The organism is Janthinobacterium sp. 64 (assembly GCF_002813325.1).
Classification (GTDB): domain Bacteria; phylum Pseudomonadota; class Gammaproteobacteria; order Burkholderiales; family Burkholderiaceae_D; genus Janthinobacterium.
Window position 1 is genome coordinate 973691 of sequence record NZ_PHUG01000001.1, and the last position, 54111, is coordinate 1027801.

58 protein-coding genes and 1 pseudogene (1 of these 59 running past the window's edge) are annotated in these 54111 nt (G+C 61.0%); 35 read left to right on the plus strand and 24 right to left on the minus strand.

Going from position 1 to position 54111, the window contains the following annotated elements; all coding sequences use genetic code 11:
* The first annotated feature begins 150 nt into the window (after positions 1 to 150).
* The 9 genes from ygfZ (at position 151) to CLU91_RS04255 (ending at position 9623) form a co-directional block, all read left to right on the plus strand.
* Positions 151 to 1227: a CAF17-like 4Fe-4S cluster assembly/insertion protein YgfZ gene (ygfZ, locus tag CLU91_RS04215; protein WP_442906405.1), complete on the plus strand. Its 1077-nt coding sequence runs from the start codon at positions 151 to 153 to the stop codon at positions 1225 to 1227.
* Between the two features lie 7 nt (positions 1228 to 1234).
* Positions 1235 to 1525, plus strand: a complete 291-nt coding sequence (locus CLU91_RS04220) for a DUF4936 family protein (protein WP_100873128.1) — start codon at positions 1235 to 1237, stop codon at positions 1523 to 1525.
* Positions 1516 to 2253 carry an NRDE family protein gene (locus CLU91_RS04225; RefSeq protein ID WP_100873129.1) on the plus strand — a complete coding sequence of 246 codons (738 nt, stop codon included), beginning with the start codon at positions 1516 to 1518 and terminating at the stop codon, positions 2251 to 2253. The genes CLU91_RS04220 and CLU91_RS04225 overlap by 10 nt, the downstream gene beginning before the upstream one ends.
* A gap of 295 nt (positions 2254 to 2548) precedes the next feature.
* The gene (locus tag CLU91_RS04230; protein WP_100873130.1) at positions 2549 to 3556 is read left to right on the plus strand and encodes a LacI family DNA-binding transcriptional regulator; all 1008 of its coding nucleotides are present in this window, start codon (positions 2549 to 2551) and stop codon (positions 3554 to 3556) included.
* A gap of 30 nt (positions 3557 to 3586) precedes the next feature.
* Positions 3587 to 5074: a xylulokinase gene (gene xylB / locus CLU91_RS04235; RefSeq protein WP_198521434.1), complete on the plus strand. Its 1488-nt coding sequence runs from the start codon at positions 3587 to 3589 to the stop codon at positions 5072 to 5074.
* Positions 5074 to 6021, plus strand: a complete 948-nt coding sequence (gene tal / locus CLU91_RS04240; protein ID WP_100873132.1) for a transaldolase — start codon at positions 5074 to 5076, stop codon at positions 6019 to 6021. The genes xylB and tal overlap by 1 nt, the downstream gene beginning before the upstream one ends.
* A 59-nt stretch (positions 6022 to 6080) precedes the next feature.
* Entirely contained in the window at positions 6081 to 7016 is a 936-nt protein-coding gene (locus tag CLU91_RS04245; RefSeq protein ID WP_099763695.1) for an ABC transporter substrate-binding protein, read from the plus strand.
* 77 nt (positions 7017 to 7093) lie between these two features.
* A complete protein-coding gene (locus CLU91_RS04250) occupies positions 7094 to 8614 on the plus strand; it encodes a sugar ABC transporter ATP-binding protein (RefSeq protein ID WP_100873133.1) in 1521 nt (506 codons plus the stop codon).
* Between the two features lies 1 nt (position 8615).
* A complete protein-coding gene (locus tag CLU91_RS04255; RefSeq protein ID WP_100873134.1) occupies positions 8616 to 9623 on the plus strand; it encodes an ABC transporter permease subunit in 1008 nt (335 codons plus the stop codon).
* Between the two features lie 70 nt (positions 9624 to 9693).
* On the opposite strand, the gene CLU91_RS04260 is transcribed toward CLU91_RS04255, so the two are convergent.
* The 4 genes from CLU91_RS04260 to CLU91_RS04275 all read right to left on the minus strand — a co-directional run bounded on the left by CLU91_RS04260 (position 9694) and on the right by CLU91_RS04275 (position 12849).
* On the minus strand, positions 9694 to 10119 hold the full coding sequence (locus CLU91_RS04260) for a GNAT family N-acetyltransferase (RefSeq protein WP_100873135.1): 426 nt from the start codon (positions 10117 to 10119) through the stop codon (positions 9694 to 9696).
* A gap of 60 nt (positions 10120 to 10179) precedes the next feature.
* A complete protein-coding gene (locus CLU91_RS04265) occupies positions 10180 to 11175 on the minus strand; it encodes an NADP-dependent oxidoreductase (RefSeq protein WP_100873136.1) in 996 nt (331 codons plus the stop codon).
* Between the two features lie 101 nt (positions 11176 to 11276).
* Positions 11277 to 11579, minus strand: a complete 303-nt coding sequence (locus CLU91_RS04270) for a Dabb family protein (RefSeq protein ID WP_100873137.1) — start codon at positions 11577 to 11579, stop codon at positions 11277 to 11279.
* Positions 11580 to 11670: 91 nt separating this feature from the next.
* Positions 11671 to 12849 carry an acetyl-CoA C-acyltransferase gene (locus tag CLU91_RS04275; RefSeq protein WP_100873138.1) on the minus strand — a complete coding sequence of 393 codons (1179 nt, stop codon included), beginning with the start codon at positions 12847 to 12849 and terminating at the stop codon, positions 11671 to 11673.
* A 230-nt stretch (positions 12850 to 13079) separates the two neighbouring features.
* Between CLU91_RS04275 and CLU91_RS04280 the strand changes: the two genes are divergently transcribed.
* Positions 13080 to 14780, plus strand: coding sequence for an MFS transporter (locus CLU91_RS04280; protein WP_100873139.1), 1701 nt, complete (start codon positions 13080 to 13082; stop codon positions 14778 to 14780).
* 88 nt (positions 14781 to 14868) lie between these two features.
* Here the strand turns inward: CLU91_RS04280 and CLU91_RS04285 are convergent, their stop codons facing one another.
* Positions 14869 to 15072 carry a hypothetical protein gene (locus tag CLU91_RS04285; protein WP_100873140.1) on the minus strand — a complete coding sequence of 68 codons (204 nt, stop codon included), beginning with the start codon at positions 15070 to 15072 and terminating at the stop codon, positions 14869 to 14871.
* Positions 15073 to 15186: 114 nt separating this feature from the next.
* Complete coding sequence (locus CLU91_RS04290) at positions 15187 to 16128, minus strand: LysR family transcriptional regulator (RefSeq protein WP_100873141.1); 942 nt, start codon at positions 16126 to 16128, stop codon at positions 15187 to 15189.
* 96 nt (positions 16129 to 16224) lie between these two features.
* Between CLU91_RS04290 and CLU91_RS04295 the strand changes: the two genes are divergently transcribed.
* The 5 genes and pseudogenes from CLU91_RS04295 to CLU91_RS04315 all read left to right on the plus strand — a co-directional run bounded on the left by CLU91_RS04295 (position 16225) and on the right by CLU91_RS04315 (position 19574).
* Positions 16225 to 16464 (plus strand): DUF2798 domain-containing protein, encoded by a 240-nt coding sequence (locus tag CLU91_RS04295; RefSeq protein WP_100873142.1) that lies wholly within the window; start codon positions 16225 to 16227, stop codon positions 16462 to 16464.
* Between the two features lie 95 nt (positions 16465 to 16559).
* Positions 16560 to 16964: a VOC family protein gene (locus tag CLU91_RS04300; RefSeq protein WP_198521241.1), complete on the plus strand. Its 405-nt coding sequence runs from the start codon at positions 16560 to 16562 to the stop codon at positions 16962 to 16964.
* A gap of 107 nt (positions 16965 to 17071) precedes the next feature.
* Positions 17072 to 17920 (plus strand): alpha/beta fold hydrolase, encoded by an 849-nt coding sequence (locus tag CLU91_RS04305; RefSeq protein WP_157814585.1) that lies wholly within the window; start codon positions 17072 to 17074, stop codon positions 17918 to 17920.
* Between the two features lie 416 nt (positions 17921 to 18336).
* Positions 18337 to 18684, plus strand: a complete 348-nt coding sequence (locus tag CLU91_RS04310) for a FlxA-like family protein (protein ID WP_100873145.1) — start codon at positions 18337 to 18339, stop codon at positions 18682 to 18684.
* An 86-nt stretch (positions 18685 to 18770) separates the two neighbouring features.
* A pseudogene (locus tag CLU91_RS04315) lies at positions 18771 to 19574 on the plus strand (IS5 family transposase).
* Positions 19575 to 19655: 81 nt separating this feature from the next.
* Here CLU91_RS04315 and CLU91_RS04320 read toward each other — a convergent pair.
* A complete protein-coding gene (locus tag CLU91_RS04320) occupies positions 19656 to 21743 on the minus strand; it encodes a 3-hydroxyacyl-CoA dehydrogenase NAD-binding domain-containing protein (protein ID WP_100873146.1) in 2088 nt (695 codons plus the stop codon).
* 175 nt (positions 21744 to 21918) lie between these two features.
* On the minus strand, positions 21919 to 23571 hold the full coding sequence (locus CLU91_RS04325) for a 3-(methylthio)propionyl-CoA ligase (RefSeq protein ID WP_100873147.1): 1653 nt from the start codon (positions 23569 to 23571) through the stop codon (positions 21919 to 21921).
* Positions 23572 to 23678: 107 nt separating this feature from the next.
* On the opposite strand from CLU91_RS04325, the gene CLU91_RS04330 reads away from it, so the two are divergent.
* The 7 genes from CLU91_RS04330 to CLU91_RS04360 all read left to right on the plus strand — a co-directional run bounded on the left by CLU91_RS04330 (position 23679) and on the right by CLU91_RS04360 (position 29177).
* Positions 23679 to 25262: a protein adenylyltransferase SelO gene (locus tag CLU91_RS04330; protein ID WP_442906406.1), complete on the plus strand. Its 1584-nt coding sequence runs from the start codon at positions 23679 to 23681 to the stop codon at positions 25260 to 25262.
* 9 nt (positions 25263 to 25271) lie between these two features.
* Positions 25272 to 25673: a peptide-methionine (R)-S-oxide reductase MsrB gene (gene msrB, locus CLU91_RS04335; RefSeq protein ID WP_100873148.1), complete on the plus strand. Its 402-nt coding sequence runs from the start codon at positions 25272 to 25274 to the stop codon at positions 25671 to 25673.
* Positions 25674 to 25758: 85 nt separating this feature from the next.
* The gene (locus CLU91_RS04340; RefSeq protein WP_100873149.1) at positions 25759 to 26388 is read left to right on the plus strand and encodes a septation protein A; all 630 of its coding nucleotides are present in this window, start codon (positions 25759 to 25761) and stop codon (positions 26386 to 26388) included.
* Positions 26388 to 26672, plus strand: coding sequence for a BolA family protein (locus tag CLU91_RS04345; RefSeq protein ID WP_100873150.1), 285 nt, complete (start codon positions 26388 to 26390; stop codon positions 26670 to 26672). Before CLU91_RS04340 ends, CLU91_RS04345 begins: the two co-directional genes overlap by 1 nt.
* 83 nt (positions 26673 to 26755) lie before the next feature.
* Positions 26756 to 27535 carry a peptidylprolyl isomerase gene (locus CLU91_RS04350; protein WP_100873151.1) on the plus strand — a complete coding sequence of 260 codons (780 nt, stop codon included), beginning with the start codon at positions 26756 to 26758 and terminating at the stop codon, positions 27533 to 27535.
* 117 nt (positions 27536 to 27652) lie between these two features.
* Positions 27653 to 28429 carry a peptidylprolyl isomerase gene (locus tag CLU91_RS04355; protein ID WP_100873152.1) on the plus strand — a complete coding sequence of 259 codons (777 nt, stop codon included), beginning with the start codon at positions 27653 to 27655 and terminating at the stop codon, positions 28427 to 28429.
* 67 nt (positions 28430 to 28496) lie between these two features.
* A complete protein-coding gene (locus tag CLU91_RS04360) occupies positions 28497 to 29177 on the plus strand; it encodes a DNA alkylation repair protein (RefSeq protein WP_100873153.1) in 681 nt (226 codons plus the stop codon).
* On the opposite strand, the gene CLU91_RS04365 is transcribed toward CLU91_RS04360, so the two are convergent.
* The gene (locus CLU91_RS04365; RefSeq protein WP_100873154.1) at positions 29140 to 29814 is read right to left on the minus strand and encodes a TetR/AcrR family transcriptional regulator; all 675 of its coding nucleotides are present in this window, start codon (positions 29812 to 29814) and stop codon (positions 29140 to 29142) included. The genes CLU91_RS04360 and CLU91_RS04365 overlap by 38 nt on opposite strands.
* A gap of 107 nt (positions 29815 to 29921) precedes the next feature.
* Between CLU91_RS04365 and CLU91_RS04370 the strand changes: the two genes are divergently transcribed.
* The gene (locus tag CLU91_RS04370; protein ID WP_198521242.1) at positions 29922 to 30620 is read left to right on the plus strand and encodes a DAPG hydrolase family protein; all 699 of its coding nucleotides are present in this window, start codon (positions 29922 to 29924) and stop codon (positions 30618 to 30620) included.
* 7 nt (positions 30621 to 30627) lie between these two features.
* On the opposite strand, the gene CLU91_RS28385 is transcribed toward CLU91_RS04370, so the two are convergent.
* Entirely contained in the window at positions 30628 to 31521 is an 894-nt protein-coding gene (locus tag CLU91_RS28385) for a GNAT family N-acetyltransferase (RefSeq protein WP_232730620.1), read from the minus strand.
* A gap of 166 nt (positions 31522 to 31687) precedes the next feature.
* Here CLU91_RS28385 and ypfJ point away from each other — a divergent pair, with 166 nt between their 5' ends.
* A complete protein-coding gene (gene ypfJ / locus CLU91_RS04380) occupies positions 31688 to 32584 on the plus strand; it encodes a KPN_02809 family neutral zinc metallopeptidase (RefSeq protein WP_100873156.1) in 897 nt (298 codons plus the stop codon).
* 42 nt (positions 32585 to 32626) lie between these two features.
* Here the strand turns inward: ypfJ and CLU91_RS04385 are convergent, their stop codons facing one another.
* The 4 genes from CLU91_RS04385 to CLU91_RS04400 form a co-directional block, all read right to left on the minus strand.
* Positions 32627 to 33388 (minus strand): substrate-binding periplasmic protein, encoded by a 762-nt coding sequence (locus CLU91_RS04385; RefSeq protein ID WP_232730621.1) that lies wholly within the window; start codon positions 33386 to 33388, stop codon positions 32627 to 32629.
* Positions 33388 to 34254, minus strand: coding sequence for a carboxylating nicotinate-nucleotide diphosphorylase (gene nadC, locus CLU91_RS04390; RefSeq protein WP_100873158.1), 867 nt, complete (start codon positions 34252 to 34254; stop codon positions 33388 to 33390). The genes CLU91_RS04385 and nadC overlap by 1 nt, the downstream gene beginning before the upstream one ends.
* Positions 34251 to 35384 (minus strand): quinolinate synthase NadA, encoded by a 1134-nt coding sequence (nadA, locus tag CLU91_RS04395; RefSeq protein ID WP_100873159.1) that lies wholly within the window; start codon positions 35382 to 35384, stop codon positions 34251 to 34253. The genes nadC and nadA overlap by 4 nt, the downstream gene beginning before the upstream one ends.
* 241 nt (positions 35385 to 35625) lie before the next feature.
* On the minus strand, positions 35626 to 37224 hold the full coding sequence (locus CLU91_RS04400; protein WP_099763667.1) for an ABC-F family ATPase: 1599 nt from the start codon (positions 37222 to 37224) through the stop codon (positions 35626 to 35628).
* 226 nt (positions 37225 to 37450) lie between these two features.
* Here CLU91_RS04400 and CLU91_RS04405 point away from each other — a divergent pair, with 226 nt between their 5' ends.
* Complete coding sequence (locus CLU91_RS04405) at positions 37451 to 38002, plus strand: DUF2939 domain-containing protein (RefSeq protein WP_157814586.1); 552 nt, start codon at positions 37451 to 37453, stop codon at positions 38000 to 38002.
* Positions 38003 to 38120: 118 nt separating this feature from the next.
* On the opposite strand, the gene CLU91_RS04410 is transcribed toward CLU91_RS04405, so the two are convergent.
* The 8 genes from CLU91_RS04410 to CLU91_RS04455 form a co-directional block, all read right to left on the minus strand.
* Complete coding sequence (locus tag CLU91_RS04410) at positions 38121 to 38357, minus strand: hypothetical protein (RefSeq protein ID WP_157814587.1); 237 nt, start codon at positions 38355 to 38357, stop codon at positions 38121 to 38123.
* Between the two features lie 14 nt (positions 38358 to 38371).
* Complete coding sequence (locus CLU91_RS04415) at positions 38372 to 39739, minus strand: acetate kinase (RefSeq protein ID WP_232730622.1); 1368 nt, start codon at positions 39737 to 39739, stop codon at positions 38372 to 38374.
* Between the two features lie 114 nt (positions 39740 to 39853).
* On the minus strand, positions 39854 to 40357 hold the full coding sequence (locus CLU91_RS04420; protein ID WP_100876575.1) for a hypothetical protein: 504 nt from the start codon (positions 40355 to 40357) through the stop codon (positions 39854 to 39856).
* A 29-nt stretch (positions 40358 to 40386) separates the two neighbouring features.
* Positions 40387 to 41124: a C39 family peptidase gene (locus CLU91_RS04425; protein ID WP_100873163.1), complete on the minus strand. Its 738-nt coding sequence runs from the start codon at positions 41122 to 41124 to the stop codon at positions 40387 to 40389.
* 2 nt (positions 41125 to 41126) lie between these two features.
* The gene (locus CLU91_RS04430; RefSeq protein ID WP_100873164.1) at positions 41127 to 41480 is read right to left on the minus strand and encodes a hypothetical protein; all 354 of its coding nucleotides are present in this window, start codon (positions 41478 to 41480) and stop codon (positions 41127 to 41129) included.
* A gap of 157 nt (positions 41481 to 41637) precedes the next feature.
* Positions 41638 to 43200: a hypothetical protein gene (locus CLU91_RS27755; RefSeq protein ID WP_157814588.1), complete on the minus strand. Its 1563-nt coding sequence runs from the start codon at positions 43198 to 43200 to the stop codon at positions 41638 to 41640.
* A gap of 368 nt (positions 43201 to 43568) precedes the next feature.
* Positions 43569 to 44897, minus strand: a complete 1329-nt coding sequence (locus CLU91_RS04450; RefSeq protein ID WP_232730623.1) for a sigma-54 dependent transcriptional regulator — start codon at positions 44895 to 44897, stop codon at positions 43569 to 43571.
* A 209-nt stretch (positions 44898 to 45106) separates the two neighbouring features.
* The gene (locus tag CLU91_RS04455; protein ID WP_157814589.1) at positions 45107 to 45379 is read right to left on the minus strand and encodes a hypothetical protein; all 273 of its coding nucleotides are present in this window, start codon (positions 45377 to 45379) and stop codon (positions 45107 to 45109) included.
* A 463-nt stretch (positions 45380 to 45842) separates the two neighbouring features.
* Here CLU91_RS04455 and CLU91_RS04460 point away from each other — a divergent pair, with 463 nt between their 5' ends.
* The 3 genes from CLU91_RS04460 to CLU91_RS04465 all read left to right on the plus strand — a co-directional run bounded on the left by CLU91_RS04460 (position 45843) and on the right by CLU91_RS04465 (position 47171).
* Positions 45843 to 46415, plus strand: a complete 573-nt coding sequence (locus tag CLU91_RS04460) for a sigma-70 family RNA polymerase sigma factor (protein WP_157814590.1) — start codon at positions 45843 to 45845, stop codon at positions 46413 to 46415.
* An 86-nt stretch (positions 46416 to 46501) separates the two neighbouring features.
* Positions 46502 to 46744 (plus strand): hypothetical protein, encoded by a 243-nt coding sequence (locus tag CLU91_RS27760; RefSeq protein WP_157814591.1) that lies wholly within the window; start codon positions 46502 to 46504, stop codon positions 46742 to 46744.
* A gap of 124 nt (positions 46745 to 46868) precedes the next feature.
* Entirely contained in the window at positions 46869 to 47171 is a 303-nt protein-coding gene (locus tag CLU91_RS04465; RefSeq protein ID WP_198521243.1) for a GNAT family N-acetyltransferase, read from the plus strand.
* A gap of 65 nt (positions 47172 to 47236) precedes the next feature.
* On the opposite strand, the gene CLU91_RS04470 is transcribed toward CLU91_RS04465, so the two are convergent.
* Both CLU91_RS04470 and CLU91_RS04480 read right to left on the minus strand, forming a co-directional pair.
* The gene (locus CLU91_RS04470) at positions 47237 to 47929 is read right to left on the minus strand and encodes a DUF3334 family protein (protein WP_099763664.1); all 693 of its coding nucleotides are present in this window, start codon (positions 47927 to 47929) and stop codon (positions 47237 to 47239) included.
* 299 nt (positions 47930 to 48228) lie between these two features.
* Positions 48229 to 48486, minus strand: coding sequence for a DUF1488 family protein (locus tag CLU91_RS04480; protein WP_100873172.1), 258 nt, complete (start codon positions 48484 to 48486; stop codon positions 48229 to 48231).
* A 260-nt stretch (positions 48487 to 48746) separates the two neighbouring features.
* On the opposite strand from CLU91_RS04480, the gene CLU91_RS04485 reads away from it, so the two are divergent.
* The 7 genes from CLU91_RS04485 to CLU91_RS04515 form a co-directional block, all read left to right on the plus strand.
* Positions 48747 to 48938 carry a hypothetical protein gene (locus CLU91_RS04485; RefSeq protein WP_100873173.1) on the plus strand — a complete coding sequence of 64 codons (192 nt, stop codon included), beginning with the start codon at positions 48747 to 48749 and terminating at the stop codon, positions 48936 to 48938.
* 82 nt (positions 48939 to 49020) lie between these two features.
* Positions 49021 to 50691 carry a DUF6138 family protein gene (locus CLU91_RS04490; RefSeq protein ID WP_100873174.1) on the plus strand — a complete coding sequence of 557 codons (1671 nt, stop codon included), beginning with the start codon at positions 49021 to 49023 and terminating at the stop codon, positions 50689 to 50691.
* 97 nt (positions 50692 to 50788) lie between these two features.
* On the plus strand, positions 50789 to 51466 hold the full coding sequence (locus CLU91_RS04495; RefSeq protein WP_157814592.1) for a hypothetical protein: 678 nt from the start codon (positions 50789 to 50791) through the stop codon (positions 51464 to 51466).
* A gap of 25 nt (positions 51467 to 51491) precedes the next feature.
* The gene (locus CLU91_RS04500; RefSeq protein ID WP_100873176.1) at positions 51492 to 51818 is read left to right on the plus strand and encodes a hypothetical protein; all 327 of its coding nucleotides are present in this window, start codon (positions 51492 to 51494) and stop codon (positions 51816 to 51818) included.
* Positions 51819 to 51902: 84 nt separating this feature from the next.
* Positions 51903 to 52544: a hypothetical protein gene (locus CLU91_RS04505; RefSeq protein WP_100873177.1), complete on the plus strand. Its 642-nt coding sequence runs from the start codon at positions 51903 to 51905 to the stop codon at positions 52542 to 52544.
* Between the two features lie 85 nt (positions 52545 to 52629).
* Positions 52630 to 53490 (plus strand): alpha/beta hydrolase, encoded by an 861-nt coding sequence (locus CLU91_RS04510; RefSeq protein ID WP_100873178.1) that lies wholly within the window; start codon positions 52630 to 52632, stop codon positions 53488 to 53490.
* A gap of 94 nt (positions 53491 to 53584) precedes the next feature.
* Positions 53585 to 54111, plus strand: the 5' portion of a protein-coding gene (locus CLU91_RS04515) for an undecaprenyl-diphosphate phosphatase (RefSeq protein WP_100873179.1). It continues 328 nt past the right edge of the window; the window shows 527 of its 855 coding nt (coding positions 1-527); the start codon lies at positions 53585 to 53587; its stop codon lies beyond the right edge, outside the window.

Sequence of the window (54111 nt, forward strand, 5' to 3'; positions counted from 1 at the left end):
ACGTCCGCTTGTTATGATCGTTCATTTGTGAAGCAAGTGCGTGCAAAGCGGCGCCAACACTGGCAATTTTGCCGCTGCCGACGCAATTTGCGCGACATCACTATAATGAACCCGTAATGATAATGCTTAATCGCTGATCTAATGGAAATTATGAATAACTGGAATCAATTTTTAACTGCACAAGGCGCGCGTCCCGCTGCCACCGATGGCGCGCCTATCCATGACTTCGGCCAGTCCCTGACAGTGTCCCAGCTGCAAGAAGGTTTTGTCGCGGCCATCACGGACCAGGGCTTGATCGGTTTGAACGGCGACGAGGCAGCCAGTTTCCTGCACGGCCAGCTGACCAACGACGTGGAACACCTGGACCAGGAGCAAGTGCGCCTGGCCGGCTATTGCACGCCGAAAGGCCGCTTGCTGGCCAGTTTCCTGATGTGGCGCAACGCCACCACCATTTATCTGCAATTGCCGCGCGCCATACAGCCGGCCATCCAGAAGCGACTGCAAATGTTCGTGCTGCGCGCCAAGGCCAAGCTGCACGATGCATCGTTCGATGAAGCGAACCAGGTCGTCCTGGGCCTCGGCGGCAAGCAAGCCAGCGCGGCCCTGGCCGCCTGGTTCCCCGCCCTGCCTGCCACGCCGTTCAGCAAGGTCGAGCATGCGCTGGGCACGCTGCTGCGCGTGGCCGATGCGTTTGGCAGCGCCCGCTATGAATGGCTGACGTCCGCCGCCACGGCGCGCGACGTGTGGCCGCCATTGACGGCACAGTTGGCCAAGGGCGGCAATGACGCCTGGCGCCTGTCCGAGATCCACGCGGGCATCCCGCAGATCACGGCCGCCACGCAAGAGCAATTCGTGCCGCAAATGGTCAACTTCGAGCTGCTGGGCGGCGTCAATTTCAAGAAAGGCTGCTACCCGGGCCAGGAAATCGTCGCGCGCAGCCAGTATCTGGGCAAGCTCAAGCGCCGCACCACCCTCGTCAGCATCGCTGATGCAGCGGCAGTGGCCGGCGGCGAACTGTACACCGTCAGCGACCCCGAGCAGCCTTGCGGCATGCTCGTCAACGCCGCGCCCAACGGCAGCGGCGGCATCGACGCCCTCGTTGAAATGAAGTTGGGGGCGATAGCGGAAGGTGCAAGCGCCGCTGGCGCCGTGCGCTACGGCTCGGCCCAGGGCGCCGCCGTGCATTTCCTGCCCATGCCTTACGTGCTCGACGCACTCGACTTGTGAGAATGCCATGAAAGATTTATACATTTACTATCAGGTAAAGGAAGAGCACGCCCAGGCGCTGGAAGCGCGGGTGCGTGCCTTGCAAGCGAAACTGGCGGCCGCCTCCGGCGTGGCGCCGCAACTGAAGCGCCGTCCGGAAGTCAAGGATGGCTTGCAGACGTGGATGGAAATCTATCCCGTCGTCGGCGAAGGTTTTGCCGAACTGCTGGCAGCTGCCGCCGGCGAGGCGGGCCTGCTGTCATTGACGGCCGGCGCGCGGCATACGGAAGTGTTCATGGATTTGCCTCCATGTGCCTGATCGTTTTTGCCTGGAAAGTCAATCCGCACATCCCGCTGATTGCCGCCGCCAACCGCGACGAATTCTATGAACGCGCCAGCGCCCCCGCCGGCGCCTGGCCCGAACACCCGCAAGTGTATGCGGGCCGCGACCTGCAGGCGGGCGGCAGCTGGATGGGCATCACGCAAGCCGGCAGCGGCAGTTCGCGCTTTGCCGCCATCACCAACATCCGCAGCCCGCAAGACCGCAACCCTGACGCCCCCTCGCGTGGCGCCCTGGTGGCAGACTATCTGGCCGGCAATATGTCGCCGCAAGACTACATCGCGCAAATCCGCCCCGGCTGCAAAGCCTACAACGGTTTTAATCTGGTGCTGGGCGACGCCACTACCCTGATCTGGTTTTCCAACCGCGGCGATGGCGATGCGCGCAATGGCCAGCCACTGGAACCGGGCATCTACGGCTTGTCGAACGCCCTGCTCGACGCACCGTGGCCGAAAGTCCTGAAAACCAAGGCCCAGTTCGCCAGCCTGCTGTGCCAGGGCGCGCCCGACGACGCGTATTTCGACATGCTGGCCGACACCACGCGCGCGCCCGACTTCCGCTTGCCCGACACGGGCGTGCCGCTTGATCTGGAGCGTGTGCTGTCCGCCGTCTGCATCGAAACGCCGGGCTACGGCACGCGCACGTCCACCGTCGTCAAATTGTTCCCGGACTCGCCCGGCGAACTGCATGAGCTGGTGATACAGTAGGTCCGGGTAGGTCGGGGTAGGTCGGGTTAGCGCGCAAGCGCGTAACCCGACAACACCACCACACTCAACCGGCATCACCACCGTCCCCGATGTCGGATTACGCGCCCCTGCGGCGCGCTAATCCGACCTACGCACGCTTCCCCTCTCTTCATCAAAAACTCACTCGACATCCGCTCGCGCAAAAAAAGAAAGCGCTTGCGCAAGCGCTTTCTTTTGTTTACGATAGATTCAAACGCGGCGACACAGCCGCACACTATCGCAGCACACAATAAGAATAAAACCATCAGGAGACACCATGGCCACCATGGAAGATGTAGCGCGGGCGGCGGACGTATCGCTGTCGACCGTTTCGCACGTACTCAACGGCACCCGCAAGGTCAGCCCGAAAACCGTCGCCGCCGTCAACGCGGCCATGCAGCAGATCGGCTATGTGCCCAACATGCTGGCGCGCGCGCTGGCCGGCTCGTCCTCGGGCACCATCGGCGTGGCCATTTCCGCCTTCACCAATCATTACTTCAGCGAAACGGTGCGCGCCATCGAGGCGGCCTGCACGCGCCACGGCTTGATGATGCTGTTTTCCGATACGCACGACGATCCCGCGCAGGAACTCAAAGTGGTGCAAAACTTGCACCAGCGCCGCGTCGACGGCATCGTGCTGGCGCCGTCCGGCGATCCGCACAACCGCACGCTCGACTATTTGACCAGCAACAAGATCGCCTCCGTGCTGGTCGACCGCATGTTGCCGCAAGCGTTCGACCAGGTGGGCGTGGAAAACACCGAGGCGACGGCCGAACTGGTCAGCCATCTGATCGCAGCCCACGGCCACCGCCGCATCGGCTTCATCGCCGGTGCGCCCGGCCTGTCCACGACCCACGAGCGTATCGACGGCTACCGCCTGGCCTTGCAGCGCGCCGGCATCGTCTTTGATCCTGAACTGTTGCGCTCGGGCGATTCGAACCTCGAGCGCAGCGGCACGGCGACGCGCGAACTGCTGGCCCTGCCCCCCGGGCAGCGTCCGACCGCCATCGTGGCCGGCAATAACCTGATGACCATCGGCACCATGCATGCCTTGCGCGACGCGCACATTGCTGTACCGCAAGACGTGGCGCTGGCCGGCTTCGATGATTTCGACTGGGCCGATTACTTCAGCCCCCGCCTGACCGTGATGGCCCAGCCGCTCGAAGAGCTGGGCGCCATGGCCGTCGACCTCTTGATCGAACGCATCGCCAATCCGGGCCGTGTCCAGCACGTACAACGCTTGTCGCCGACCTTGCGCGTGCGCAACTCCTGCGGCTGCCCCTGACCTTCTATAGTAAAACATATGCATCCAGCGATCTCCCTCGGTATCGACCTCGGTACCTCCGAACTGAAAACCGTGCTGATGGACAGCACTGGCGCCGTGCGCGGCCAGGCTTCCGTGCGCCTGGACGTGAGCCGCCCGCAAGCGGGCTGGTCCGAACAAGCGCCGCAGGACTGGTGGGCCGCCTGCGTCAACGCCCTGGCGCAGCTGCGCGCCAGCTGGCCGCAGGAATACGCCGGCATCGCCTGCATCGGCCTGTCGGGCCAGATGCACGGCGCCGTACTGCTCGACAGCAACGACAATGTAATTCGTCCCGCCATCCTGTGGAACGATGCGCGCGCCGAAGCGGAAGCGGCCAGCCTGGCGCGCGACTATCGCGCGTATGCGGACGTGACGGGCAGCCTGCCCATGGCGGGCCTGACGGCGCCAAAACTGCTGTGGCTGCAAACCCACGAGCCTGACGCCTTTGCCGCCATCGCCTGCCTGCTGTCGCCGAAAGATTATCTGCGCCTGCAATTGACGGGCAACAAGGTCACCGACATGTCCGACGCGGCCGGCACACTGTGGCTGCACGAGGCCCAGCGCGCCTGGTTCGCTCCCATGCTGGCCGCCTGCGGCCTGGTGCCGGAACAGATGCCGGCGCTGGCCGAAGGCGACGCCGCCACGGGCACCGTGCTGGCCGCCATCGCCGACAAGCTGGGCTTGCCAGCAAACGTGGTGGTGGCCGGTGGCGGTGGCGACAACCCCGTCTCGGCCGTGGGCATCGGCGCCGTCAATGGCGGCGACAGTTTTATTTCGCTGGGCACCAGCGCCGCCATCGTTTCCGTCACGGAAGCGCCTTTGGGCAACCCGGCCGGCGGCGTGCACAGCTTTTGCCACGCCCTGCCCGGCCGCTGGTATGCGATGGGCGCGATCCTGTCCGGCGCCAGCTGCTTGCGCTGGGCCACTGGCGTGCTGGGCCAGCCGGACGAGGCAGCCCTGCTGGCGCTGGTGGAAGCGCTCTTGCCGCTCGACACGCCTGTCGCGCCATCGGCACCGCTGTTCCTGCCCTACCTGTCGGGCGAGCGCACGCCGCATAACGACCCGCAAGTGCGCGGCGCCTTCCTGCAGCTGGGCCACGATAGCACGCCGGCGCAGCTCGGTTACGCCGTGCTCGAAGGCGTGGCCTTTGCCTTGCGCGACGCCATGGCGGCCGTCACCTCGACGGGAGCGGTGATTCCCCACTGCATGCTGGTGGGCGGCGGCGCGCGCAGCCAGTACTGGGCGCAGCTGCTGGCCAATGTGCTGGGGCGCGAAATGCGTACCCTGCACAACAGCGAACTGTCGGCCAGCCTCGGTGCGGCCAAGCTGGGCTTTGCCGCCATCGGCCAGCGCCAACTGCTGGCCACCAGCTTGCCCATCAAAAACACTTTCCTGCCCGATGCCGCGCACAGCGCAGCCTTGAGCATCCGCTACGGCCGCTACCGTAGCCTGTTTCCCGCCGTGCAAGCCTTGCACCAATTCAGTGATAAGGAAGAGTAATGAATCAGCTGCAACAATTGAAGCAACACAGCACCGTTGTCGCCGACACGGGCGACTTTTTGCAACTGGCCCGTTTCGCGCCGCAAGACGCCACCACCAATCCGTCGCTGATTTTAAAAGCCGTGCTGCAGCCCGATTACGCGCCCTTGCTGGAAAGCACCGTCGCCGCGCACAAGAACGCTGCGCTGGACGATATCGTCGATGCAGTGCTGGTGCGCTTCGGCCTGGAAATTTTGAAGGTGGTGCCCGGTCGCGTCTCGACGGAAGTCGATGCCCGTCTGAGCTTTGACCGCGACGCCACCGTGGCCAGGGCGCGCCGCCTGATCGCCCTGTACGAGCAGGCTGGAGTAAAACGCGAGCGCGTGTTGATCAAGATCGCCGCCACCTGGGAAGGCATCCAGGCGGCGCGCGAACTGGAGCAAGACGGCATTTTTTGCAACCTGACCCTGCTGTTCGCGTTTTGCCAGGCCGTCGCCTGCGCCGATGCGAAAGTACGGCTGATTTCGCCGTTCGTGGGCCGCATCTACGACTGGCATAAAAAGTCCTTGGGTGCGGCATGGGACGAAGCGGCGCGCAGCCTGTCCAACGATCCAGGCGTGCAATCGGTCACGCGCATCTTTAATTACTACAAGCAACATGGCATCGCCACGCAAGTGATGGGAGCCAGCTTCCGCAACGTGGGGCAGATCACGGCCTTGTCCGGCTGCGACTTGCTGACCATTAGCCCGGACTTGCTGGCAAAACTCGAAGCGTCAAGCGAACCGTTCGAGCGCGCGCTCGGTGGCGACCTGGGTGCGGCGCAGCCGGCCATCACGTATGACGAAGCGGCCTTCCGCTACGCCCTGAACGACGATGCGATGGCGACCGAGAAACTGGCCGAAGGCATCCGCGGCTTTGCCGTCGATGCGGGCAAGCTCGATGCCATGATTGAAAAGTTAAGAACTTAATAGTTAGTTTTTCACCCGTAGCACCTTTGTTTTTACAATAAAAACCCTTGGAGATCCTCATGAAAAAAGTCATTACCGCCACCCTGCTGCTGTCCGCCGCCTGCGGCGCCTTTGCTGCCGACAAGCCATTGAAATCGATCGGCGTGAGCGTGGGCGACCTGGCCAACCCGTTCTTCGTGGCCATTGGCCGCGGCGCGGAAGAAAGCGCGAAAAAACTGGGCGGCCCGGGCGTGAAAGTCACGACGGTGTCGAGCAAGTATGACCTGAACACCCAGGTGGACCAGATCGAGAACTTCATCGCCAATAAAACCGACATCATCATCCTGAACGCAGTCGATTCCAAGGGCATCGCCCCAGCCATCAAGAAGGCGCGCAATGCGGGCGTGGTCGTGATCGCCGTCGACGTGGGCGCCGTGGGCGCTTCGGCCACCGTGATGTCCGACAACACCATGGCCGGCGACGTGTCGTGCGCCTACCTGGCCAAGCAGATCGGCGGCAAGGGCAATGTGGTGATCCTGAACGGCCCGCCGGTCACGTCCGTGATCGACCGCGTGAATGGCTGCAAGAAAACCCTGGCCGCGTTCAAGGATATCAAGATCCTGTCGGACAACCAGAATGCAGGCGGCAGCCGTGACGGCGGCATGACCGTGATGTCGAATTTGCTGACGGCCTATCCGAAGATCGACGGCGTGTTCGCCATCAATGACCCGACGGGCATCGGCGCCGAACTGGCGATCAAGCAATCGAAACGCACGGACGTGAAACTGATCACGGCCGTCGATGGCGCGCCCGATGGCCAGAACGCCCTGAAAAACAAGGCCGGCCTGTTTGCCGCCACCTCGGCGCAAAACCCGTACCGCATGGCCACCGACGCCGTGCAAATGGGCTACGACATCATGAACGGCCGCACGCCGAAACAGACCATGGTGCTGTTGCCGACCCCGGCCATCACCAAGGAAAACGTCGCCACCTACACGGGCTGGGTAAAGAACTGATCTGCCTGACCTGAACCACGTGGCGCCGCCGGCCAGTTCGCGGGCGGCGCCAGTTTCACCAGCAAGGAAGGACAGTCATGAGCGACAACATTATTTTTGAAATGCGCGGCATCGAGAAGCGCTTTGGCGCCACGCGCGCGCTGCGCGGCGTGCACCTGACCGTGCGCAGCGGCGAAATCCATGCCGTGATGGGCGAGAACGGCGCCGGCAAGAGTACCCTGATGAAAATCCTCTCGGGCGTGTACACCCCCGATGCGGGCGAAATCATCCTCGACGGCAAGCCGATCCGCATCCGCAACCCGGGCGAGGCACGCGCGCTGGGCATCAACCTGATCTACCAGGAACTGAGCGTGGCCAAGAACATGACGGTGGCGCAGAATGTCTTCATGGGCAGCGAACCCAAAGGCCCCTTCTGGACCGTCAAGGGCGGCGAAATGCGCGCGCGCACGAACGCCATCCTGGCCGACCTCGGTTCCCGCTTCGACGCCGACACCATGGTGTCGACCCTGTCGATTGCCGAGCAGCAGCAGGTGGAAATCGCCCGCGCCCTCGTGCATGAAAGCCGCATCCTGATCATGGACGAGCCCACTGCCGCCCTGTCCGACCGCGAAACCGAACAATTGTTCCGCATCATCGAAGAGCAGCGCGACAAGGGCCTGGCCGTGCTCTACATCAGCCACCGCATGGCCGAGGTGGAACGCCTGGCGCGCCGCATCACGGTGCTGCGCGACGGCGCCTATGTGGGCGAACTGGGCAAGGATGAACTGGATCAAAAGAAAGTCGTGCAAATGATGGTGGGCCGCCCTGCCGACGACTTCTATTCGCACCAGCGGCGCACGACGCGCGGGGCCGAGCGCCTGCGCGTGGAAAACGTGGGCGGCGGCAAGGTCAAGCCTGCCTCGTTCGCCCTGCATGCGGGTGAAGTGACGGGACTTGCCGGCCTCGTGGGCGCGGGCCGCACGGAACTGGCACGGCTGATCTTTGGCGCCGACAAGAAGCAATCGGGGCAAGTGTGGCTCGACGGCCAGGAAGTGCACATCAGGCAACCGCTGGCGGCCATCCGCCACGGCATCGGCTATTTGCCCGAGGACCGCAAGAGCCTGGGCCTGTTCATGCAATTGTCGGCCATGGAAAACATGTCGATGAATATCCTGTCCAGGCATTCCACGGCGGGCGTGGTCAACCGTGGCGCCCTGACCCAGCTCACGCGCGAGGCGATCAGCAACCTGAACGTCAAGGTCTCCGGCCCGGACGGCATCGTTGGGGGCTTGTCTGGCGGCAACCAGCAGAAAGTCTTGCTGGCGCGCTGGCTGGCCATCGCGCCCAAGGTCCTCATCCTTGACGAACCGACGCGCGGCGTGGACGTGGGCGCGAAGAGCGAAATCTACAAGATCATCCACCAGCTGGCGGACGCGGGCACGGCCGTGCTGTGCATTTCCAGCGAACTGGCCGAGCTGGTCGGCATTTGCGACCGCGTGATGGTGATGTGCGAAGGCAGGCTCACCGGCGAAGTCACGGGAGACGACATCACGCAGGAAAACATCCTCGCCTATGCCACCCCAGCTGGAAGCGGCATAACAACCATTCAGGAGATTTAACATGACAACTACCACCCGCGGCGCCGCGCGCGCCGGCGAACCCTTCAATGCCTCGAACCTGATGCGCCGCCTGGGCATGCTGCCCGTGCTGGTGGTGCTGTACCTGGCCATGTACGGCCTGACCGTGTATTTCTCGGCCGACGGCACCTCGACCTTCATGACCAGCAATAACACCATGAACATCTTCCGCCAGGTGTCGATCAATATCGTGCTGGCCTCGGGCATGACCTTCGTCATTTTGACCAGCGGCATCGATTTATCGGTCGGCTCCGTGCTGGCCGTCTCGGCCGTGGCAGGCATGCTGATGTCGCTGTCGGCGCAGTTCGCCGGCTTTTCGATCCCCACGTTCTTGATCGTCGGCCTGCTGCTGGGCGCGCTCAATGGCGTGCTCGTCGCCCTCGTCGGCCTCAATCCGTTCGTCGTCACCCTGGGCACCATGACGGCCCTGCGCGGCGCCGCCTATTTGCTGGCCGACGGCACCAGCGTGCTGAACACGGAAATCCCGAGCTTCGAATGGATGGGCAACGGCAGCTTCCTGGCCGTGCCCTGGCTGATCTGGCTGGCGGCGGCCGTCGTCGTGCTGACGTGGTTTATTTTACGCAAGACGACCCTGGGCCTGCATATCTACGCCGTCGGCGGCAATATTCAGGCGGCACGTTTGACGGGCATCAAGGTCGGCCTCGTGCTGATGTTTGTCTACACCATCAGCGGCTTGTTCGCCGGCCTTGGCGGCGCCATGTCGGCCAGCCGTCTGTATGCGGCGAACGGCAACTGGGGTAGCGGTTATGAACTCGATGCGATTGCGGCGGTCGTGCTCGGTGGAACGAGCCTGATGGGCGGCGTGGGTTCCGTCTGGGGCACCGTCATCGGCGCCCTGATCATCGGCGTGATGAACAATGGCTTGACGATTCTGGGCCTGTCGTCGTTCTGGCAGTATGTGGCGAAAGGCGTCGTGATCGTGCTGGCCGTGATCCTGGACAAATGGCGCCAGTCGCACGCGCAGAACTAAGAGTAGCCCGGTAAGTGCCGGGGTCGTACCCTGCAGGGTACGACCCCAGTCCTTGCTCCTGGGTTAACGCTTAAAATTCCAGCCGCATCTCCACATGCGCAATCCCCGCCTCTTCAAACTGTTCTCCTTGCTGCACAAAACCGTGGCGCGCATAAAATGGCGCGGCCACGGTTTGCGCGTTCAAGACCACCGCCTTGTCGCCACGTTCGCGGGCTTTCTCCATCAGCAAGGTAAGAATGGCGCCGCCCACGCCCGTGCCGCGTCCAGGCTGGCGCACGGCCATGCGGCCGATGTGGCCGTCCGGCAATAGCCGGCCTGTGCCGATGGCCTTGCCGGCGTCATCGTAGGCAACGGCGTGCAGGCAGACGGCGTCCATGTCGTCGAGTTCGATCTCGGCCGGCACTTTCTGTTCATCGACGAAAACTTCAAAACGGATGGCGGTGGCGTCAGGGCCCAGGGTAGCCCAGTCGCCGAGGCGGATGGTGTGCTTGGTCATGGTGTAATGTAGAAAGAGACAGGCCGCAATTGTCGCACGGCCTGCCTTGCCGCAGAGAGATCAGCTGAGCTTGACCAACTGCTTGCCGAAGTTACGGCCTTTCAACAGGCCGATGAAGGCTTCCGGCGCACTGGCCAGGCCTTCGGCCACGGATTCGCGAAATGTCAGCTTGCCCGTCGCCACCAGGGTACCCAATTCCGCCAGGCCTTGTGGCCAGAATTCCGGCTGCTCCGAGACGATAAAGCCGCGCACGGTGAGGCGGTTGGTGAGGATCAGGCGTGCATTGTCGAGCGGCGTCGGTTCGCCGTTGTAGCCGGCAATCCAGCCGCACACGGCCACGCGGCCAAACGCGTTGGTGCGCGCCAGCGCCGCATCGAAGATGGCGCCGCCCACGTTTTCAAAGATGGCATCGATGCCGTCCGGCGTGGCCGCCGCCAAATCGGCCTCAAGATTGCCCGCCTTGTAGTCGACGCAAGCATCGAAACCCAGTTCATTCACCACATAGGCGCACTTGTCCGCACCGCCCGCGGTGCCGACCACGCGGCAGCCTTTCAGTTTCGCCAACTGGCCCACGACGCTGCCCACGGCGCCGCTGGCGGCCGACACGACCACGGTTTCCCCCGCTTTCGGCGCCATGATCTGGTTCAAGCCATACCAGGCCGTCATGCCCGGCATGCCGACGGCGCCCAGGTAGGCCGAGGCGGGAATATGCGTCGTATCGACCTTGCGCAGCATGGTGCCGTCCGATACGGCCACTTCCGTCCAGCCCAGCGTCCCCACCACCGTGTCGCCCACGGCGAACTTCGGATGCTTCGATTCGAGCACCACGCCCACCGTGCCGCCTATCATGGTTTCATTCAAAGCCTGCGGCGCCGCATAGCTTTTATTGGCGCTCATGCGCCCGCGCATGTAGGGATCGAGCGACAGAAACTGGTTGCGTACCAGCAACTGACCATCCTTGATGACGGGAAGGTCTTGAGTTTCCAGGCGGAAGTTATCTGGCTGCACTTCGGCTGTCGGGCGCGAGGCGAGGACGATGCGTTGGTAGGTGGTCATGAATGCTCCTTGTTGGACGAACAATCTCAACCCTAGAGCAAAGACCGGGGTCTGACCCTCAGGGTCTGACCCCAGCCCTTCGCTTTGGGGTTAACGGGTTTTCAAATCTCATAGTCCATACATTGCCGCGCTTCCCGTACCGCCCCAAAAAACGGCTTGATTTTCACGTGCTCGGGATGGTTCTGATAAGCATCGAGCGCTGCGCGGCTGGCGAATTCGCTGTACAGGACGATGTCGTAGGTGGCTTCCAGGCCCGGCTGGGCCACGGCGGCTTCGAATGTCAGGATGCCGGGTACCAGGTTCGAACAGGAATCGAGCAGAGCCTTGAGTTTCAAGGCGTTCGTGGCGCGGTCAGCGCCTTCGGCGTGGTCTTTGAGTTTCCAGAAAACGATGTGCTTGATCATGGCGGGTGCGATGGAGAGTAGGCAAAGAGAGCCGATACTGTAACCGCTATCGGCCCACTCTGCAGCACGCACGCCACCAAGCCAGACTAGACTAGACGACTTCGAACAGCCCTGCCGCGCCTTGCCCGCCGCCGATGCACATGGTCACCACCACGTATTTGACGCCGCGGCGCTTGCCTTCGATCAAGGCATGGCCCGTCAGGCGCGCACCCGACACGCCGTACGGATGGCCCACGGCAATCGCCCCGCCGTTCACGTTCAGGCGCTCCATGGGGATGCCCAGGGTGTCGGCGCAGTACAGCACCTGCACGGCAAATGCTTCGTTGAGTTCCCACAGGCCGATGTCGGCGACAGTCAAGCCCGCCTTTTTCAGCAGTTTCGGAATGGCAAACACGGGGCCGATGCCCATTTCATCGGGTTCACAGCCGGCCACGGCAAAGCCGCGGAAGATGCCCAGCGGCTGCAGCCCTTTCGCTTCGGCCACTTTGGCGTTCATGACGATGGCCATCGAGGCGCCGTCGGAAAACTGGCTGGCATTGCCGGCGCTGATGACGCCGCCAGGAATGGCCGGGCGGATCTTCGCCACGCCGTCATACGTCGTGTCGGCACGGATGCCTTCGTCGGCGCAGATCGTCACTTCGCGCGACACCAGCATGCCGCTGGCCTTGTCGGCCACGCCCATGATGGTGGTCATCGGCACGATTTCCGCGTCGAACAGGGCGGCGGCCTGGGCGCTTGCTGCGCGCTGCTGGCTTTGCGCGCCATAGGCATCCTGGCGCTCGCGCGAAATCTGGTAGCGCTTGGCCACGGTTTCGGCCGTCTGCAGCATGGGCCAGTACAGTTCCGGCTTGTGCTGCTGCAGCCAAACTTCGCGGTACATATGCGTATTCATTTCGTTCTGCACGCAGGAAATCGATTCCACGCCGCCCGCCGCATAGATATCGCCTTCGCCGGCGATGATGCGTTGCGCGGCCAGGGCGATCGCTTGCAAGCCCGAAGAACAAAAACGGTTGATGGTCATGCCGGCCGTGGTGACGGGGCAGCCACCGCGCAGCGCCACCTGGCGCGCGATATTGCCGCCCGTGGCGCCTTCGGGAAAGGCGCAGCCGACCAGCACGTCTTCCACTTCCTCCGCCTCGATGCGCGCGCGCTCGACGGCGGCCGCCAGCACGTGGCCGCCCAGGGTGGCGCCATGCGTCATGTTGAACGCGCCCTTCCAGGACTTGGCCAGGCCCGTGCGGGCGGTCGATACGATGACGGCTTCATTCATGCTGTGTCTCCTTGTGGGGATATTTTATGGGGTGAGGTATCTGCAGGATGAGAATAGCACATTTAAGTACGGTCGTTCGCAAAGTTGCAAGGGATGGTATTTTGTAAGCTTGACGTAAGTTTCAAGCAAGCATGGCGTAAGGTTCGAAGAACACACTCGCCCCAAGCTGTTGCAAGAATGGTCAAAAAGACCTCGGCACCAGTTCACTATAAAACATAGGGAGACAAACCATGGCATCACCATCCGGCTCGGCCGACGTACGGAAAATGTCCACCAAAGGAACGCCGATTACACCCGAGGAACGCAAGGTCATCTTTGCATCCTCTCTCGGCACCGTCTTTGAATGGTACGATTTTTATCTGTACGGTTCGCTCGCATCCATCATCGCCAAGCAATTTTTCATCGGCGACCCCACCACCACCTTCATTTTCGCGCTGCTGGCCTTTGCCGCCGGCTTCATCGTGCGTCCGTTCGGCGCGCTGGTCTTCGGCCGCCTGGGCGACATGATCGGGCGCAAGTACACCTTCCTGATCACCATTCTGATCATGGGCGGCTCCACCTTCATCGTCGGCTTGCTGCCGGGCCATGCCTCCATCGGCATCGCCGCGCCTATCATCCTCGTCATCCTGCGCATTCTGCAAGGCCTGGCGCTGGGCGGCGAGTATGGCGGCGCAGCCACCTATGTGGCCGAGCATGCGCCTGAAGGCAAGCGCGGCGCGTTCACGGCGTGGATACAGACGACGGCAACCCTGGGCTTCTTCCTGTCGCTGATGGTCATCCTGGGCACCCGCCTGGCGACCGGCGAGAAGGATTTCGAAGCGTGGGGCTGGCGCATTCCCTTCCTGGTTTCCGTCATCCTGCTGGGCATTTCCGTATGGATCCGCCTGGCCATGAATGAATCGCCCGCGTTTTCCAAGATGAAAGCCGAGGGCAAGACCTCGAAAGCGCCACTGACGGAAGCGTTCGGCAAGTGGAAAAACCTGAAGATCGTCATCCTGGCCCTGATCGGCCTGACCGCCGGCCAGGCCGTCGTCTGGTACACGGGCCAGTTCTACGCCCTGTTCTTCATGATCCAGACCCTGAAAGTAGACCTGGCAACGGCCAACGTGCTCGTCGCCATCGCCCTGCTGCTGGCCACGCCGTTCTTCCTGTTCTTCGGCAGCCTGTCGGACCGCATCGGCCGCAAGTACATCATCCTCGGCGGCTGCCTGATCGCCGCCCTGACTTACTTCCCGATCTTCAGCGGCCTGACCCACTTCGCCAATCCGCAGCTGGAAGCGGCTCTGAAGAACTCGCCAGTGGTGGTGGTGGCCGATCCCGCTTCCTGCCACTTCCAGTTCAACATGACGGGCACGAAGAAGTTCCCATCGTCGTGCGACATCGCCACGGGCTTCCTGTCGAACAGCTCGGTGAATTACACGAAGGAAGACGCGCCAGCCGGCTCAATCGCCAAGGTACGCATCGGTACGAAGGAATTTACGTCGTTTAACGCCGTCATGACGGCCGACGGCCTGAACTTCGATGCAGAAAGCAAGGCCCATGAAGCAGCGCTGAAGAAAGAAATTGGCGCCGGCATCAAAGAAGCGGGCTACCCTGCGAAAGCCGATCCGGACCAGATCAACAAGCCGATGGTGGTCTTGCTGCTGTTCATCCTGGTGCTGTATGTCACCATGGTGTATGGCCCGATCGCCGCCATGCTGGTGGAAATGTTCCCGACACGTATACGTTACACCTCGATGTCCCTGCCCTACCATATCGGTAACGGCTGGTTCGGCGGCTTGCTGCCGACCACGGCCTTCGCGCTGGTGGCCTTCAAAGGCGACATTTATTATGGCCTGTGGTACCCGATCGTCGTCGCCCTGGCGACTGTCGTGATCGGCACCCTGTTCGTCAAGGAAACCAAGGACAACAATATCTACGCGGACGACTGATCCGATGCAAGCCCCGGTCGCAAGGCCGGGGTCCGCAATGCAAAACGCCGCTGACTGGTCAGCGGCGTTTTTTTATGTACTTGCAAGCTTACTTTTCGCTCTTGCCCTTTTTCACCTGGTCGCGCTGCTGCACGTATTCCTGGTAGCTGGTCTGGTTGCGCTTGCGGCAGGCGTTGCGGTCGTCAAAATTATTGAGGCTGTTGCAATACTCACCGATCTTGTCCCGGTTCGCGTCATACAAGACTTCACAGCCAGTCATGGCCAGCAAGAAGGGAACGATCAGATATTTCATTGCTACTCTCATGGATAGGGACGAAATTGCGCGTAAAAACACCAGATTGCCCACTGGATAAGCGAGCAAGCTTTATCTTAACGCGATCCTGACGGAAAGTACAAGCGCTCGGTATTACTTAGTGGAAGGGATACCCGGCCCAACGGCCTGATCAGCGCCGGCCTCCTCGTTCAACAGCGGATTGCCCGCCGCAAACGCCGCCAGGTGTTCCAGCAGCACGCGCACGCGGGCCGGCAGGTAGCGCCGCTGCGTCCATACGGCGTACACATGGCGCGGCTGCTGCATCCAGTCGGGCAGCACGCGCACGAGGCTGCCACTGGCCACTTCGTTGCGGCACTGCAAAAGCGGACACAGCAAGATGCCGATGCCCGCATCGGCCATCTCCACGGCCAGGCGCATTTCATTGACGCGCAGGCGCGCCTGCGGTTCGATCACCAGCTCGGCGCCGTCGCCGGGGCGCCGCAAGCGCCAGCTGCGCAGCGGTTCGGCCACGATCAGCTCGTGCTTTTCCAGCTCCTGCAAGTCGCGCGGCACGCCGGCGCGCGCCAGGTAGGCGGGCGCGGCCACCATCACCAGCGCGGCGCTGCCCAGGCGGCGCTGCATCAGCGAAGAATCGTCGAGCGCGCCCACGCGGATGGCCAGGTCGGCGCCGCTGCCCACCAGGTCTTGCAGCAGATTCGACAGTTCCAGCTCCAGGCGGATATCCGGGTACTGCCGCATGAAGCTGACCCAGGCGGGCGTCAGCAAGCCGCTGGCGAAATTCACGGGCGCCAGCACGCGGATGCTGCCCGAGACGGCCGACAGGCTGGCGTCGAGCTGCTGCGTCGCTTGCCGCAAGGCATGCACCAAAGGACGGCACTGCTCGTAGTATTGCCAGCCTTCCGCCGTCGGCTGCAAGCGGCGCGCGCTGCGGTTGAGCAAGCGGTAGCCGAGCTGGCTTTCCAGCTTTTGCAGCCGCCGCGTGACGGTGGCGGCCGGCAAGTCTTCCTTGACGGCCGCCGCATGCAGGCTGCCCGCCTCGACAATGGCGACAAATAAGGCTAAATCATCAAGCATGATTGCATTTATGGAATTTGAAATTAAAAATATGGCTCTAGTATAGATTGCTGCAAGTCGTTACGCTGCATATCTTCACCATTTTGAAAGTGTCCCATGTCCGATGCCCTGCGCCTGCGCTGCGTATTTGCCTTCCTGATGTCGCTGCTCATGACCCTGCTGATGAGCGCCTGGGTCACCTGGCTCAATATCGGCCTGCAGAGCGACTTCCTGCCCCGCTGGCGCCATGCCTTCTTTGCCGCCTGGCCCGTGGCCTTCTGCGCCGTGATGCTGTTCGCGCCCCGCGTGCAGTTGATGAGCCGCAGTATCGTGGCACGCTTCGCCAACCAGCCTTAACCGGCAGTTGGCCGCCGCCGGTGTCACTCGGTTACTTCGGCCCACGGCCGTCCTGATCCGGGCTATGCTATGGCCGTCCTTGTTTTTACAGTGGAATGCCCATGCTCGATCACGTTTCCCTTACCGTTGCCGACCTGGACCGCGCCGAGCGCTTCTACGACGCCATCTTCGCCGCGCTGGGCGTGCCCAAGGTGGGCAGCGACCATGCCCATGCCTGGATAGGCTACGGCGAGCGCAGCGATGCCGGGCACCCCGAACGCAGCTATTTTTCCGTGCGCCTGGGCCCCAGTCCCGACGACGCGCCACGCCGCCACTGCTGCTTCAAGGCCGCCTCGCGCGCGGCCGTGGAAGCGTTCTGGCATGCGGGCCTGGCGCATGGAGGCATCGACCTGGGCGCGCCCGGTCTGCGCCACTATCACGCCAGCTATTACGCGGCCTTCCTGTTCGATCCGGACGGCAACCGCATCGAAGCCGTCTGCCATCGCGCCGACGCCGGCTGACAGCACGGGAAATACGCCTCTGTTCGGCATTTCCACTTCGATACGTTTTGCCTATAATGGCTGGCAAGCCCTACCCGTCCGCGGTCCGTGCACCAAGAAGGAGATTCATGCATCATCTATTCGTCGGCCGCCCCAAGCACACCATGCTCCTCTCCAGCGCCGGCTTGCTGCTGGCAGGCTGTTTTTCCGGTTGCTCGCTGCTGCCATCGTCGCCAGTCATGCCCGGCGTGCCCGCCACGGCCGCCCTGCCCGACGCCAGCATCGCCTACACCTTGAGCGGCCAGGGCGGCTTGCCCGTGGTCTTCCAGTCAGCCATGGGCGACGGCAAGGATGTGTGGGCCAAGGTGGTGCCCGAAGTGGCAAAACAGCACCGCGTGCTCGTCTACGACCGCCCCGGCTACGGCGACAGCAAAAAAACCACCACACCGCGCGATCCGTGCACCATCGCCGCCCAGCAGCGCGCCCTGCTGGCGCAAGCAGGTTTGAAACCACCGTATGTGCTGGTCGGCCATGGCTTGGGCGGGCTGTACCAGTATGTGTATGCCAGGCTGTACCCGCAGGACGTGGCCGGCCTGGTCTTGCTCGACCCCACGCACCCGCAGCAATGGAACCGGATGCAGACGGACGCGTCTACCTACGCCATGCTCGTCAAAACGCGGCGCAAACTCATGTTCAACAGTACGGAATCGGCCGAATTCGATGCCCAGACGCAGTGCCTGCAGCATGTCGACATGAGCAGCCCGCTGCGCATCCCCGCCATGCTGCTGGTGCGCGACAAGTTCGGCATCGAGGAAATGGGTTCGTTCGAGAACGTGATGCGGGCCCAGGAAAAGGATTGGCAACGCCTGTCCGGCGCGCCGGCCATCGAGCGCATCACGGGCGCCGGCTACTACATCCAGAAAGACAACCCCGTCATCGTCAACGAGGCGGTCAAGATGGTGGCGAAGAAGAAGTAGTGGCGTCGGATTACGCGGCGTACCGCCGCTAATCCGACCTACGCCGACTTAGAACGCCTAACAAAACATCTCTACGCCCTCCAACAGATGCGCCGCTTCGAGTCATCTGGCCAAGCTCAGCGTTTTTTGTCGGCGCATGGCCCGATCAACAACACTTTCCGGTGCCAGCGCAACCGCTTGCCAGCGGATTGGTACCGGCACGTCCGTATGCAGGCATTTTTTTTCATGGAATGAGGTCACAGACGTAGCAAAAAACGCCGAATCCGTGACACCGTGTTACCCCATCAACGGCAATTTCGCTTGGAATTCTACAACTCGTCGCCCCGGTTCATCAAGTTGACATTACCCGTGTGCCTGTTTATCTATAGGAAATTTTGCGATAATGACGATATTGACACAGAGGAAAGAAAATCATCATGGTATCGGCAATTGGTTCGGGTAACGCGGTGAGCACGGCCCCCAGCAGCGGCGGATCCACTAGCGCCAAGCAGATCGCCGCACTGCAAGAGCAGATCAAGGGGGCGCAAGAGCAGTTGAAGGAGTCGCAGAAGGGCGAACAGACGGACGCGTCGAAAAAGATGCAGAAGCAACTGGCGCAGCAGATACAGTTGCTGCAGGCGCTGATCGCGCAATTGCAAGCGCAAGCGGCTCAACAGGCGCAGCAGAAACAGGACAGCCAGCCAGCCAGCGGCACCGATACCGGCAACAGCGCAGCGCGCTCGCCCACCTCGACCTTGGGCAACACTATCGACACCGAGGCTTAAGAACGCCTAACAAAACGTCGTCCAGAGAAACAAACGGCGCCGAAGCTGGCCCAACCCACCTGACATCATTTTCGGGGGGCCGCGCCATGGCTAAATCACTTCTTCCTGACGACCTGTGGGCGCTGATTCAGCCTTTGCTACCAGCACATCGTCCTTCTCCCAAAGGCGGGCGTCCTCGCATTGACGACCGCCCGCCTTGACCGGCATCCTGTTCGTCCTCAAGACCGGTTTGCCTTGGGAATACCTTCCCCGTGAACTGGGTTGCGGCAGCGGCATGAGTTGCTGGCGGCGCCTGCATGCCTGGCAACAGGCGGGTAGCTGGCAACGCATCCATGACGCCATGCTGCAGCACTTGCGGGAATACGACCAGATTCAGTGGGAATGCGCTAGTGTCGACTCGGCCAGCGTGCCATCCCCCCCTCGGCGGACCGCATACCGGCCCCAATCGCACCGACCGCGGCAAGCTCGGTTGCAAGCACCATCTGCTCGTCGATCAACGCGCACTGCCTCTGGTGGCGAGCATATCGGGGGCTCAGGTACATGATTCCCGCATGCTGATTCCACTGCTTGAAGCCGTCCCTTCAGTAGCAGGGCTTGCGGGCCGGCCACGCAAACGTCCTGCCAAATTGCATGCCGACAAGGCCTATGCTTCGCGTGCCCATCGGGCCTGGTTGCGTAGCCGTGGCATCGCTCCACGCATAGCCCGCTACGGTATCGAGTCGCGCGAACGGCTGGGAAAATGGCGCTGGGTGGTCGAACGCACACTGGGCTGGCTTCACCGTTTCCGCCGCCTGCGTATCCGCTACGAGCGCCAAGCTGATATCCATCAGCCATTCCTGTCACTTGCCTGCATACTCATCTGCTGGAGATATATTCAGCGGTTTTGTTAGGCGCTCTTACTCAGTAGGTCGGATTTGCGTGGCGACGCCGCGCGTAATCCGACAACATCGGGCGTCAACGGTAGTGCCGGATTAGCTATTAAAACCCTTCCCCTCGCCCGCCAGTTGCACCAGCAGGGGCGCCGGCGTCCACGCTTCGCCATGGCGGCCTTTCGCGTAGCCGGCAATCGAATCGAGCACGTTCGGCAAGCCGACCGTGTCCGCATAGAACATGGGGCCGCCGCGGAACAGGGGGAAGCCGTAGCCCGTCAGATACACCATGTCGATGTCCGAGGCGCGCAAGGCGATGCCCTCTTCGAGGATGCGCGCGCCTTCATTGACGAGCGCATACACGAGCCGCTCGACGATTTCCTGGTCGCTGATCTTGCGCCGCGCCACGCCGATGTCGGCCGAGTGCTGGATGATCATCGCGTTCACTTGCTCCGAAGCATACGCCTTGCGGTCGCCCGGCTTGTAGTCGTACCAGCCGGCGCCCGTCTTCTGGCCATAGCGCCCCAGTTCGCACAGCAGATCAGCCGTCTTCGAATACGTCACGTCCGGTTTTTCCACATAGCGGCGCTTGCGGATGGCCCAGCCGATGTCGTTGCCGGCCAGGTCGCCCATGCGGAACGGGCCCATGGCGAAGCCGAATTTCTCGACCGCCTTGTCGACTTGCTCCGGCAGACAGCCTTCTTCCAGCAGGAAACCGGCTTGCCGGCTGTATTGCTCGATCATGCGGTTGCCGATGAAACCGTCGCACACGCCCGAGACGACACCTGTTTTCTTGAGCTTTTTCGACAGCGCCAGCGCCGTGGCCAACACGTCCTTGCCCGTTTCCTTGCCGCGGACGATTTCCAGCAGTTTCATCACATTTGCCGGGCTGAAGAAATGCGTGCCGATCACGTCTTGCGGGCGTTTCGTGAACGCGGCGATCTTGTCCAGGTCCAACGTGGACGTGTTCGAGGCGAGGATGGCGCCCGGCTTCATGACGGCGTCCAGTTGTTTGAACACGCTTTCCTTCACGCCCAGTTCCTCGAAGACGGCTTCGATGACGATGTCCGCTTGCGCAATGTCGGCATACGCCAGCGTGCCGGAAACGAGCGCGATCCGCTGCTCGGCCTTCTCTTGCGTGAGCTTGCCCTTCTTGACCGTGTTCTCGTAATTCTTGCGTATCGTGGCCAGGCCCTTGTCGAGCGCTTCCTGTTTTGTTTCCAGCAGCATCACGGGAATGCCCGCGTTGGCGAAATTCATGGCGATGCCGCCGCCCATGGTGCCGGCGCCGACGATGGCCGCGCTGGCGATGCTGCGCACGGGCGTGTCGGATGGCACGTCGGGCACCTTGCTGGCAACGCGTTCGGCAAAGAAGGCGTGGCGCAAGGCTTTCGACTCGGGCGACTGCACCAGCTGCATGAACAGTTCGCGCTCGTACTTCAAGCCGTCGTCGAATTTCATCGTCACGGCGGCCGCCACGGCATCGACGCATTTCAGCGGCGCGGGGAACGGGCCGGACATGGCCTTGACGGTATTGCGCGAAAACTGCAAAAACGCTTCGTGGTTCGGGTAATCGACCTTGCGCTCGCGCACTTTCGGCAGCGGGCGCACATCGGCCACTTTCGTGGCGAAGGCCACGGCGGCTTGCAACAAGTCGGCGCCAGGCGCGATGACTTCGTCAAACAAGGCCGTGCCGGCCAGTTTCTCGGACGCCACGGGCGTGCCGGAGACGATCATATTCAGGGCCATTTCCAGGCCCAGCACACGCGGCAGGCGCTGCGTGCCACCCGCGCCCGGCAAGATGCCGAGTTTAACTTCCGGCAAGGCCATCTGCGCGCCAGGCGCGGCCACGCGGTAGTTGCAACCGAGCGCCAGCTCCAGGCCGCCGCCCATGCAGACGCTGTGGATGGCCGCCACCACCGGCTTGGTCGATTGCTCGACGACGTTGATCAGGGTGTGCAGGGTCGGTTCCGTGAGCGCCTTGGGCGAATTGAATTCCTTGATGTCGGCGCCGCCCGAAAAGGCCTTGCCGGCGCCCGTAATGACGATGGCTTTGACGGTCTCGTCCGCCAGCGCCTGGCGGATGCCGGCCACGGCGGCCGTGCGCGTCGCCAGGCCCAGGCCATTGACGGGCGGGTTGGCCAGGGTAATGACGGCAACGGCGCCGTTCACTTGATATTCAGCACTCATGTCTCTTCCTTACTGGTGTATTGGTTTTTGCTTGGCGATGAGGTAGTTGCAAGGGATGAAGCTTCACTATACCGCACAAAAGAACGATCGTATTATTTTTGTCGCGGCGCGCAGTAACGGCACCGGCGCCGGCCATCATGGTACAACAGCACTCCATCCTTGCGCGCCGCCTCGGTTACATGCCGGGCAGCTGGTGTCCCTTGAACTGCTCGCGCAGCTTGTTCTTCTGGATCTTGCCCGTGGCGCCCATGGGCAAGGCGTCGATGAACAGCACGTCGTCCGGCGTCCACCACTTGGCGATCTTGCCTTCAAAAAATTGCAGCAAGGCCTCGCGCGTCACCGTCATGCCGGGACGCAGCACGACGACGAGCACGGGCCGTTCATCCCATTTCGGGTGGAATACGCCGATGCAGGCCGCCTGCAGCACGGCCGGATGGGCCATGGCCAGGTTTTCCAGGTCGATGGTGCCGATCCACTCGCCGCCCGACTTGATCACGTCCTTGCTGCGGTCCGTGATCTGCATGTAGCCGTCCGTGTCGATGGTGGCCACGTCGCCCGTGGGGAACCAGCCATCCTGCAGCACGTCGCCGCCCTCGTTCTTGTAATACGACGAGATGATCCACGGCCCTTTCACCAGCAAGTGGCCATACGCCACGCCATCCCACGGCAATTCCTTGCCGTCGTCGTCGACGATCTTCATGTCCACGCCGTAAATCGCATGGCCCTGCTTTTGCAGGATCTTGCGCTGCTCGTCCTTCGGCAAGTCCAGGTGCCTGGTCTGCAAGCCGCCCGCCGTGCCCAGCGGCGACATTTCCGTCATGCCCCAGGCGTGGATGACTTCCACGTCGAACTGGTCGATCAGGGTATCCATCATCGCTGGCGGGCACGCCGCGCCGCCGATCACCGTGCGGCGGAAAGTGGAAAATTTCAAGTTATTCTGCAAGGCGTGATTCAGCAGCCCCAGCCAGACGGTGGGCACGCCGGCCGAGAACGTCACTTTTTCCGCCTCGAACAGTTCGTAGAGCGACTTGCCATCGAGCGCCGCGCCGGGAAACACCATGCGCGCGCCGGACAGGGGCACGGAATACGGCAAGCCCCAGGCATTCACGTGGAACATGGGCACGACGGGCAGCACCGTATCGGAGGCGCGCACGTTCAGGCCGCTGGGCATGGCCGACGCATACGCGTGCAGCACGGTCGAGCGGTGCGAATACAGGGCGCCCTTGGGGTTGCCCGTCGTGCCCGACGTATAGCACAGGGTGGCAGCCGCATTTTCGTCGAACAGGGGCCACGTGTAATCGTCCGAATGCGTGGCGATCAAGTCTTCATAGCACAGCAGGTCGGGGATGGTGCTGCTGGCGGGCATGCGTTCGCGGTCGCACATCAGCACGAAGTGACGGACGAAGGTGCAGTCGGCGGCGATCTTTTCCACCACGGGCAAAAAGGTCAGATCAAACAATAAAACCTGGTCTTCGGCATGGTTCGAGATGTAGGCGATCTGGTCGGGAAACAGGCGCGGATTGATCGTGTGCAGTACGGCGCCCGAGCCGGACACGGCATAGTACGCTTCCAGGTGCCGGTAGCCATTCCAGGCCAGCGTGGCGACGCGGTCGCCCATGCCGACACCGAGGCCATGCAAGGCGTTCGCCAGCCGGCGCGCGCGCTGGTGGCAATCGCGGTAGGTGTAGCGGTGCATATCGCCCTCCACCCGCCGCGAAATGATTTCGCTGCCTGCATAATGACGCGCTGCAAACTCGATAATGCTGGAAATCAGCAGGGGCTGATTCATCATCTGGCCCATCACTGGACTCAAGGGAAATGCCGACATCGTGTCTCCTGGGCTGGCTACTCGGTTATTGTAGGAATTTAAAGATTTTCCCTAGTTTCGTACGGTCGTGCGGAAATCGTCAACGCATTTCGATATTGCATTGCAGCATGGAATTTCTGATTCCGTTTTTGCCGTGCGGGCGTCCGGCACGAACCTTCGCGCCGTGCGGTAAAATCGCATTCCAGGCTGGCGCACCGTGCCGGTCCATCTTACTGACTGGAATTGCCATCACCGCTCATACCTTACCACTGGATAACGCCTTTGCGGCCTTGCCGCCCGCGTTCTATACGCGGCTGATGCCCACGCCCCTGCCCGCCCCGTATTTCGTGGCCGCCAGTGCGCCGGCAGCAAGCCTGATCGGCCTCGATGCGGCGCGCCTGGCCGAGCCCGGCTTTGTGGAGCTGCTGAGCGGCAATGCCGTGGCCGAGCGCTCGCTGCCCCTGGCGGCCGTGTATTCGGGCCACCAGTTCGGCGTCTGGGCCGGCCAGCTCGGCGATGGCCGCGCCATCTTGCTGGGCGATATCGCCACCGAACATGGCCCGATGGAGCTGCAGCTGAAAGGCGCCGGCGCCACGCCGTATTCGCGCATGGGCGACGGACGCGCCGTGCTGCGCTCGTCCATCCGCGAATTCCTGTGCTCGGAAGCCATGGCGGCGCTGGGCATACCCACGTCGCGCGCGCTGTCCATCATGGGTTCGCAGCAAGGCATCATGCGCGAAACCGTCGAGACTGCCGCCGTCGTGACGCGCATGGCGCCCAGTTTTGTTCGCTTCGGCTCGTTCGAACACTGGTTTTACCGCAAGAAACCGGACGAGCTGAAAATCCTCGCCGATTACGTCATTGACAGCTTCTACCCCCACTTGCGCGCTGCGGCAAATCCATACCAGGCCTTGCTGGCCGAGGTGTGCGTGCGCACGGCGCACATGATTGCGCATTGGCAAGCTGTGGGCTTCATGCATGGCGTCATGAATACGGACAATATGTCGATCCTGGGCCTGACCCTCGATTACGGCCCGTTCGGCTTCATGGAAGCGTTCGATACCGAGCACATCTGCAACCACACAGACCAGCAAGGCCGCTATTCCTACGCCAACCAGCCGCAGGTGGGCCACTGGAATTGCTATGCGCTGGGCCAGGCCCTGCTGCCGCTGATCGGCGAAGTGGCCGAGGCGCAAGCGGCGCTGGACACGTACCAGAGCGCCTTTGCGGAGAAGATGAATACCTTGCTGCGCGCCAAGCTGGGCTTGCGCACGCAACACGACGACGATACGCAACTATTCGACAGCATGTTTGCGCTGATGCAAACCAACCACGTGGATTTCACCAACTTCTTCCGCACCCTGGCGACACTGCAAGTAGATGCTCCCGAGCACGACACGGTGCTGCGCGACATGTTCATCGACCGCCCCGCCTTCGATACATGGGCGGCGCAATACCGCACGCGCCTGCGGCAGGAGCACAGCGTCGATGCCGAAAGGCAAGAGGCGATGAACCTGGTCAACCCGAAATACGTGCTGCGCAACTACCTGGCGCAAGTGGCCATCGAAAAAGCCCAGCAGCACGATTACACGGAAGTGGCGACATTGCTGGAAATACTGCAAAAGCCATTTGACGAACAGCCCGAACACCAGCACTATGCGGCCCTGCCGCCCGACTGGGCCAGCCACCTTGAAGTCAGTTGCTCATCCTGAGGAGTCATTATGACCACGAATAAAGTCAAAAAAACCGACGCCGAATGGCGCGCCATGCTCGACGCGATGCAATACGAAGTCACGCGCCATGCGGCCACGGAACGGGCCTTCACGGGCAAGTTCTGGGACCACCACGAACACGGCGTCTACACCTGCGTCTGCTGCAACACGCCCCTGTTCGCGTCGGATACGAAGTTCGATTCGGGCTGCGGCTGGCCCAGCTATTTCCAGGCCCTGGACCCGGCCAACGTGACGGAGATCACCGACCGCAGCCACGGCATGCTGCGCACGGAAATCATCTGCGCCGTCTGCGACGCCCACCTGGGCCACGTCTTCCCGGACGGCCCGCCGCCGACCGGCTTGCGCTATTGCATCAATTCGGCATCGTTGCGCTTCGATCCGCAGCCTTGATGCCCCAGGAATGAGCATGGAGCACGAATGTTGCTCCTAAGTCATTCCTAAGATGTTTACACCACGATCATAGTAAAGTCTCGCCATGAAATTTCTATTCGACCTATTCCCCCTGATCGCCTTCTTCGCCGCCTTCAAGCTGGGCGGCATGTATGAAGCGGCCACGCACGATTTCGTGCAGCAATATCTGTCCGGCTTCGTGTCTGGCGGCCTGATCAAGGCCGACCAGGCGCCGTGGATACTCGCCACCCTGGTCGGCATCGTCGCCACCGCCTGCCAGGTCAGCTATCTGCTGCTGCGCGGGCGCAAGGTGGACGGCATGCTGTGGCTGTCGCTGTTCATCTTTGTCGTGTTCGGCGGCGCCAGCATTTACCTGCATGACGATTTCTTCCTGAAATGGAAGCCGACCCTGATCTACTGGCTGTCCGGCCTGGCCCTGCTGATCGCCCATGTGGGATTCAAGAAAAACCTGATCCGCAAGACCATGGAAGCGCAGGTGCAATTGCCCGAAGTTGTGTGGAACCAGCTGCTGGCGGCCTGGATCATCTTCTTCGGCGCCCTCGGCGCGCTCAATTTGTTCGTCGCCTTCGTGCTGTACAAGGGCGACATGGCCGCCTGGGTCAGTTTTAAAGCGTTTGGCGCGACGGGCATCTTCTTTGCCTTCATCGTGGCGCAAACCCTGTTCCTGGCCAAACATATCAAGGAAGACGCATAATGACGAACGACACGACAACGCGCATGGAGCGCATTCGCACCCGCCTGGAAACGGCACTTTCCCCTCTGGAATGCGTGCTGGAAGACGACTCGGCGCGCCACCGGGGCCATGCGGGCGCCGCCTCGGGCGGAGGCCATTACAATCTACGCATTATTTCTAGTCAATTTGAGGGGCTCAGGCTCGTCATGCGCCATCGACTGGTGTATGATTCCGTGCACGATATGATGCATAATGAGATACATGCATTGGCGATTGTGGCCCTGGCGCCGTCCGAAGTAGTGTAAGGATGGCGTTTTGGCGTACCCGAGCCATGTTATGAATTCTTTCCATGCGTTTTTTACGAAACTTTCCCTAACAGGATTTAATAATGACTTTTAAGCCAGCCCGCTTGCTGATCGCACTACTCGCCGTTGTCGCGGTACCTGTTTTTGCGCAAAATGTTGCCGTTGTTAATGGCAAGCCTATCCCATCGTCGCGCGTTGATGCAGTCGTCAAGCAAGTCGTCGCCCAAGGCCAGCAACCGGATTCGCCGCAACTGCGCGAAGCCATCAAGAAAGACTTGATCGGCCGTGAAGTGCTGATGCAAGAAGCGGAAAACAAAGGTTTCGGTAAAGATGCAGCCGTCAAGCAGCAAATCGAGAACGCGCGCCAGGCCATCGTCATCAACGCCCTGGTCGGCGACTACCTGAAAAAGAACCCCGTCAACGACGCTGAAATCAAGGCCGAATACGACAAGTTCGTGGCCCAGACGGGCGACAAGGAATACCATGTGCGCCACATTCTGGTCGGCACCGAAGCGGAAGCGAAAGACATCATCGCCAAGCTGAAGGGCGGCGCCAAGTTCGAAGACCTGGCCAAGCAATCGAAAGATGCCGGTTCGGCCGACAATGGCGGCGACCTGGACTGGGCAGCTCCATCGTCGTTCCCGAAAGTATTCTCGGACGCTTTCGTGAAACTGCAAAAAGGCCAGGTCACCGACACCCCGGTGCAAACGCCTAACGGTTTCCACGTGATCAAGCTGGACGACACCCGCGCTGCCAAGCTGCCGACCCTGGAAGAAGTCAAGCCACAGATCGCCGAAGCGCTGCAGCAAAAGAAACTGCAAGCGTATCAGGAAGAAATGATCAAAAAAGCAAAAGTTCAGTAAGCACTGACCTCCCCGGCGCCCTTTTCGGCGCCGGTCGTGTATTCTGCGCCTGAATGCGCACTGCGCGACAGTCGCGATCTTTTTGTACCGGTTTTTGTATACTTATTAGGAATAAACATGATTTTGAAGCCAGCCCGCCTGATCTTAGCCCTGGTCGCCGTCGTCGCGATCCCTGCGTTCGCGCAAAACGTCGCCACTGTGAATGGCAAGGCCATCCCGTCGTCGCGCGTCGACCAGGTCGTCAAGCAAGTCGTCGCCCAAGGCAAGCAAGCCGATTCGCCGCAATTGCGCGAAGCCATCAAGAAAGACCTGATCGGCCGTGAAGTGCTGATCCAGGAAGCCGACAAGCAAGGCTACGGCACGCGTGCGGAAATCAAGTCGCAGATCGACAATGCCCGTCAAAGCATCATCATCAACGCTCTGCTGGCCGACTACGTCAAGAAGAACCCTGTCAAGGACGCTGAAATCAAGGCCGAGTACGACAAGTTCAAGGCACAAGCGGGCGACAAGGAATACCATGCACGCCACATCCTGGTGGCCACCGAAGCGGAAGCGAAAGACATCATCGCCAAGCTGAAAGGCGGCGCCAAGTTCGAAGAACTGGCAAAAGTATCGAAAGACGGTTCTGCAGCCAATGGCGGCGACCTGGACTGGGCTAGCCCAGCTTCGTACGTAAAACCATTCTCCGACGCCATGGTCGCCCTGAAACCAGGCCAAGTCACGCAAACGCCCGTGCAATCGCAATTCGGCTTCCACGTGATCAAGCTGGAAGAAACCCGTCCGACGAAGCTGCCATCACTGGAAGAAGTCAAGGGCCAGGTGGCCGAGTCGCTGCAACAGAAGAAACTCGCCGCTTACCGCGATGAGTTGATGAAGAAGGCAAAAATCCAATAATATTGGATGAAGATGAAAAGGCGCTCCACGGAGCGCCTTTTTTACGCCTGAACAGGGGAAAAACAGCATGGACTTGCACGCGGAATTAAAAATCGCACTCGAAGCGGCTGCCGAACCGGGCCGCGCGGCGCCCATGCAGGCGTATATGCGCGACCAGTTCGTGTTCCTGGGCGTGGCGGCACCACAGCGGCGCCTGGCCGCCAGGGGCTTGCTGGCGGGCTTGAAAGGCATCGATGCCGATGTGCTGCTGGAACACGCGCAGCGGCTGTGGCAGCAGCCGCAGCGCGAATACCAGCACGTGGCGCTCGACATGCTGGACATGCACTGGCGCCAGCTGGGCGTCGATCACATCCCCGCCCTGCTCGGCCTGGCGCGCCAGCGCGCATGGTGGGACAGCGTCGACGGCATGGCGGGCATCGTCGGCGAGGTGCTGCAGGCGGAACAGCGGCGCGGCGGCGACGGCCATGCGCACATGGATGAAGCCTTGCGCCACATGGATTTCTGGCTGCGCCGCATCGCCATGCTGCACCAACTGGGCTGGCGCGCCGACACGGATGCCGGCTGGCTATTTGACGCGGCGCTGGCGCTGGCGCACGAAGACGCATTTTTCATCCGCAAGGCCATCGGCTGGGCCCTGCGCGATTACGCGCGCCATGCGCCGGCAGAGGTGCTAGCTTTTGCCACGCAGCACCGCCAGCAACTATCGCCGCTCAGCTACCGCGAAGCGCTGAAGCACCAGCCACCTTGAACGCCGATCCGCCCAGCAGACGCAGGGCGGCGTCGATGCGGGGACCGGCATCCCAGGCCGGCACGGGCGCCAGCAAACCCAGCGCCATCTGCCGCAGCGGTTCGGCAATCACCATCGCCAGCAGCAAGCCGGCCAGCTCCGACGCATCGCCGAGCATCACGTGGCCCCGCGCCGCCTGGCGAGCCAGCCAGTCGGCCAGCATGGCCGTGCCCCGCTCGATGCCGTTGCGTTGATAGACAACCAGTAAATCCGCGCGCGCGGGAAACTCCGTGCACAGCAGGCGGAACAAGCCGACGGCATCCGCCGTCAGCACGCGCGCCGCCATCGCCTGCAAGATCTCCTTCAATAAGGGCAGCACTTCACCGGGCGCGGCCGCATCGTGCGCCATCGCCGGCAAAAAGGCGTCCGTCCAGCCGCGCACCACCAGGGCGACCAGTTCCTCGCGGTTGGCCGCATATTGATACAGCGACTTCTTGGCCATGCCCGCGTGGCGCGCCACCGCTTCCATGGTCGTGGCCGCATAGCCTTCGTGCAGCAACAGCCATCTGGCCGCCTGCACGGCCGCCTCGCGCGCTTCCTCGGGCGGGCGCGCCGGACGGCCCCGTCCACGCACAGCCTTGCTCTCTTGTTCCTGCATGCCATCTCCCAGCTTGATCGATAAGCAATTTTACACTGAAACATATTTTGGAAACGTTTTACGTTTCTTTAATATATAATTATCTCACCCCAACAAAGGAGAACGACATGACGCAGCCTATTGCATTCCCATGGAACATCACCAACACGGGCGACTTGCTCGATCCATTTCCTCTGCACCTGGAAACGGGTATCACGCGCCTGCCCGACGGTTGCCTGCTGGTGGCGGCGCGCACGGAACTGCACGGCTGCAGCGGACGCATGCTGGACTGGTGGTTTACGTTTTTCGAGACGACGCAGCACATCAAGTGGTGGCATCCGCACGACCACGTGGCCCATCACGGCTGGAACAGCGCGTGGAAAAAGGGAGAGAGTTATTACGGCGCTTCGATCGAGGCGGTGGAGTCCTTGGGCGACATTGCGCCCGTAAAAGCCAAGCTGAAATTCCATGATCCGAAGGAAGTCTTCGACCCGGTGCAGCTGCAGCAGGCACGCGACAGCGGCGCGCTGTCGGCCGCCATCTGCGCGCGCATCGGCTTTGGCGAGCACGTGCAACTGGACCCGCACGGTGACCCGCTCGACGGCGAAATGCTGCACCTGACGCGCGACACGCCCACGGGCTGCGTGCTGCGCAGTCGCTTCTTGCTGGGCCGCAACAGCCTCGATCCCGTGCGCGACGTACCCGACGTGCTGGGCCTGAACCTGCTGCGCCATTGCTACAGCGAATTTACCTATCTGTCGCGCTTTTTGCCGTCGCTGTATTACGGCGAGCACGCCAATGGAGAGCAAGCACCATTGCCTTGGTAACGCAGCCTTACAGCCGCTTGTGCATGCGCGCCAGCGGCAACTGGATGCCATCGGGCAAGTCCAGGTAAAAATCTTCCGTGACAGCAAAGCCGCTGGCCAGGTACAGCGGCACGCCGGGCAAGGTAGCAGCCAGTTCCAGTGCCGTAAAACCGGCGGCCAGCGCCTGGCGCTCGCAATGGCGCATCAGCATGCTGCCCAGGCCCTGGCGCGCGGCGCCTGGCTCGACAAAAAAGGCGCGGATGCGGCCCGGCTGGCTGGCCGGGTCGAGCAGCGGGTCCGGCCCGCTCTTGGCGCGGTCGGCGCCGTACAGGGTGGCGCGCTGGCTCCAGCCGCCGCAGGCCAGCATGGCGCCGTCGCGCTCGATGACGAAATACGTCCGGTCGGCAACGAGCTGCGTATCGACGCCAAACACGTGGCGCGTCACGGCCTGCGCCTGTTTCGGCGTATAAAAGCCCGCGCTCAATGCCACGCCGGAGCGGGCGATCAGCGCATTCATGGCGGGCACATCGGCCGGCAGCGCCACGCGCAGGCACGTCAAAGTGCCAAAGCTGAACCAGGCACGGCGGATGCGGCCCCGCTCCACCTCATATGTCGCCACCAGTTCCTGCGCGGAAACACCGTCCGGCGTGTCGCCATGCACGATCTCATGGTCGATCACCAGCTTGCCGCAAGCGATGCGGTTGAGCAACTGCGCCTGTGGCCGGCTGACGGCGAAACGGGCCGTGAAACGGGGGCCGATCTGCGCGCTGCCCGTGGCCAGCAAGGTATCGGGGTGCTGGAATTGCTGTGCGTCATCGGCGTAGATGGCCAGCAAGGCGGGCACGTCGTGGGCGTTGTAGGCGTCCAATTGGGCCTGAACCACCGCCGTGGGCGAAATGCGTGTATCGTTGGCAAGCACCATGCGTGCACCTGTTTGATGTAGTTGGAAAGTTGCAAAGCGTAACATTGTCGCCCCTGTCGGGGCGCGGTTTACTGCGATAATAGCAAGATTCGCCTCAAGCAGCATGGTGGGGCGTCACCAATCAACCGTACGGCGCAATCGCACAAGCACAGCAGGAGTAAAAATCATGAAATGGCAAGGCAATCGCGAAAGCGACAATGTGGAAGACCACCGTGGCGAAGGTGACGGCGGAGGCAGCGGCGGCGGGGGCGGCTTTGGCTTTGGCGGGCGTTCGATCGGCATCGGCACCATCGTCATCGCCCTCGTCGGCTCGTACGTGCTGGGCGTCAATCCCCTGACCTTGCTGAATCTGCTCAGCGGCGGTGGCGGCCAGGTCAGCACCCAGCAAAGCCAGTCACCGGCGCGCCAGCCGCCTGAATCGGATGAGATGGCCCGCTTCGTGAAAACCGTGCTGGCCGATACGGAAGACACATGGGGCGCCCTGTTCAAGGCCGAAGGGGGCACCTATGTGCAACCGAAGCTGTCGCTGTTTTCGGGCAGCATCCCGACGGCCTGTGGCACGGGCCAGAGCGCCAGCGGGCCGTTCTATTGCCCCGGCGACCAGAAAGTCTATCTGGACCTCGACTTCTTCAAGCTGATGCAGCAGCGCTTCAAGGTGTCGGGCGAATTTGCGCAAGCGTATGTGATCGCGCATGAAGTGGGCCACCACGTGCAAAACCTGCTGGGCTTGTCTGAGAAGGTCGACAAGGCGCGCCGCACGCAATCGGAGCGCCAGGCCAACGCCATGTCCGTGCGCCTGGAATTGCAGGCCGACTGCTTTGCCGGCGTATGGGCCTTCCACGCGAACGCCGACCGCAAGATCCTGGAACAGGGCGATGTGGAAGCGGCCCTGAAAGCGGCCACGGCCATCGGTGACGATGCGCTGCAGCGCCAGGCGCAAGGCCACGTCGTGCCCGACTCGTTTACGCACGGCACTTCGGAACAGCGCGTGCGCTGGTTCAGCAAGGGCATCGAAAGCGGCCAGATTTCCCATTGCAATACGTTCGAGGCGCGCCAGCTGTAATGCAGGCAAAGCCAGCATGCCGCCTGGTCTGGCGGCATGCGCTCAGGGCACGCCGACGTCGTAGCGCTTGCCCAGTCGTTTCAGTTCGCCCGTCTCGATCAGGTTATTGAGTTCCTGGTCGAACTGCAGGCGCAGCTTGTCGAAGGCGGGCGAACGGGGGAAGGCGAAATAGCCGTTTTGTACTTCGATGACCTTGGGCAAAGGTTTCACCTGGCGCCCATAGCCCAGGCGGGCGATGACGGGGTCGGTATTGCGGCGGTTGCTGACGAACACGTCGACGTGGTTATGCACCAGCATCTTCAAGCCATTTTCCACATTGTTGGCCACGCTGACCTGCAAGCCGGGCCGCACGCGCTCCCAGTCCGCGCCATACGCCCAGCCATTGAGCAGCACCACCCTGCGGTTCTTCAGCGCCGCGTAGTCGCCATCCCAGCCGAAGCTGGCGTCCTGGCGCGTGTAAAAGACCATCTGGTCCTGGTAGAACGGCTTGTCGGAAAACCCCATGCTGGCGATGCGCTCGGGCGTCTTGTAGGGGCCGATCAGGATATCGGCCTGGCCCTGCGCCAGCATGGCTTGCGCGCGCGCCCACGGCACCATGCGAAAACGCACGGTGTTACCCGTGCGCGCCGCCATCAGGCGCAGCAGTTCGGCGCCCAGTCCGCCATACTCGCCACCATCCTGGTATTCGAACACGCGCTCGAACTGCGCGCCCACGGCCAAGAGTTCCCGCGCTGGCGCCTGCAATGGCACAAGCAGCACGGGCCACAGCAGCGCCAGGGCCAGCAGGCGCCGCCCCGCTTTCATCAGCCGACGATGCGCAAGGAGTAATCGGTGGCCCGCACGTCCTTGGTCAGGCTGCCGATCGAGATGCGGTCCACGCCCGTTTCGGCAATCGCCCGCACGGTGTCGAAATTGATGCCACCGGACGCTTCGAGCAAGGCGCGGCCGTTGGTGAGGGCCACGGCCTCGCGCATCATGTCGTTGCTGAAGTTATCGAGCAAGACGGAGACGGCACCCGCGTCCAGCGCTTCGCGCAATTGCGCCAGGGTTTCCACCTCGATCTGCACGGGCACGCCCGCGTCGAGGTTGCGCGCGTTTTCCAGGGCCTGGCTGACGCCGCCGGCGGCCGCGATATGGTTTTCCTTGATCAGGATGCCGTCGTACAGGGCCAGGCGCTGGTTCTTGCCGCCGCCGACGCGCACCGCATACTTTTGCGCCAGCCGCAGGCCCGGCAAGGTCTTGCGCGTATCTAAAATGGATGCCTTGGTGCCGGCGACCACATCGACATACCGGCGCGTGGCCGTGGCCACGGCCGACAGCAGTTGCAGGAAATTGAGGGCGCTGCGCTCGGCCGTGAGCAAGGCGCGCGCGGGCGCCTCGATCGTGCACACGACGCTGTCGGCCTTCATCATGTCGCCTTCGGCATAATGCCAAACGATGTCGATGCTGCGGTCCAGGCTTTTCATGATGCCTTCGAACCACGGCGCGCCGCACAGCACGGCTGCTTCACGCACGATGACGCGGGCCGTGACGATGTGGTCGGGCGGCACCAGTTCGCCCGTCAGGTCGCACTGGCCCACGTCTTCCAGCAAGGCGGCCAGCAGATTGCCTTCGAAGGCGCGCGCCAGGGCGGGGTCAAAGGGAGCGAAAGAATTGACGAGGGTACTCATGCTGGACCGATTCCTTGGAACAATGTGGTTTCTTTTGCCAGGTCCGCACCCGGCTTGAGGCCCGCCTTCTTGGCGGCGGCGAAGTCGAGCATGCGATTGATCGAGCGCACGGCCAACTGGCCGACGGCGGGATCGACGTGGATTTCGTTGTGCATGTTTTCCAGCGTTTGCGCCAGGTTCAGCAAGCCGTTCATGGCCATCCACGGGCAATGCGCGCAACTCTTGCAGGTGGCGCTGTTGCCGGCCGTGGGCGCTTCGATGAAGCGCTTGCCCGGCGCGGCCGCGCGCATCTTGTGCAGGATGCCGTTGTCGGTGGCGACAATAAACGTGTCCGTGTCCATGGTTTGCGCTGCCGCAATCATTTGCGACGTGGAACCGACCATATCGGCCAGCGCCACCACGTTGGCGGGCGACTCCGGATGCACGAGCACCTTGGCTTGCGGATACTCTTCCTTGAGCAAATCGAGTTCGATGCCCTTGAATTCGTCGTGCACGAGGCAGCTACCCTGCCACAGCAGCATGTCGGCGCCCGTTTCCTTCTGGATATACGAACCCAGGTGCTTGTCCGGTGCCCACAGGATTTTCTTGCCCTGCGCATGCAGGTGGGCCACGATGTCGAGGCCGATGGACGACGTCACCATCCAGTCCGCGCGCGCTTTCACGGCCGCGCTGGTGTTGGCGTAGACGACGACCGTGCGGTCCGGATGGGCATCGCAGAAGGCCGTGAATTCATCCACCGGGCAGCCGAGGTCGAGCGAACAGGTCGCGTCGAGGTCGGGCATCAATATCGTTTTCTCGGGGCTGAGAATTTTTGCCGTTTCACCCATGAAACGCACACCGGCCACGACCAGGGTCTTGGCCGGATGGTCGCGCCCGAAGCGGGCCATTTCCAGCGAGTCGGAAACGCAGCCGCCCGTGGCTTCGGCCAGGTCTTGCAGGTCAGCATCAACGTAATAGTGGGCAACGAGCACGGCTTCGCGCTCGATCAGCAGGCGCTTGATGCGCGTGATCAGTTCGGCTTTCTCGGCCGGGGACGGCGTCGCTGGCGTGCGTGCCCAGGCGTGAGCAGTGCAGCTGGCTCCGTCTTGTGGATGTTCGTACTCGACGGATTTGATGGCTAAAGTTTGCATGGCTGTGTCAAACAAAAACGGGATAGACCGGCACGATTGCAATAAAGCAGGTGCGCCGGAACGAATGGACCGCGGCGCGTCGGTGTGCTGCTGGGTGGCTGGCGGTTGGCAACGCCGGCTTGGATTGTCGGATTACGCTCCACCTCGGCGGCCCCGCTAATCCGACCTACGCGACCAACTCAACCTGACGTAGGTCGGATTAGCGCACAGCGCGTAATCCGACGCAACGTTAGCCTATAAATTAATCGATACCCTGGCTCTTCAAGTAATCTTCGTAATTGCCGTTGTAATCGACAATGCCGTCTTCCTTGATCTCGATGATGCGGTTGGCCAACGAAGACACGAATTCGCGGTCATGCGAGACGAAGATCAGGGTGCCCGCATACTTTTCCAGCGCGATGTTCAAGGACTCGATCGATTCCATGTCCATGTGGTTGGTCGGTTCATCGAGCATCAGCACGTTGTGGCGGCCCAGCATCAGCTTGCCGTACATCATGCGGCCCTTTTCACCACCGGACAGTACCTTGACGGCCTTCTTGACGTCGTCGCCGCCGAACAGCAGGCGGCCCAGGATGGAGCGCACGGCCTGGTCATCGTCGCCCTCTTTCGTCCACTGGCCGATCCAGTCGGTCAGGTTCGTGTCTTTGGCGAAATCTTCCGTCGGATCTTGCGGCATGTAGCCGACGTTGGCGTTTTCCGCCCACTTCACGCGGCCCTGGTCCGGCTGCAGGCCGGCGATGTCGCCCGCGATGCAACGCAGCATGGTGGTCTTGCCGGCGCCGTTGGCGCCGATGATGGCGATGCGTTCGCCTGCTTCCACCATGATGCTGAAATTCTTGAACAGCTGGCGGTCGAAACCTTTCGAGATGTTCTCGACTTCCACGGCCAGGCGGTGCAATTTCTTTTCGCCGTCGAAACGCACGAAGGGATAGGCACGCGACGATGGCTTGATGTCGTCGACCTTGATCTTTTCGATCTGCTTGGCGCGCGATGTGGCCTGGCGGGCCTTCGACTTGTTCGCGGCGAAGCGGCGCACGAATTCCTGCAGCTCGGCAACCTTGTCTTTCGCTTTCGCGTTGTTGGCCAGCTGCTGGTTGCGCGCCTGGGTCGAGGCGAACATGTATTCGTCGTAGTTGCCCGGGTAAATCTTCAGGGTGCCGTAGTCCATGTCGGCCACGTGGGTGCAGACCTGGTTCAGGAAGTGGCGATCATGGGAAATGATGATCATGGTGGAATTGCGCTCGTTGAGCACGTCTTCCAGCCAGCGAATCGTGTTGATGTCCAGGTTATTCGTCGGCTCGTCGAGCAGCAGGATGTCCGGGTTCGAGAACAGCGCCTGCGCCAGCAGCACGCGCAGCTTCCAGCCTGGCGAGACGTTGCTCATCGGGCCTTGATGCAGCTCGATGGCGACACCGGCGCCGAGCAACAGTTCACCAGCGCGCGATTCAGCCGTGTAGCCGTCGTACTCGGACACCTTGCCTTCCAGGTCGGCCGCCTGCATGTAGTCGTCGTCGGTCGCTTCCGGGTTCGCGTAGATCGCGTCGCGTTGCTGGATGGCGGCCCACATTTCCGTGTGGCCCATCATGACCACGTCGAGCACGCGCATGTCTTCAAACGCAAACTGGTCCTGGCGCAGCTTGCCCAGGCGCTCATTGGTATCGAGCATGACGTTGCCGCCCGACGGGTCCAGGTCGCCGCCCAGGATCTTCATGAACGTCGACTTGCCGCAGCCGTTGGCGCCGATCAAACCATAGCGGTTGCCGTCGCCGAACTTGACGGAGATATTCTCAAACAATGGCTTGGCGCCAAACTGCATCGTAATATTTGCGGTTGAAAGCATGTGATATTAGGTCTTTATTCAGTTAAAACAGCTAGTTAGGTACTTTTCTCCCATTATACAGCACCCACCATCATCCACTCTATAGTGGTCCAGCATAGACATCTGGCGCTATTTGGCGAAAATACAAGTTGCAGATGATGGCAAGAAAATATTATTGCCGCTTTTCCATTTAACAGCTACGCTGCGGCGTTTGCTTTTCCCTTACCCATCACTTTGCAGGCATCACTTGAAAAAAATCACCATCGCCACCGCCGTGGCCGTCATTGCCATCGCCGCCAGCGCCTATGCATCGCCCTACTACGCCTTGCACCAGATCAAGACAGCCCTGGCCGAACGCGATGCCGACGCCCTGGCCGCGCATGTGGACTTCCCTGCCCTGCGCGCCAGCGTCAAGACCCAGCTGGAAGCGAACATGGCCAGCAGCATCGAGGCAGTGGCCGGCAACGACAACCCGTTTGCCGCGCTGGGCCAGTCGATCGCCGGCGCCATGCTGGGCAAGATGGTCGACGCCATGGTCTCGCCGGCAGGCGTCGTCGCGCTGGTCAACAAGAGCGCCATCAGCCCGCCATCACGCGCTGAAACAGACGCTGGCGAAGCAGTTGGTGACGCGCAGCAAAAAGCCGAGTACTCGGCTGGCTATGCCGGTCTGAACACATTCGTCGTGCGCGCGAAGAACGATGACGGCAAGCACGATGGAGCGCTGGTCTTGCAGCGCCATGGCGTGTGGGGCTGGAAATTGAGTTCGATCGAGCTGGCGCCGGCGGTGGCTGGCAGGTAGGAAGACTGGAGCGGCATTATCAAAACCGGCATGCGATCACGAGTGCATCTGGATCGCGTACTGCTCTTTTTCATTAGGCCAAGCAAGCTGCCGCGCCCCGGCCTGTGCTCCACAACCCTCACCTTTCATATGGCGGCGGTGTAATGGATGGCGCCGGCTGCCGCCGCCCCGTGGAGCTGCCGAGGATACGGTAAATTATATCGGCCGGCACCTGATGCTCTTTCAAAAAGGCGAGCGCAACTGTCCGGCCCAGCACCGTGTGGAATTCGATACCTTGCTCCACCAGTCGCGCCGTCGCCGTATCGCTGCGGCTGTTTTTCCCGCCGCTGTCATCATGACTGGACATGGCACCCATTTTGCCTCCCATCATTAAAAGGTCGTTGGCAACCTGACCGAGATCGATACATCGGGCGTATCGCGCGTCAAGCCTGCGCCCACCGAAATATTCAAGGTCCGGTCTTTGGCAAGGCGATACGAATACCCCATCAGCAGCGTCCCAAGCTGCGTACGTACGGAACCGGGTACGGTTACGCCATTCTGGCGTGTGCGACCAATGCTGCTGTGGTCGTAGCCCAGACTGAGCGATGCCTTTTCATTGAGCGCCAGGCCTATGCCAAAATTGACGCCGAAAATCTTTCCGGGGTCAACGGTCCCCAGGGGTTCGCGCAGCCCGCCCAGCACCAGCCGGCTGACGTCATTGCGCTTGAAACTGTGCAGGTAACTGATGCTGCCAAAAAAAACGGCTGGGTCGGAGGGAAACAGCCAGGTCAGGCTGGGCTGCAGTGAATAGAAGCCTGAACCGGTGGGCAAGTCCAGTGGCAAGCCCGTTCCCGTCGCATTTTCGCCCACGCAACGGCGCGTACAGTCGGTGACGACATCGAACGGGTCGCGGCCCGTACGCGTCTTGAAGCGCAAGCCTGCCACGTAATACGCCTTGTCGGCCCCGCCGTTATTCAACTGGTAGCGGGCGGCCATTTCGATATCGCCCAAGCCGCGCCCGCTGGTATCGAAAACCCGCTCCACTGCCGTCCCGGTAAACAGTTCGCGACTGACGGTTGCGTCCGAGCGGTAGACATAGGGCACCCTGACCTCGACTTCGAAACGGTTGCTCAGGCCAGTACGCCCGGTCAGGGCCGCCGTAAAGGTATTGCGCTTGACCTCGCGCACATCAATCAGACCGATCAACAGTGCGGGTATGATGGTGTAACCGACCAGGGAAACCCTGTTGCTGGAAGAGTAGCCGAACTGCATGGATGGCTCCAGCACATATTTCCCCCTGGGCGTGAGCACGCCCGGCTGTTCGAACAGCGGCGCAACTTCGGGCGGACGGCTGTCACGGCTCGGTGCTTGCCCTACCGGTACCGGTTTGGGTGTCGATGACGGCGCCCCTGGCGTGGGCTGATTATCCTGTGCATCGGCCGGCGACAAGTAAGCTCCCTGCAGACCCGTACCTCGCTGTATGGCCAGGCGATCGTTAGCAATAGGCTCGCTGCCCTGCAGCGCGTCGATGCGGCGCTGCTGCGCTTGTAGCGATTCGCGCAACACCTCCAGCAAATGGCGCTGCTCGATCAATTGCGCTTTCATGCTATCAAGCCGTGTAACCAGGTCGTCCTGGTCGCTGCCCACCACTTGTTGCGCCTGCGCTGCGGCACTCAACAACAGTGCCGACACGCCGGCTGTGCCCAGCTGCAAAAAGTAAAGATGCCGCATCGTCTCTCCCGATAGTAAGCCCTGCATGTCAGTGCATGGCGTTGATAAGGCGATGGTATAAACGCCCCGACTCCGTCGCTGGCCGTCCTGCTGTAGCTTCCCGGCGCCGCCGATGGCATTTCTGCAGCATGCCCCACTGAACTACCTGGGACCTGCGACCGTGCCGAGAGCATTTTGCAATGTGTCCTGAAAATTCGCCATTTTCAGCAGCTCAAGGCTGTTAACACTGGTATTGACGATGGTCTGGGTGCGCAAGACCTGATCGTTCAAGGTGTTCTGGATCACGGTGCCGGCCATCGTTTGCGCCAAGGAGCCAGGTGCAAAGATATTTCCAGCACCGTTCTGCAGTACGTTCATCGACGCGACCGCCGTACGCACCAGGTTGGCCTCCTCCACACTCAAACGTGTCACATCGGAAATCGAGAATGCAACGCTCGATACCACGTTGCCATTGATGCTGACCAGACGCTCTATCCCGAAGGACATGCTCAAACCGCCTGGCATCTCGAAACCGCCCCGCGCCTGCTCAAGTGTTTCGTCACTGACAGACGTCCATCCTGCTTCGGGCAAGGTGGCACCCACATTCGGTGCGGCAACCAGCAAGCACAACAGGCCTGCGGCGACAAGCCGCTCTTTCTTGCTCATACTTCCTCCAGCGCGATATCTTCCCGCCATTAAAAATTTCCCGTTTCATTCTTCGGCATGGTGACCTGATCGAGGCCGCCACGGCTGATCGCCAGGCCAAGTGGCGCTTCCGGCGCCACGCGCCAGTCATCTGGATCATTGAACCTGGCCGCCCGCGTGGCGCCACCCGCAACCGTATCCGGTGCGGACGGGGCTATCCGGCCATGGATCACGAACAGCAAACGCCCTTGCCAGATCGCATCGAAACTGGCACGTGGCATGGCCCGTGTGCCACCGGCAGGGTCGCCGAGCAGCACGCGACTCTGGCTCAAGCCTTTGATGACGACAAAATGGCGATAGCCCTTTTCGGCCACCAGCACGATGGCTGGAAAGCGCGCCTCGGCCAGCTTTTCCAGCGGCAATTGAAAGCCATCGGCCAGAAAACCGCGCGTTGCAAGAAATCGTTTGATATCGAGCAAGGAAAAGCCTTCGCGTCGAATTTTCTGTTGGTCGCCATGCAGATACATTTGTTCAAAAACAAACTGCTCCGTCACAGGATCGGCGTAATGATGCGACAACAAGGTAACCACCGCAGCCGAGCCACAACTGAAATCGTATTGCTGATGCAAGGTGCGCTGAAAACGCGCCTCGCGTATGCTCATAACGGGCACATCGAAGCGCGCGCCGCCCAGGGCGGCAATTTCCACCGCCCCCGGTTTTGTGCAGGCGAGTGCGCCAAACAACAGTAGCGACAGCGTGGGCAAAGAAAAAATGGCAGGTGCATACATGGCTAGCGCATCTGCAAGTTAATGATGGTGGCGTTCTGGATCAATACATTGGCTCCGGAATTCTGAATGACGATCGGGATGCCGGAGGCATTGGCAAAGGCGGCGCCATCAATCGTATTGGCGCCGGTGTTGACATAGGTGGCCGAGTTCCCGGTAACGTAGCCGTTTAACCGCGCTTCATTGGTCACCGTATCGCTGCCGCCGCGGGCCAGTTCGAGTGCCTGATCGCCTGCGGCCCCGCCAAGGCGCCTGGCAAAAGGCATTTCCACTGCGAGTGGCATCAGTGCCTTCAGCGACTTGTCCGGCATGGCAATTGGCGTGCCGAAATCTGGCTCGGCAAGCAAGGGCAAGTCCATCGTTTCCTGTGCCGCCCCGGCGCCTGAGGACAGGCATGCCAGGCCAACACAGCATATCAAATGCAAGAAAGGTCGCATGCTCATCCCCTTGTTCATGACTTGCGATGCTCCGCCGCAGCGTTGCAGCGGCGGAGCCTGGCGCTGATTACTCAGCCGCTTATTGCCCCACGGACAAATTGGCCTGCACCGTCACGCTTTGCTGGATCAGCGAAGAAATACCGCTGTTCTGGCTGATGACGAGCAAACCTGCCGCAGACTGTGCAGTCCCCGTCATGGCATTGGACATGTCGAAGGTGCCAGCATTGACGGAAACCGCCCCCCCCGCACCGCCCGTGCCGCCCATGCCCGTGCCGCCCGTTGCTGCGCCGGCCGTATTCGTGCCGCCATCGCCGCCAGCACCACCGGTATTGCCGCCGCCACCCGCGCCACCAGCACCGCCAGCGCCTGCCATGGCGCTGCCATTCGTCGGCGAACCGTTTGTTGCGCTGCCGTTGCTCGAACTGCCGCCGGCCGCACCTGCGCCGCCGTTGTTTTGCGCCAATCCACTGCTGCCGCCAGCGCCGCCAGTCGCACCAGCGGCACCGCCGCCGCCCGTGCTGGTACCGCCCGCACCGGCACCACCGGCACCGCCCGTACCACCCGTTGCCGCAGCGCCGGCACCTGCAGTACTCGTCAAGGCAGCACCCGCACCACCGGCACCGGAGCTACCAGCGCCACCTGCGGCCCCGGCGCCACCCGTGTTCGTCCCACCGGCGCCACCAGCGCCGCCCGTCGCCGTGCCCCCCGTCGAGGTAGCGACGCCGCCGTCCGTATTTCTGGCCAGGCTGCCGGCATTGCTTCTGCCACCATCACCGCCAGCGGCACTGCGGCTACCGCCACCGTCACCGCCGTAGCCACCACTGGCCCTGCCACCATCACCGCCGTTACCGCCGATGGTGCGACCGGTATTACCGCCAGAGCCGCCACTGGTATCACCCGCCCAGCCGCCCCGGCCGCCGTTACCGCCATAGACATCGCCGCCAGCTGCGCCACGACCGCCAGCGCCACCGTTGCCGCCATTACCTGCATCGCCGCTGTTCGCGTCCCGGGCCACGCCACCAGCACCGCCGGCACCAGCCGTGCTGTCACCTACGATGGCAGCGCCGTTGATGGCGCTGCCATTCCTGGCTGCGCCACCTCTTGCACCCGATGCGCCGTCCCCGCCAATGGCAGCACCGCCCGAACCACCTTTGCCATAGGCATCTCCGCCTTGTGCAGTGCCGCCGGTGCCGCCATTACCCGTACCACCATTGGCATTGCCGTTATTGCTGGCATAGTTACCAATCGCACTGACGGTATTGCCCGACACCTGGCCACTCAGGCTGCTTGATGCCGTGGCGGTCGACGTATTGAAGGCATTGGCCACGCTATTGCTGCTGGTCGCGCCATTGTTTGCCGCAGCCGAGCCAAGTGCATCGGCGGTCGCACTGCCACTGCTATTATTTTGCCCCGTACTCTTGTCGTTGTTCTGGTCCGAGTTATTGGAGTTATTCGAGTTATTGTCTTGCGTAGCGGAGGAATGATCGTTGGCCCCCGGCCCGGCACCTGATTGCGTCGCAGTATTGCTTGCCGTCTGGGTATTGCTACCCGTGACATCCGCGACTGTCGTCGTGCCATTTTGTGCATGGGCGCTGAAGCCGAAGGCCAGCGCTATCGCTGCCGCGATGAGAGTTTTTTTCATTGCAGTTTCCTATTTAAAAGTTAATCAGGATGCTGGCGCCGGACTATCCGTCAGGCCCACCACTCCACTGCAAACTTGATGCCAGGACCATGAAATTTACCCAAGCCATTGAATTTAAATGACTTATTCAGCTTTTTGAAGCGACCCAGCATTCACTCAGGAAACACGATTGGAAAAACAGCAAGGATCGTTACAATTTTGTGACACTTGTTTTTTAATCCATATCAATAAAATAATAAAAATCACACAAAATCAATAACTTGAACACATTCTGAGCAAGTGACGGATGAGTCAAAACTGTTACATTTGTAATAAAATGTTACAATTCTCAAGCCTGCTAAATATGTTCAGCACTTGGGACGTGCGGATCAGCCTTCAATATCGAGCTTTTTCATGAGCCGGTATAAAGTCATGCGCGACACGCCCAGGTCGCGCGCAGCCTGGCTGATATTACTGCCGGCATTGGCTAGGCTGGCCTGGACGGCTTCGCGGTCCGCACGCAGACGGCTACCGCCCAGAGCAGCACTCTGGCCAGCCTTCCCCGAGGCCGTCAAACCCAAGTCGCGCGGCACAATCAGCTTTCCTTCCGCCATGACCATTGCGCGCCGCACCCGGTTGATCAATTCACGCACATTGCCTGGCCAAGCATGTTCGCGGATAGCTTGTGCGGCGGCACTGCTAAAGCCCTTGACCCGTGGCGCCCGTTCCGCAATATAGGTGGCAAAAAAGTGATTTGCCAGCAGCATCAAGTCTTCCTTGCGTTCACGCAAAGGAGGCACGTCGAGCGCAAGTACGTTGAGCCGGTAGTACAAATCTTCCCGAAAACTGCCTTGCTGGACCGCATGGAGCAAATTGACATGCGAGGCAGCAATGACGCGCACGTCAACCACGGTGCTGTGCGTGGCTCCCACACGGTAAATTGTTTTTTCTTGTAGAAAACGCAGCAAATTGGTTTGCAGGGACAGGGGCAGATCGCCTATCTCATCGAGAAATACCGTGCCACCGGCGGCCGACTCGATCAAGCCCTGCTTGTCGCGTGTAGCTCCCGTAAATGCCCCTTTTTCATGACCGAATAGTTCCGATTGCGCCAGACTTGCAGGAATCGCACCGCAATTGATGGGCACGAACGGCCCGGCCGCGCGTATGGAGTGGGCATGGATCGCCTGCGCGGTCAATTCCTTGCCGCTGCCCGACTCGCCCCAGATAAGTACCGGCGCACTGGCGTTGGCAACCTTGAGGATCTGTTCCCGCAAGCGGCCAATGGCAGCGCCGTGGCCCTTTAATTGCATATCGGCGTGCTCCATCTCCGACAATGGCGACTCTGCCATATCGCGCAGGGTGGCATAGCCATAGGCATGTCCCAGCGTATGCTGCAGCCGCACTGCATCTACCGGCAAGGTATGGTAGTCATAACAATGGTCGCGCACCAGGCGGCGGCAGGCCGTGGTCTGCAATACACGTGGCGGAAACACCCCTACCCACTGCGTGGCCCAATGCTGGTGCAGAAAACTGTCAATTTCTTCTATCCCATCAAGCGTAGACATCAGCACACCGACGGGGAAAGCATGCGTGCGCAAGGCGCGTGCAGCCGCCGTCAAACTCTTCACTGCACAGACCTGCCATCCGCCCCAGGCCACGCCGAACTCCTGCATGCCGACCTCACGCAGGAAACCATTGCCGTCCAAATCGATACTCAATAACTGTCGTCTCAACATCCGGCCTCCAAATTGACTGTCATGGTCAGGTAATTCCCGGTTCAACAGGAGGCTTGCCCATCGCATAGTCCACTTTCTGACATGCCGCACCGCGCATTGCTTTGATGGCATGCAAAGAGGAGAAAAGCGCAGCGCGCATCGTCCTGCCACAACAGCCAGGGAACCGGCAGGACGAAGCAGGCAACGTTCGGCTACAGCTTGGGCTGCCGCGAAAAGCGCAATGCCGTCGCCAAACGTAACGCCTGCGTATAGCCAGCACCGGTTTCATGCTCTAACCAGAGGACACCGTCTTTTTCGACGACCCACGCGTCGACTATCAAGGTATCGAATGGTTTTGACGTCTCTTTTATATCAATTTTCACCCTGCCAGTGGCTTGATCTATTGCCCGAAGCACCCTATTGGTTCGCTGAGTAAACTCAATGAAATAGTTATGAACAATCGTTTCTCTCACAGCTTTCTTCACGAAATCACCTATATTTTTTAAGAACAGTGTTATTCGAATGAGATTTTTATATACGAGAATTCTAATTAAATAATTTCCCAGTGGTAATTTTTTTTGTATAGGACAATTCAGCTTGGAGAGTACATACCACTTTTTTTAAAAAATTATCATTAAAATAAATTTTTTGGACATCAAAACACAAGTAAGGAATACAAGCAATACTTCTTGCGATAGTAATTTTTTATGGAACTTCGGACCTCAATCTTTAAAAAAACATATATTTTCCAATAGAAATTATTTCCACGGAAATAACTTAAAATGCAAAAAAAATAACGGGGGCCTTCATGATATCAGGGAAGATTTAAGGAGAAACGCCTACTGGCGATACGTTGATTTATATCAATAAAATTGTCACAGATATACATAAGTGTTGCCGCCCTGCTAACCTATATGCCACTCGAATACCAAAAGTGAGGGACAGGCAGTGACCAACAAAAGTGACTTTCAATTAATAGAAAGAGCATGCGACGGAGAAACCGCTGCATTTGAGATGCTTTATCTCAAATACAAATTCAGAGTCAAAAATGTTGTTGCCAGAATTCTATATAACCAAAACGATATTGAGGATATTGTTCAAGTTACTTTCATGAAGGCATTTAAGGAAATAAAGTCATTTCGCAGAGAATCAAGCTTCTTTACCTGGTTATTTATCATCGCCAGCAATAGCGCAAAAGTTCAATATAAAAAACGGCATAAAGATGACGAGTGCCTGCATGGCACGGTCGAATCATATGAATCATCCGGAGAGATTGGCAGCATAAATTCTGAAAACAATCCAGAAGAGATTTTTATAGCATTACAGTTACACATCGAGCTTAATCGGGCCTTTATGGCCTTACCCGAAGCATTGCGAGTCGTTTTTTTTCTTCGTGAAATTGAGTGCTTGAGTTACGAGGAAATATCCCGGGAGGTGGCCTGCCCGATAGGCACAGTACGCAGCCGCATTCACAGAGCGCGAGAGGACGTCTGGAGGGCCGTCGGCAAGGGCCGAAGATGAGGAATAAAGATATACAAGCGATTGACACAACAAGTCACGAATAAAAAAATCTTTTCCAACTTTGGATAACATCTGGATCAAATCTCATGTCAATCACTTCAAATACGGCAGCTTTTCATTATCCATGTGCCATGCCATGCGCCAGAAACGATGTGCTCACGGCGCAAAAGATAGATGTGGGGCTCATTTTTCAGGCAATGCTAGGAACCATCTTTGCGGCGGAATATCTTCGGCAAAACGGTATCCCATTGGAAACTGCGCTTCGCGTCCTCACCCTTTCGCGCAGAACGAATCCAACACCGCCGAAAATGATAAACGACTGGAAATAAACATGTAGGCGATCTGGCTGGCGCACGCTGGGCCAGGATAGGCAGGCGCCGACGTTGAATTTTGTGTATTCATACAGTCATTCATCATTAGATCACGGGCTACAGCGACAGGCAGGCGCTGAGCGTGGTGGTGCACGACCCGCACAGCCAGCAGGTGCTGGGCGGCGCCATTGGCAGGACCTCGCTGGGCCTGCTTTTTCTCGATTTGTTTTACTTGCCCGTCGCCGTGCGCAGACTTGGCCTGGGCAGCCAGGTACTGGAACAGTTCGAGGCGGAGGGGCGCCGGCGCGGCTGCGGCTCGGCGGTGCTATATACCATCAGTTTCCAGGCGCCGGCATTTTACGAGCGCCGTGGCTGGTGCCGCTTTGGCGAGATTGCCTGCAGCCCCGACGGCACGAGCCGGATTTTCATGCGCAAGACGCTGTAGGAGCGTCGGCAGCGGTGACGACGGCCAAGTAGCCACGGCACCGCTGCCGACGGTAGTGCTGCAATTTACATGCCCAGCGACTTGAGCAGGTCGGCGTTGTCGTCGTCTTCCGGTTCCACTGCCGGCGCCGGGGCGGCGCCGCGTTCGCGGTTCGCGTATTCCGTATCCATCAGCGAGTCGGCATCGACTTCGCGCGAATCGAAATCGTGCAGCTTGATGAACTCGGTACGGTCGATCGCCAGTTCCAGATAGAAAATGTTGTTCTTTTCCGTGTAGAAGGTGACGCGGCGCATTTCCGGGCGGTCCAGCGGCGTGTCAACGCTGAGCATCACCTGCTTGTTGAGCACCAGCATCTTCGGCTGGCTCTGGGTGATATTCGTTTGCAGTTCGCGTCGCACCTTGCCCGTGAAGTCGCCCACGATCTGGTTCATCAGCTCGCCCATGATGTTCGACACTTCATCCGACGTGTAGAAATTGGCCAGTTCCGACTTCGGCATACCCATGTGCAACATGTAGCGCTCGTAGATTTCCATCGCCGTATCGGCGGCAAAATTGAGCACCACCAGGCCCGTGAAACCACCGTCGAACATCACGAAGCAACCGATGTCCGGCTTCAGGCCGGTCTTCGTGATGCGCTGCACCATGCCTGAATAATTGACCCTGCTTTGCGTTGCAACGTTAAGCACCCGAACCACCGAGTTGCACAAACTCATCAACAAATCTTCTGTACCGTACACAACATCCTTTTCTGCATCCATGAGCAACCTCTCCTACTATTTTAAAGATGACAGCACTGTTTCCCTGCCCGTTGCGAGCCGAAACACGACCATTTCGCTCAGCAAGCGGACGACTTCACCTTTGCATGCCTGACCTTGCGTGGCAGCGCGCGCCGCGTTGCCGCCAGCCCGAACCACCCTCTTACCTTTTTCTGTATAGAAATAAGTATCATGCGCAGAATACCCAGATGTAACATTTCCGTCCAGCCATACCTGCATTTACTTGACGATCTGTGCGGAAATACCATATTTAGCCTGGGTACCGGCACAAGAAATAGTAACTAAAAATCAAGTGCGCGCAAGACCACGCCGCTGACCAGCAGATCGCGGCTCAGGCAGGCGAAGGCGCGCTGGCCGATGCGCAGGCGGTGCGTATCGAAGATGGCCAGCAAATCGCCGCCCTGACCCTGGTCCAGGCTGTGCAATGCTGTGACGGTGATGCGGCACGTCTTTTCCACCCCGAAAACGGACAAATGGAAGCGGATGGCGTCACCCGCCGGTTCGAGGGCGATGCTGTCGCGCAGGATGTTATAGGGCATGGCCGCCGCCCCCGGTCATGTGGCGAACGTGGCCAGGCACGCTTTCCACCCTCAGCGCACTGCCGCCGGCGGGGCCGGACCGTAGTTCAGTCGAAAAATGCATCATGGCGTATTCGGCAATCTCAATGATTAGGAACAAGCCAGCCTAGCGCGATGCCCCGTCAAGCTCCGTCTGCTACCGTACACACATGCTTGTGCCCACGCATCGGCCCTCTCCCTGTGCTATCGTCATCAGCTACTTATCCAGGCAGTTGCCCCAGATGCAAAACATCGTTACCAGCGTTTCGTTCCGCCACATCGATCCGCGCCACAAGGAGCCAGGCCCGAGCCGGGAATTCATCCACCAGAATATCCTGCTGCCGGCGGGCGCCCATCTGCCGCGCATGGGCGAAGCGATCGAACTGATCACCCGTGCGGCCCTTGTTGCGGCCAGGCCCGGCCACCTAAAATAGTGCCTTACATTAAACATAAATGAAACATGAGCGTGACGGCAGCCGGTGGCGCTGTCGCGCGCAAGGAAAGACGACGACACTGATGAGTACTCTTGTAGAGCTGGTAACACAGGAAATGACGGCGGCCATCCACGCCTGGTTCGATGAGCGGCTGCAGCGCACGGACCTGGAGCAATCCGTCCAGCGCACGACCTTGCAAGCAGGCATTTTCAATGACTTCATGCTCGACTACAAGCCAGGGCGCGCGATCGCCGACGATCTCGACCTGGGCTTCGACGACGACGCGCGCCCCAGCACGGCGGCGCGCCTTGACGATGCGCAAATGCGCGAGGGTGTCGTGCCACAACTGACGGCCGTGGTACAGGCCCGCCTGGCGCCGCTGGTGGACACGCCGATGATCGACTACCGCTTCACCTGCCGCGGCAAGTTCCAGACGGCGCAGGGCAAGCTGCACCTGACGTTGCTGGAATACGTCAACGAGGATAAACGCCAGGCCTTGCTGGAAAACATACACGCGTACATCGGACAAAAGCTCACGCATGGCAAGCATCCGACGAAGCCGCTGGAAACGTTCTTCCTGGCGCGCCACCTGCTCGACCCGCAGCTGTTCCCGCAGCTCGACGTGGCCTGGAGCATCGCCCAGTACGAACGCATCCAGGCCTTGAACAAGACCCAGCCGGACGCCTTGGCCAAGCACCGCGCCGACATCATCAGCGCCATCACGCAATGGGCGGAGAACGTTTTCCTGCCGCAATTTTATGACCGCGCGCTGTCCGCCTACCGCGCCACAGAATACACGCTGAAAGCGGGCGCGGCGCCCGATGCACAGACACTGCTGCCGATCGACCTGCTCCTGTATGGCGCCGTGATGATCTTGCGCCATGACGCCAGCTACGCCAAATCCAAGGGCTTGAAATTCCTGGAAATCGCGCACGAACTGGGCAGCGAACGGGCCGTGCGCATGCTGCAGGAAGGCAGCGGCACCTTTCCCGATGCCGACATCCACCTGAAAAACGCACTGCTGGAATGCCGCGCCAACGATGTGTTTGCCACCATCAGCATCACGATTATCCGGGAAGAGCCAGACGCGTATGCGCAGGCGCTGGCGTTCGTCACGCATTTGCTGCAGAACGGTTTTCCGAAAAGCTACCAGATCAAGCTCAAGGCCAAGGTCAAGCAATATCTGCCGATCAAGGGACTGGCCAAATCCGACACGCACCGCTTCTTTGCCAACGCCCTCGCCCATGCGTCCCTGCAGCCGCCACTGGAAGCGTATGCGCGCGCGGCCATTGAAGAATTCGAATTCTATGCCGACACGGAAGGCGAAAAGAATTGCATGCCCGGTAGCTACGCCACGTTCGGCCTGGGTTTGCTCGATGCGCGCTATTTTCCGCTGGTACAGCACTACATGGCCAGCGTCGACGAGGAGCACCAGTGCGTGCAAGACCAGTTCACGGCCGCCTTTGCTGAAAAGCATGGCGTGACGACGGAGTCCGCCCCCGTGCTGGCCGCATGCCTGCGCGCCTGCACGGATAACGCCAAGGTGAAAATCCAGGCGGAACTGGAAGACGTGGCGAAGCTGGAACTGTTCTGCCAGCAACTGCAAGGGCTGGAAGGCTATCTGGTCGAGCACATGCTGTATCCGGTCTGGGGCAAGCTGGAAAAACTGGCCAGCCTGGCGCGCAAGGCGGATGGCCGGCGCAAGGAGCTGCTGCTGTCCTTGCTGGCAGCGGCCAGCAAGGCTGACGCCTAAGGTGTGCAACGTTATGACTTTCACCATTTATAATGCGGGCGCCAAAATTGCCATAAAGAATTTTTTGGCGCCTGACATTGAATCGTGGAGAAAATACATGCACAAGCCATTTCCTGCCGCCAGACTGCTGGCCGCCACCTTCGCCGCTGCGCTGATGCAGCCCGCCATCGCCGCCGACACCGCTGCAGAACTCGCGCCGCTGGACGTCGCCAATCTGTACATCAGGACCATCATCAATCAGGATGAAGCCAGCGTCGCCAAACTCAACGCCTACCTGCGCCCCACGCGCCTGGCGGGCCATCAAAGCGCCGAATACGCGTCGTACAGCGGCTTGAAGGAAGCGGACGCCAAGTTTCCAACGGCAACCGGCAAGCTGATCGCCGACCTGTTCCCGGCCCCCATGCGCGCAGCCCTGACGCCGGCCGCCGAACAGTTGGCCGCGAACGTCATCGCCGCCAAGAATGGCGCCGCCTGCCAAGCCACCAAGGCGGATCCGGCCACCGAGGAAAACGGCATGCAGACGGCTGCCGTCAGCTTCGAATGCCAGCTCGTCAAGGTACCCGTGGCATGGGCGCCTGCGGCCCAGCAACTGGCGAAGAGCGGCTGCAAGGTCGAGCAATGCAAGGCCGGCCTGGAAAAGATCGCCGCGACCTATACCAGTTCGCCGAAGCAGACCTGGCGCGCCGTGTTTGCCGTCAGCCGCGAAAAGAATTCGGAAGCGTGGCGCAACGATTTCGCGCGCGAAACGTTCGATGAAATCTGGGACTACCTGTAATTCTGGTGTCGTTTAGAATGGCTCGATGAACAAATTGACTCCGGTACCACAGCCCGCAGGCCTGGCCTTGCTGCGCCTGCTTGACCCCGAGCATATGGAAGGCGCGGTGGTCAAGCAAGCGCTGGCGCAAGACTTGCCTGCCCTGCACGGCAAGCAATTGCTGGCGCTGCTGCGCCGGCTGCGCGCGGCCCAGTCCAACCAGCAACACTATGCGGGCGCCAGCGTCGAGCAGGCGGAACAGCAATTCGGCGCCGCCATCGCCGCCGTCAAGGCGGAGCTGGCCACGCGCCCGCACATTCCCAACAAACAGGAAGCGAAGGCCCTGCGCCAGGCGGCGGCAAAGCGGCGCTGAACGGGTCTGCGGTGCGCGGGCGGGCACGGCCCTGCTTCTATAATCGGTGACGATACCTTGTTTCCCGCACTCAAAGGACTCCCCATGCCCACACGCTTTTTCCGCCACGTAGCCGGATGCGCCATCCTTGCTGTCTCCGGCATCACCGCCATGCAGGCGGCCCATGCCCTGGAGACAGGCCCCATCGATGCGCGCGCCGTGTGGCAGGAACGTTCGCTGTCGGCTTGCCGCAGCGAACAATCCCACACTGCGCCCGACGTCTGCCTGCTGCGCTCCATGCAGCGCTACCATGCGCACCCGCAAGCCATCGCCGCAGCCAAAATGCTGGTCAAGGCGAACAAGGCGGGTTTCATCTCCGCCTGGCGCCCGCTGGGCAAGGCGGCCCTGGCCACCGTCACCTATCCGTTTCGCGCCAACACGAATGAAGGCAGCTTGCTGATCGGCAGCGATGGCGCCGCCATCGACGTCGACGAAGACGCCGTGCGCGAGGAAGACCGCGCTACAGCGGCCTGGCGCGCGTTTGCCGCCGCCCATCCAGACTCGGTTCCGTTTGCGCCCGCCGATTTCGTCGGCAGCACGGCCACCGATGATGGCGGCCAGCGCCTGCTGTTTTCCACGCCCATGAAGAGCTGCCACGCCTGCGCCGACGATGGCGCGCTGCTGGTCGCCTATACGCTCGACAAGGCGGGCGTCGTGCTTGAACGGGAACTCTTGACGATCAAGTAAGGCTGCATCAAGGATAAGTTAGAATTGCCCGATGGCATGTCCATACGCGTACATGCCATCTATCCACTACTTATCTCGGGAAAACATGCGCCGCTCTTGCCTTGCACTGCACCTCACCGCCGCCCTGCTGCTGTCGATCCCCTTCCACTGCGCTACCGCCGCGCCGGCCGCTGCCGCCAGCGCGGCCACCCCGCTCGTCATCGGTGAAAGTTTCAGCATCGATTCGCAGGCGCTGCAGGAACAGCGCCACATCAATGTCTACCAGGCGCGCGCCTGGGATACGCCGCCCGATGCGCCGCTGCCCGTGCTGTACATGCCGGACGGGGGCGTGGCGGAAGACTTTTTGCACGTGGCCGGCTTGCTGCAAGTGTCGGTAGCAAATGGCACGATGCGCCCCTTCATGCTGATCGGCATGCAAAACACGCAGCGCCGGCGCGACTTGACGGGCCCGACGCAGAGCGCGGAAGACCGCAAGATCGCCCCCGTGGTGGGCGGCTCGCCAGCCTACCGGGCCTTCATCCGCGATGAACTGATGCCGGAGGTCCGGCGCCGCTACCGCACGACGGGCGAAACGGCCATCGTTGGCGAATCGCTGGCGGGCCTGTTCGTGGTGGAAACGTATCTGCTGGAACCGCAGCTGTTCGACCATTACCTGGCCTTTGACCCCAGCCTGTGGTGGAACCACGGCGCCCTGCCGCGCCAGGCGGCAGCCCTGCTGGCCAAGGGCAAGCCGGGCAAGCGCAGCCTGTACCTGGCGTCCAGCAGCGAAGCGGGCATCGCCGTCGAAGTGCAGCGCCTGGCCCAGGTGCTGGAGAAACAGGCGCCGCCAGGCTTGCAATGGCATCTGGAAAAGATGCCGGAAGAAACCCACGGCACCATCTACCATCCGGCCGCCTTGAAAGCGTTCCGCACCGTGTTCAAGCCGCAGTTGCCGGTCAGCCAATAAAACATGGACAAACTGTAATCTGGCGCGGGGCGTGCCGGCCGCCACTGGCAGGTAAAATCGGCGGCCCATCTTTCCCCGCCCGAGTCCCGTCCCCATGAGCTTTTTGCAACTATTGATTCTTTCCCTCGTCCAGGGCTTCGCCGAACTGCTGCCCGTGTCCAGCTCCGCCCACGTCATCATGGCGGAAAAATGGATGGGACTGGATCCGACCTCGCCCGAGCTGACCATGCTGCTGGTGATGCTGCACACCGGTACCATGTTCGCCGTCATCGCGTATTTCTGGGCATCCTGGCGCGCCACGTATTTCAGTTCGAGCACCGCCTTCCGCAGCAATGTGCTGCTGCTCGCGGCCGCCACGGCGCTGACGGGCATCGTCGGCTTCGGCTTGCTGAAAGCGATTACGCACGTCATGAGCAAGGATGCGCCCGGCTTTGAAATCGAGCACCTGTTCGGCAACGCCAAGCTGATGGCTGCCGCGCTGGCCGCCGCTGGCGTGCTGATCATCGTCTCGTCACGCCTGCAAGCGCGCCAGCACGGCACCTTGTCCATCGGCAAGGCCATGCTGATCGGCGCCGTGCAAGGCCTGTGCCTGCCCTTCCGGGGTTTTTCCCGCTCGGGCGC

What these genes read in the sequence shown, in the direction of transcription:
- CLU91_RS04260 (WP_100873135.1), bottom strand. Translation starts at nt 10,119, where the DNA reads ATGACCAAGCACACCATCCGCCTCGGCGACTGGGCTACCCTGGGCCCT.
- CLU91_RS04330 (WP_442906406.1), top strand. Translation starts at nt 23,679, where the DNA reads ATGGAATTTCTGATTCCGTTTTTGCCGTGCGGGCGTCCGGCACGAACC.
- CLU91_RS04360 (WP_100873153.1), top strand. Translation starts at nt 28,497, where the DNA reads ATGGACTTGCACGCGGAATTAAAAATCGCACTCGAAGCGGCTGCCGAA.
- CLU91_RS04410 (WP_157814587.1), bottom strand. Translation starts at nt 38,357, where the DNA reads ATGGGTGCCATGTCCAGTCATGATGACAGCGGCGGGAAAAACAGCCGC.
- CLU91_RS04285 (WP_100873140.1), bottom strand. Translation starts at nt 15,072, where the DNA reads ATGAAATATCTGATCGTTCCCTTCTTGCTGGCCATGACTGGCTGTGAA.
- CLU91_RS04370 (WP_198521242.1), top strand. Translation starts at nt 29,922, where the DNA reads ATGACGCAGCCTATTGCATTCCCATGGAACATCACCAACACGGGCGAC.
- CLU91_RS04340 (WP_100873149.1), top strand. Translation starts at nt 25,759, where the DNA reads ATGAAATTTCTATTCGACCTATTCCCCCTGATCGCCTTCTTCGCCGCC.
- CLU91_RS04505 (WP_100873177.1), top strand. Translation starts at nt 51,903, where the DNA reads ATGCCCACACGCTTTTTCCGCCACGTAGCCGGATGCGCCATCCTTGCT.
- CLU91_RS04355 (WP_100873152.1), top strand. Translation starts at nt 27,653, where the DNA reads ATGATTTTGAAGCCAGCCCGCCTGATCTTAGCCCTGGTCGCCGTCGTC.
- CLU91_RS04320 (WP_100873146.1), bottom strand. Translation starts at nt 21,743, where the DNA reads ATGAGTGCTGAATATCAAGTGAACGGCGCCGTTGCCGTCATTACCCTG.
- msrB (WP_100873148.1), top strand. Translation starts at nt 25,272, where the DNA reads ATGACCACGAATAAAGTCAAAAAAACCGACGCCGAATGGCGCGCCATG.
- CLU91_RS04295 (WP_100873142.1), top strand. Translation starts at nt 16,225, where the DNA reads ATGTCCGATGCCCTGCGCCTGCGCTGCGTATTTGCCTTCCTGATGTCG.
- CLU91_RS04325 (WP_100873147.1), bottom strand. Translation starts at nt 23,571, where the DNA reads ATGTCGGCATTTCCCTTGAGTCCAGTGATGGGCCAGATGATGAATCAG.
- CLU91_RS04310 (WP_100873145.1), top strand. Translation starts at nt 18,337, where the DNA reads ATGGTATCGGCAATTGGTTCGGGTAACGCGGTGAGCACGGCCCCCAGC.
- CLU91_RS27760 (WP_157814591.1), top strand. Translation starts at nt 46,502, where the DNA reads ATGTCAATCACTTCAAATACGGCAGCTTTTCATTATCCATGTGCCATG.
- CLU91_RS04510 (WP_100873178.1), top strand. Translation starts at nt 52,630, where the DNA reads ATGCGCCGCTCTTGCCTTGCACTGCACCTCACCGCCGCCCTGCTGCTG.
- tal (WP_100873132.1), top strand. Translation starts at nt 5,074, where the DNA reads ATGAATCAGCTGCAACAATTGAAGCAACACAGCACCGTTGTCGCCGAC.
- CLU91_RS28385 (WP_232730620.1), bottom strand. Translation starts at nt 31,521, where the DNA reads ATGGTGCTTGCCAACGATACACGCATTTCGCCCACGGCGGTGGTTCAG.
- CLU91_RS04305 (WP_157814585.1), top strand. Translation starts at nt 17,072, where the DNA reads ATGCATCATCTATTCGTCGGCCGCCCCAAGCACACCATGCTCCTCTCC.
- CLU91_RS04365 (WP_100873154.1), bottom strand. Translation starts at nt 29,814, where the DNA reads ATGCAGGAACAAGAGAGCAAGGCTGTGCGTGGACGGGGCCGTCCGGCG.
- CLU91_RS04400 (WP_099763667.1), bottom strand. Translation starts at nt 37,224, where the DNA reads ATGCTTTCAACCGCAAATATTACGATGCAGTTTGGCGCCAAGCCATTG.
- CLU91_RS04255 (WP_100873134.1), top strand. Translation starts at nt 8,616, where the DNA reads ATGACAACTACCACCCGCGGCGCCGCGCGCGCCGGCGAACCCTTCAAT.
- CLU91_RS04250 (WP_100873133.1), top strand. Translation starts at nt 7,094, where the DNA reads ATGAGCGACAACATTATTTTTGAAATGCGCGGCATCGAGAAGCGCTTT.
- CLU91_RS04485 (WP_100873173.1), top strand. Translation starts at nt 48,747, where the DNA reads ATGCAAAACATCGTTACCAGCGTTTCGTTCCGCCACATCGATCCGCGC.
- CLU91_RS04275 (WP_100873138.1), bottom strand. Translation starts at nt 12,849, where the DNA reads ATGAATGAAGCCGTCATCGTATCGACCGCCCGCACGGGCCTGGCCAAG.
- ypfJ (WP_100873156.1), top strand. Translation starts at nt 31,688, where the DNA reads ATGAAATGGCAAGGCAATCGCGAAAGCGACAATGTGGAAGACCACCGT.
- CLU91_RS04300 (WP_198521241.1), top strand. Translation starts at nt 16,560, where the DNA reads ATGCCCATGCTCGATCACGTTTCCCTTACCGTTGCCGACCTGGACCGC.
- CLU91_RS04265 (WP_100873136.1), bottom strand. Translation starts at nt 11,175, where the DNA reads ATGACCACCTACCAACGCATCGTCCTCGCCTCGCGCCCGACAGCCGAA.
- CLU91_RS04280 (WP_100873139.1), top strand. Translation starts at nt 13,080, where the DNA reads ATGGCATCACCATCCGGCTCGGCCGACGTACGGAAAATGTCCACCAAA.
- CLU91_RS04470 (WP_099763664.1), bottom strand. Translation starts at nt 47,929, where the DNA reads ATGGATGCAGAAAAGGATGTTGTGTACGGTACAGAAGATTTGTTGATG.
- CLU91_RS04220 (WP_100873128.1), top strand. Translation starts at nt 1,235, where the DNA reads ATGAAAGATTTATACATTTACTATCAGGTAAAGGAAGAGCACGCCCAG.
- CLU91_RS04350 (WP_100873151.1), top strand. Translation starts at nt 26,756, where the DNA reads ATGACTTTTAAGCCAGCCCGCTTGCTGATCGCACTACTCGCCGTTGTC.
- CLU91_RS04500 (WP_100873176.1), top strand. Translation starts at nt 51,492, where the DNA reads ATGAACAAATTGACTCCGGTACCACAGCCCGCAGGCCTGGCCTTGCTG.
- nadC (WP_100873158.1), bottom strand. Translation starts at nt 34,254, where the DNA reads ATGAGTACCCTCGTCAATTCTTTCGCTCCCTTTGACCCCGCCCTGGCG.
- CLU91_RS27755 (WP_157814588.1), bottom strand. Translation starts at nt 43,200, where the DNA reads ATGAAAAAAACTCTCATCGCGGCAGCGATAGCGCTGGCCTTCGGCTTC.
- CLU91_RS04385 (WP_232730621.1), bottom strand. Translation starts at nt 33,388, where the DNA reads ATGAAAGCGGGGCGGCGCCTGCTGGCCCTGGCGCTGCTGTGGCCCGTG.
- CLU91_RS04420 (WP_100876575.1), bottom strand. Translation starts at nt 40,357, where the DNA reads ATGAGCAAGAAAGAGCGGCTTGTCGCCGCAGGCCTGTTGTGCTTGCTG.
- CLU91_RS04225 (WP_100873129.1), top strand. Translation starts at nt 1,516, where the DNA reads ATGTGCCTGATCGTTTTTGCCTGGAAAGTCAATCCGCACATCCCGCTG.
- CLU91_RS04430 (WP_100873164.1), bottom strand. Translation starts at nt 41,480, where the DNA reads ATGGACTTGCCCTTGCTTGCCGAGCCAGATTTCGGCACGCCAATTGCC.
- CLU91_RS04495 (WP_157814592.1), top strand. Translation starts at nt 50,789, where the DNA reads ATGCACAAGCCATTTCCTGCCGCCAGACTGCTGGCCGCCACCTTCGCC.
- CLU91_RS04345 (WP_100873150.1), top strand. Translation starts at nt 26,388, where the DNA reads ATGACGAACGACACGACAACGCGCATGGAGCGCATTCGCACCCGCCTG.
- CLU91_RS04425 (WP_100873163.1), bottom strand. Translation starts at nt 41,124, where the DNA reads ATGTATGCACCTGCCATTTTTTCTTTGCCCACGCTGTCGCTACTGTTG.
- CLU91_RS04245 (WP_099763695.1), top strand. Translation starts at nt 6,081, where the DNA reads ATGAAAAAAGTCATTACCGCCACCCTGCTGCTGTCCGCCGCCTGCGGC.
- CLU91_RS04290 (WP_100873141.1), bottom strand. Translation starts at nt 16,128, where the DNA reads ATGCTTGATGATTTAGCCTTATTTGTCGCCATTGTCGAGGCGGGCAGC.
- CLU91_RS04230 (WP_100873130.1), top strand. Translation starts at nt 2,549, where the DNA reads ATGGCCACCATGGAAGATGTAGCGCGGGCGGCGGACGTATCGCTGTCG.
- CLU91_RS04490 (WP_100873174.1), top strand. Translation starts at nt 49,021, where the DNA reads ATGAGTACTCTTGTAGAGCTGGTAACACAGGAAATGACGGCGGCCATC.
- CLU91_RS04270 (WP_100873137.1), bottom strand. Translation starts at nt 11,579, where the DNA reads ATGATCAAGCACATCGTTTTCTGGAAACTCAAAGACCACGCCGAAGGC.
- ygfZ (WP_442906405.1), top strand. Translation starts at nt 151, where the DNA reads ATGAATAACTGGAATCAATTTTTAACTGCACAAGGCGCGCGTCCCGCT.
- CLU91_RS04480 (WP_100873172.1), bottom strand. Translation starts at nt 48,486, where the DNA reads ATGCCCTATAACATCCTGCGCGACAGCATCGCCCTCGAACCGGCGGGT.
- CLU91_RS04415 (WP_232730622.1), bottom strand. Translation starts at nt 39,739, where the DNA reads ATGCAGGGCTTACTATCGGGAGAGACGATGCGGCATCTTTACTTTTTG.
- nadA (WP_100873159.1), bottom strand. Translation starts at nt 35,384, where the DNA reads ATGCAAACTTTAGCCATCAAATCCGTCGAGTACGAACATCCACAAGAC.